46 protein-coding genes are annotated in these 57,671 nt (G+C 47.6%); 31 read left to right on the plus strand and 15 right to left on the minus strand.

The genetic code is table 11. The annotated features are described in order from the left end of the window. Positions 1 to 359: 359 nt before the first annotated feature. From Q9R46_RS25840 to Q9R46_RS25850, 3 genes are all read right to left on the minus strand, one after another. Entirely contained in the window at positions 360 to 2,711 is a 2,352-nt protein-coding gene (locus Q9R46_RS25840) for a carbohydrate-binding domain-containing protein (protein WP_311282302.1), read from the minus strand. 66 nt (positions 2,712 to 2,777) lie between these two features. Beyond that, on the minus strand, positions 2,778 to 3,458 hold the full coding sequence (locus Q9R46_RS25845) for a DUF4956 domain-containing protein (protein WP_154984317.1): 681 nt from the start codon (positions 3,456 to 3,458) through the stop codon (positions 2,778 to 2,780). After that, entirely contained in the window at positions 3,451 to 4,284 is an 834-nt protein-coding gene (locus tag Q9R46_RS25850; RefSeq protein ID WP_311282303.1) for a polyphosphate polymerase domain-containing protein, read from the minus strand. Before Q9R46_RS25850 ends, Q9R46_RS25845 begins: the two co-directional genes overlap by 8 nt. Before the next feature lie 249 nt (positions 4,285 to 4,533). Here Q9R46_RS25850 and Q9R46_RS25855 point away from each other — a divergent pair, with 249 nt between their 5' ends. The 3 genes from Q9R46_RS25855 (at position 4,534) to Q9R46_RS25865 (ending at position 7,047) form a co-directional block, all read left to right on the plus strand. Further along, positions 4,534 to 5,211, plus strand: coding sequence for a response regulator transcription factor (locus Q9R46_RS25855; RefSeq protein ID WP_145333700.1), 678 nt, complete (start codon positions 4,534 to 4,536; stop codon positions 5,209 to 5,211). Further along, a complete protein-coding gene (locus Q9R46_RS25860; protein ID WP_311282304.1) occupies positions 5,211 to 6,611 on the plus strand; it encodes a sensor histidine kinase in 1,401 nt (466 codons plus the stop codon). Before Q9R46_RS25855 ends, Q9R46_RS25860 begins: the two co-directional genes overlap by 1 nt. Positions 6,612 to 6,792: 181 nt before the next feature. Further along, on the plus strand, positions 6,793 to 7,047 hold the full coding sequence (locus Q9R46_RS25865) for a hypothetical protein (RefSeq protein ID WP_145333845.1): 255 nt from the start codon (positions 6,793 to 6,795) through the stop codon (positions 7,045 to 7,047). Between the two features lie 618 nt (positions 7,048 to 7,665). Here Q9R46_RS25865 and Q9R46_RS25870 read toward each other — a convergent pair. Next, positions 7,666 to 8,433, minus strand: coding sequence for an SDR family NAD(P)-dependent oxidoreductase (locus Q9R46_RS25870; protein WP_311282305.1), 768 nt, complete (start codon positions 8,431 to 8,433; stop codon positions 7,666 to 7,668). A gap of 222 nt (positions 8,434 to 8,655) precedes the next feature. Between Q9R46_RS25870 and Q9R46_RS25875 the strand changes: the two genes are divergently transcribed. Next, the gene (locus Q9R46_RS25875; RefSeq protein WP_186331742.1) at positions 8,656 to 9,291 is read left to right on the plus strand and encodes a TetR/AcrR family transcriptional regulator; all 636 of its coding nucleotides are present in this window, start codon (positions 8,656 to 8,658) and stop codon (positions 9,289 to 9,291) included. A gap of 66 nt (positions 9,292 to 9,357) precedes the next feature. Here Q9R46_RS25875 and cobA read toward each other — a convergent pair whose 3' ends face one another. From cobA to nirB, 3 genes are read right to left on the minus strand one after another with little or no spacing between them, the layout of a single operon-like run. After that, the gene (gene cobA / locus Q9R46_RS25880) at positions 9,358 to 10,173 is read right to left on the minus strand and encodes a uroporphyrinogen-III C-methyltransferase (protein WP_311282306.1); all 816 of its coding nucleotides are present in this window, start codon (positions 10,171 to 10,173) and stop codon (positions 9,358 to 9,360) included. Positions 10,174 to 10,220: 47 nt separating this feature from the next. Further along, complete coding sequence (gene nirD, locus Q9R46_RS25885) at positions 10,221 to 10,538, minus strand: nitrite reductase small subunit NirD (RefSeq protein ID WP_123063985.1); 318 nt, start codon at positions 10,536 to 10,538, stop codon at positions 10,221 to 10,223. 16 nt (positions 10,539 to 10,554) lie between these two features. Next, the gene (gene nirB, locus Q9R46_RS25890) at positions 10,555 to 12,996 is read right to left on the minus strand and encodes a nitrite reductase large subunit NirB (protein WP_311282307.1); all 2,442 of its coding nucleotides are present in this window, start codon (positions 12,994 to 12,996) and stop codon (positions 10,555 to 10,557) included. A 649-nt stretch (positions 12,997 to 13,645) separates the two neighbouring features. On the opposite strand from nirB, the gene Q9R46_RS25895 reads away from it, so the two are divergent. Both Q9R46_RS25895 and Q9R46_RS25900 read left to right on the plus strand, forming a co-directional pair. Further along, complete coding sequence (locus tag Q9R46_RS25895; RefSeq protein WP_311282309.1) at positions 13,646 to 14,239, plus strand: ANTAR domain-containing response regulator; 594 nt, start codon at positions 13,646 to 13,648, stop codon at positions 14,237 to 14,239. Positions 14,240 to 14,257: 18 nt separating this feature from the next. Then, complete coding sequence (locus Q9R46_RS25900; RefSeq protein ID WP_311282310.1) at positions 14,258 to 15,334, plus strand: anthranilate phosphoribosyltransferase; 1,077 nt, start codon at positions 14,258 to 14,260, stop codon at positions 15,332 to 15,334. 12 nt (positions 15,335 to 15,346) lie between these two features. Here the strand turns inward: Q9R46_RS25900 and Q9R46_RS25905 are convergent, their stop codons facing one another. Next, positions 15,347 to 15,895 (minus strand): acyl-CoA thioesterase, encoded by a 549-nt coding sequence (locus Q9R46_RS25905; protein WP_186331743.1) that lies wholly within the window; start codon positions 15,893 to 15,895, stop codon positions 15,347 to 15,349. A 206-nt stretch (positions 15,896 to 16,101) separates the two neighbouring features. After that, positions 16,102 to 16,725: an acetate uptake transporter gene (locus Q9R46_RS25910; protein ID WP_090921519.1), complete on the minus strand. Its 624-nt coding sequence runs from the start codon at positions 16,723 to 16,725 to the stop codon at positions 16,102 to 16,104. A 474-nt stretch (positions 16,726 to 17,199) separates the two neighbouring features. On the opposite strand from Q9R46_RS25910, the gene Q9R46_RS25915 reads away from it, so the two are divergent. Continuing rightward, the gene (locus Q9R46_RS25915) at positions 17,200 to 22,404 is read left to right on the plus strand and encodes a rhamnogalacturonan lyase family protein (protein WP_311282311.1); all 5,205 of its coding nucleotides are present in this window, start codon (positions 17,200 to 17,202) and stop codon (positions 22,402 to 22,404) included. A 424-nt stretch (positions 22,405 to 22,828) separates the two neighbouring features. Further along, the gene (locus Q9R46_RS25920; protein WP_145333692.1) at positions 22,829 to 23,005 is read left to right on the plus strand and encodes an aspartyl-phosphate phosphatase Spo0E family protein; all 177 of its coding nucleotides are present in this window, start codon (positions 22,829 to 22,831) and stop codon (positions 23,003 to 23,005) included. A 215-nt stretch (positions 23,006 to 23,220) separates the two neighbouring features. On the opposite strand, the gene Q9R46_RS25925 is transcribed toward Q9R46_RS25920, so the two are convergent. Continuing rightward, a complete protein-coding gene (locus tag Q9R46_RS25925) occupies positions 23,221 to 24,150 on the minus strand; it encodes a response regulator (RefSeq protein ID WP_311282312.1) in 930 nt (309 codons plus the stop codon). A 431-nt stretch (positions 24,151 to 24,581) separates the two neighbouring features. Between Q9R46_RS25925 and Q9R46_RS25930 the strand changes: the two genes are divergently transcribed. Beyond that, positions 24,582 to 26,006, plus strand: coding sequence for an alanine/glycine:cation symporter family protein (locus Q9R46_RS25930; RefSeq protein ID WP_311282313.1), 1,425 nt, complete (start codon positions 24,582 to 24,584; stop codon positions 26,004 to 26,006). A gap of 159 nt (positions 26,007 to 26,165) precedes the next feature. Here the strand turns inward: Q9R46_RS25930 and Q9R46_RS25935 are convergent, their stop codons facing one another. Then, complete coding sequence (locus Q9R46_RS25935) at positions 26,166 to 27,005, minus strand: methyl-accepting chemotaxis protein (protein ID WP_397386423.1); 840 nt, start codon at positions 27,003 to 27,005, stop codon at positions 26,166 to 26,168. Positions 27,006 to 27,295: 290 nt separating this feature from the next. On the opposite strand from Q9R46_RS25935, the gene Q9R46_RS25940 reads away from it, so the two are divergent. Continuing rightward, positions 27,296 to 27,988 (plus strand): Crp/Fnr family transcriptional regulator, encoded by a 693-nt coding sequence (locus tag Q9R46_RS25940; RefSeq protein WP_311282315.1) that lies wholly within the window; start codon positions 27,296 to 27,298, stop codon positions 27,986 to 27,988. 94 nt (positions 27,989 to 28,082) lie between these two features. Here Q9R46_RS25940 and pepT read toward each other — a convergent pair whose 3' ends face one another. Further along, a complete protein-coding gene (gene pepT / locus Q9R46_RS25945) occupies positions 28,083 to 29,321 on the minus strand; it encodes a peptidase T (RefSeq protein WP_311282316.1) in 1,239 nt (412 codons plus the stop codon). Positions 29,322 to 29,756: 435 nt separating this feature from the next. On the opposite strand from pepT, the gene Q9R46_RS25950 reads away from it, so the two are divergent. Together Q9R46_RS25950 and Q9R46_RS25955 are read left to right on the plus strand one after the other, a co-directional pair. Beyond that, positions 29,757 to 29,942: a 2-hydroxymuconate tautomerase gene (locus Q9R46_RS25950; RefSeq protein ID WP_145333688.1), complete on the plus strand. Its 186-nt coding sequence runs from the start codon at positions 29,757 to 29,759 to the stop codon at positions 29,940 to 29,942. 541 nt (positions 29,943 to 30,483) lie between these two features. Continuing rightward, positions 30,484 to 31,518, plus strand: coding sequence for an NADH:flavin oxidoreductase/NADH oxidase (locus tag Q9R46_RS25955; RefSeq protein WP_311282317.1), 1,035 nt, complete (start codon positions 30,484 to 30,486; stop codon positions 31,516 to 31,518). A 298-nt stretch (positions 31,519 to 31,816) separates the two neighbouring features. On the opposite strand, the gene Q9R46_RS25960 is transcribed toward Q9R46_RS25955, so the two are convergent. Beyond that, a complete protein-coding gene (locus tag Q9R46_RS25960) occupies positions 31,817 to 32,584 on the minus strand; it encodes a class I SAM-dependent methyltransferase (protein ID WP_311282318.1) in 768 nt (255 codons plus the stop codon). A gap of 194 nt (positions 32,585 to 32,778) precedes the next feature. On the opposite strand from Q9R46_RS25960, the gene Q9R46_RS25965 reads away from it, so the two are divergent. The 9 genes from Q9R46_RS25965 (at position 32,779) to Q9R46_RS26005 (ending at position 45,212) form a co-directional block, all read left to right on the plus strand. Next, positions 32,779 to 33,198, plus strand: coding sequence for an SRPBCC family protein (locus tag Q9R46_RS25965; protein ID WP_311282319.1), 420 nt, complete (start codon positions 32,779 to 32,781; stop codon positions 33,196 to 33,198). A 428-nt stretch (positions 33,199 to 33,626) separates the two neighbouring features. After that, positions 33,627 to 36,740: a hybrid sensor histidine kinase/response regulator gene (locus tag Q9R46_RS25970; protein ID WP_311282320.1), complete on the plus strand. Its 3,114-nt coding sequence runs from the start codon at positions 33,627 to 33,629 to the stop codon at positions 36,738 to 36,740. A 104-nt stretch (positions 36,741 to 36,844) separates the two neighbouring features. Beyond that, positions 36,845 to 38,014: a response regulator gene (locus Q9R46_RS25975; protein ID WP_311282321.1), complete on the plus strand. Its 1,170-nt coding sequence runs from the start codon at positions 36,845 to 36,847 to the stop codon at positions 38,012 to 38,014. Between the two features lie 186 nt (positions 38,015 to 38,200). Beyond that, positions 38,201 to 39,559: a cryptochrome/photolyase family protein gene (locus Q9R46_RS25980; RefSeq protein ID WP_311282322.1), complete on the plus strand. Its 1,359-nt coding sequence runs from the start codon at positions 38,201 to 38,203 to the stop codon at positions 39,557 to 39,559. Between the two features lie 633 nt (positions 39,560 to 40,192). After that, complete coding sequence (locus Q9R46_RS25985) at positions 40,193 to 41,365, plus strand: acyltransferase (RefSeq protein ID WP_145333680.1); 1,173 nt, start codon at positions 40,193 to 40,195, stop codon at positions 41,363 to 41,365. 453 nt (positions 41,366 to 41,818) lie between these two features. After that, on the plus strand, positions 41,819 to 41,968 hold the full coding sequence (locus Q9R46_RS25990; protein WP_186331745.1) for a hypothetical protein: 150 nt from the start codon (positions 41,819 to 41,821) through the stop codon (positions 41,966 to 41,968). Between the two features lie 45 nt (positions 41,969 to 42,013). Further along, positions 42,014 to 43,252 carry an HNH endonuclease gene (locus Q9R46_RS28635; protein WP_397386422.1) on the plus strand — a complete coding sequence of 413 codons (1,239 nt, stop codon included), beginning with the start codon at positions 42,014 to 42,016 and terminating at the stop codon, positions 43,250 to 43,252. A 191-nt stretch (positions 43,253 to 43,443) separates the two neighbouring features. Beyond that, positions 43,444 to 44,103 carry a TVP38/TMEM64 family protein gene (locus Q9R46_RS26000; protein ID WP_311282323.1) on the plus strand — a complete coding sequence of 220 codons (660 nt, stop codon included), beginning with the start codon at positions 43,444 to 43,446 and terminating at the stop codon, positions 44,101 to 44,103. A gap of 29 nt (positions 44,104 to 44,132) precedes the next feature. After that, positions 44,133 to 45,212, plus strand: coding sequence for a DUF1835 domain-containing protein (locus tag Q9R46_RS26005; RefSeq protein WP_311282324.1), 1,080 nt, complete (start codon positions 44,133 to 44,135; stop codon positions 45,210 to 45,212). A 54-nt stretch (positions 45,213 to 45,266) separates the two neighbouring features. Here the strand turns inward: Q9R46_RS26005 and Q9R46_RS26010 are convergent, their stop codons facing one another. Continuing rightward, positions 45,267 to 45,794 carry a cupin domain-containing protein gene (locus Q9R46_RS26010; RefSeq protein WP_311282325.1) on the minus strand — a complete coding sequence of 176 codons (528 nt, stop codon included), beginning with the start codon at positions 45,792 to 45,794 and terminating at the stop codon, positions 45,267 to 45,269. A gap of 154 nt (positions 45,795 to 45,948) precedes the next feature. Here Q9R46_RS26010 and Q9R46_RS26015 point away from each other — a divergent pair, with 154 nt between their 5' ends. Further along, on the plus strand, positions 45,949 to 46,950 hold the full coding sequence (locus Q9R46_RS26015; protein WP_311282326.1) for an NAD-dependent epimerase/dehydratase family protein: 1,002 nt from the start codon (positions 45,949 to 45,951) through the stop codon (positions 46,948 to 46,950). 193 nt (positions 46,951 to 47,143) lie between these two features. On the opposite strand, the gene Q9R46_RS26020 is transcribed toward Q9R46_RS26015, so the two are convergent. After that, on the minus strand, positions 47,144 to 47,320 hold the full coding sequence (locus Q9R46_RS26020; RefSeq protein ID WP_090921556.1) for a CsbD family protein: 177 nt from the start codon (positions 47,318 to 47,320) through the stop codon (positions 47,144 to 47,146). Positions 47,321 to 48,055: 735 nt separating this feature from the next. On the opposite strand from Q9R46_RS26020, the gene Q9R46_RS26025 reads away from it, so the two are divergent. The 9 genes from Q9R46_RS26025 to Q9R46_RS26065 all read left to right on the plus strand — a co-directional run bounded on the left by Q9R46_RS26025 (position 48,056) and on the right by Q9R46_RS26065 (position 57,454). After that, the gene (locus tag Q9R46_RS26025; RefSeq protein WP_145413953.1) at positions 48,056 to 48,493 is read left to right on the plus strand and encodes a DUF1641 domain-containing protein; all 438 of its coding nucleotides are present in this window, start codon (positions 48,056 to 48,058) and stop codon (positions 48,491 to 48,493) included. Between the two features lie 25 nt (positions 48,494 to 48,518). Continuing rightward, entirely contained in the window at positions 48,519 to 49,700 is a 1,182-nt protein-coding gene (locus tag Q9R46_RS26030) for an NAD(P)/FAD-dependent oxidoreductase (RefSeq protein WP_145333676.1), read from the plus strand. A gap of 413 nt (positions 49,701 to 50,113) precedes the next feature. Beyond that, positions 50,114 to 50,758, plus strand: a complete 645-nt coding sequence (locus Q9R46_RS26035; RefSeq protein WP_311282327.1) for an SDR family oxidoreductase — start codon at positions 50,114 to 50,116, stop codon at positions 50,756 to 50,758. 52 nt (positions 50,759 to 50,810) lie between these two features. Then, a complete protein-coding gene (locus tag Q9R46_RS26040) occupies positions 50,811 to 51,563 on the plus strand; it encodes a response regulator transcription factor (protein WP_311282328.1) in 753 nt (250 codons plus the stop codon). After that, the gene (locus Q9R46_RS26045; RefSeq protein ID WP_311282329.1) at positions 51,560 to 52,945 is read left to right on the plus strand and encodes a sensor histidine kinase; all 1,386 of its coding nucleotides are present in this window, start codon (positions 51,560 to 51,562) and stop codon (positions 52,943 to 52,945) included. The genes Q9R46_RS26040 and Q9R46_RS26045 overlap by 4 nt, the downstream gene beginning before the upstream one ends. A 105-nt stretch (positions 52,946 to 53,050) precedes the next feature. Further along, positions 53,051 to 53,881 (plus strand): PepSY domain-containing protein, encoded by an 831-nt coding sequence (locus tag Q9R46_RS26050; protein WP_311282330.1) that lies wholly within the window; start codon positions 53,051 to 53,053, stop codon positions 53,879 to 53,881. Between the two features lie 241 nt (positions 53,882 to 54,122). Then, positions 54,123 to 54,752, plus strand: a complete 630-nt coding sequence (locus Q9R46_RS26055) for a PepSY domain-containing protein (RefSeq protein ID WP_186331747.1) — start codon at positions 54,123 to 54,125, stop codon at positions 54,750 to 54,752. 235 nt (positions 54,753 to 54,987) lie between these two features. Further along, a complete protein-coding gene (locus Q9R46_RS26060) occupies positions 54,988 to 55,785 on the plus strand; it encodes an ABC transporter ATP-binding protein (protein ID WP_145333830.1) in 798 nt (265 codons plus the stop codon). A 1-nt stretch (position 55,786) separates the two neighbouring features. Continuing rightward, positions 55,787 to 57,454: a hypothetical protein gene (locus Q9R46_RS26065; RefSeq protein WP_145333670.1), complete on the plus strand. Its 1,668-nt coding sequence runs from the start codon at positions 55,787 to 55,789 to the stop codon at positions 57,452 to 57,454. Positions 57,455 to 57,671: the final 217 nt, after the last annotated feature.

Raw genomic sequence — 57,671 nt, forward strand, 5'->3', positions numbered from 1 at the left:
ATTTATTCAGACTGAACTTGAGCTTTCGCTGCTATCGATATCCTGATTTGATCCTTGAGCGATGTGAAACGGGGGCTAGCATATCTCAATCGAACTCCTTTCATATTCTTGAATAAGGTATGCTCAGCTATGCTGGTGCCGTGGTTAACTTCGAAACCAGCCCAAGTACGCTTTAGAATATATATCCATATTTGCGTTAGGTTCGCAGGTTCCTGTTAGATGACTTACTTTCCTCTGGGGAAAAACAAGCAAAGTCATGCTCCAATTTCACCTTGATTGTGAAATCAGAGCATGACTTTTAAATTACTTGGGTCAGGCAGTGGCAACTGCCTTCTATTCAATCAGCTTATTAAATTTAGTTACTTTGCCGAATCCGTAGTTCCTGTTGTTCCAGTTGTGCTTGTTGTACCTGTTGTGTCTGTAGATGTACCGGATTGCGAACGATTTCTCCCACCGCCGAATCCGCCTTGTCCACCTCCACCGAAACCACCCATGCCGGAGCGGGCTGTCGTTACGCCTGATTCGTTTACCCAGGTCACATTACTTGTGGATTGGAAAGCAACGATTTGGGTTCCGCCGCTATAGGTACCGCCAGTGTAGAGTCCGTCCACCGCTTTACCTGTCGATGTTCCGCCAGAGAAGATGATGTAAGATCCATCTTTTGCGAGGTCCGGTGAGCTGACGACTACATTTTGGTAATCTTTTGCTGGTGCAAACGTCAGGATATTATTCCCTTTGCTATCCTGAACATGAACCAGTGTTCCGGCTTTTTGTGTCTCAGGGAAGGTCATCACAATTGTATTTTGCGTTGAAGCATCGGAAGTACCCTGCGCCATGCCAGAGCTTCCCGCCGCCACCAGATATCCGCCACTGATTACAAATGTGCCGTCATAATCCAGTGCGCCGTTACCGTTATTCGTTGGGCCATTCACGATAACCGTTCCGCCCGTCATCGTAATGGAACCATTGGCATCGAGGCCATCACCGCCTGCATTTACGGTGAGGGAGCCACCGTTGATGTGAAGTTCGTTATTGCCTGATGATTCGCCCGGCATGCCGCCAGGGCCTCGGTTTTGCTGGCCTGCGTCCGAACCTTGTGCCGACTGATCTGACGTGGATGTGGTACCCGTCGTTCCTGTGGAGTTAGCAGTGTCTGTATCTGCTGATTTGTTTGTGTCGGTAGCAGAACTGCTGTTATTTGTAGCTTTTCCCGTTGTAGTTGCTGTTGTGCTGCTCGTTGTTGCCTCACCACCAGCGGCATTCACCCCATCATCTGACGCCGTTACGTCTACATCCCCGTCATTCAGGGTAATAATCGCCCCTTCGAGCCCTTCATAACTTTTCGCTATCTTGATCGTTCCACCGTTAATGGTCAGCGCCTGATCGGCGTGAATACCGTCATCCCCGGACTGAATGTTGAAAGTCCCATCGTTTACAGTCACATGGCTATTGCTGTGCAAGGCATCATCCATAGAATCAATGGTGTATGTTCCGCCATTCACCGTGAGATCGGTTCCTGCTTTAAGCGCTTTGGCGCTTGTAGACTCTTCCTCTGTTGTTGTCGATGCATTATCTGCATCCGCGTTGGAATCGGACGATTTGCCATTGTTATTTGGCATTGCTGGCATGTCGGCAGGTGGTTCACCATCCGGTGGTGTGCCCATGTCGCTTGGAGGCGTACCGCCATTCAATGCATCACCGCCACCGAAGCTGCCACGGCCTCCGCCAAAGCCACCACCGCCGGGGCCTTCTTCGACCTTGGCAGGTGCATTCGCACTGCCGCCAGCCGTCACGATGTTATACGTACCGCCATCCGTAACGAGTGAGGTTTCTGCCTGAATGCCGTCGCTGCCACTCTGAATAGTAAAAGTACCGTCTGCAATCGCGACAAACCCTTTGCTGGTATCGGTATCATTGGTTGATTTAATGCCGTCACCTGCCGCATCAACCGTAATGGTCCCTGCCTGAATGGCGACCATATCTTTGCCTTTGATGCCGTCATCGGCTGCCTTGACGTTAATAGAGCCGCTGATGATTTTCAGATCGTCCTTGCTTGTAATCCCTTCATTATAGTTGCCTGTGACGGTCAACTGACCTGCACCGTTAAACGTAAGATCGGCTTTGCTGAAGATGGCCGCATCCGGCTCATCGGTGCTGCTGTCGGCATATACGTATGTTTTACCATCGGAAACGGCGTTTATGGTTCCTTTTTCAAGCGTAATCACCGCTTTGCCCGCCTTTTGAATGTAGATTCCAGAACTGTCATTGTCATGAATGGTTGCGCCGTTCAACACGAGATGTACCACGCCTTTATCAGCGACGTTGACCACGATTTGGCCGTTGGTTAGCTCACCACTCAGCACATACGTGCCTGCTTCCGAGATCGTAACTGAACCGCTCGCTGCCTTCGCACCGGACCCGGTTACGGTTGCCGTCGTACCGTTCAGCTTGATCATGGTTGAATCCGCTTCAGTCCAGCTAACATTCGTATCATCGGCATCGAGGGAGACCAAGTCTGCATACTTCACGGACGTGGACTCGCTGACGGATACGATTTTAGTCGTTCCAGTTGTGGAGACGGCTGCATTGGCTGTGTTGCTTGTCGTTGCCGGAGCGCTGCAAGCCGCGAGCAGACTGGTAATCATGGCGATGGACCACAGTTTGCTGCCTGTCATGATGTTTTTACGTTTCTGAGAATTTTTCTTCTTCATATATATCGTTCCTCTCCAATTCATAATGGGTTAATCGAACATATGAGCACGCCGATTTTCCAAATTTTAATACTCTGTCGTTGGACTCATCGTTAACGAGATATCCAGATTGCCGTTCCGTGTACGGATGGCATCGAGAAATTGCTTCTGATTCACGCTCTCGTGAATCGTGACGTTATAAACCAGTTCGTACAGACTGCCGAGTTCAGTCGTTCTGATTTTTTTCAGATCAAATGGGACTTTAAAGGTATGGAATACTTCGTTCAGAGCCTCTTCATAACTCAAATTCTCGGGAATGGTGATCTTGAGTGTCTTCTGCTGACTCTTTTTCCCGCCAAAGTTAAATCGGCTCAGTACAAACATCAGCACACACAGGATAATGGTAAACAGAATGGCGTAACCAAAGGCACCTACACCGCAGGCCAGACCGGATGCCATGGTGAACAAAACGTAAGAAATGTCTTTCGGATCACCGGGGGCGCTGCGGAAACGGATAATAGAGAAGGCACCCGCCAGGCTGAACGCCCGGGCAATGTTGCTACCGATCAGCAGAATGATGATGGCAACGATCACCGGAAGCACAACCATAGTCAGTGTAAAGCTCTGTGAGTAAGTCGCTTGATTGGTTTTCATATAGGTAAGGCTGATGATAAGTCCCAGGAGGATGGCAAGTCCGATTGTGATGACAGCACTGCTGAAACTCAAGGTTGAATCGTCTAGGGCGGAGCTGAAAAGGGCATCAAGCATAGAGTGCACGCTCTCTTTCTCTAATTAATTTTTCTTGTGAAGCAGCCGGGGCCGCGTCGTTAGGATTGAAATCAGTACCCGGGATAAGTTCTCGTTCCGTCTGATAATTCAGATTGGTGGTTCTCACCAGATGTCTGTATTCATTGCCGTATTTGGAAAATCCGGTCCGGTACAACCCGTGCTCCGACAGCAATTGGGAGAGCCACATCGGAACGGTTTTCTCGGCTTTGACTTCCATGAGCCAGCGCCCGTCCTTGACGAGCGGTTCACCGTAATCTCCTTGTTCCAGCTTCAGATCATATCTGCGGCTACGAATGTTAGTGTCGAACGTAATCCGAAGGTCGCGGCTGTTCTTATCGAACAACGCCTTGCGTTCGTAGGCCAGATACACTTTGGGCTCAAGGTCATAGAGCCTGAGAAAATATTTGATCTCTTCCAGCACCTGAGGGTTCATGTAATCGGCCAGCTCCGGCGCTTGTCCCGAGCGGACAAAATCGTAAGCTTCATCCAGCTTCAGCGCAGTTCTGCGTTTGTTGACGAGACCGAACACTTTCTTTTTGATCTCCAAATATACTTTCGCATTCTCTTCGGGCACACCATAAGCTCGCAAACGCAGCTTTTCCTTGTATTTCGGTTTGGATAAACTGGCTCGAATCAGTGAATCCTGCGGTGTATCGAAGTACAGATTACTGATGGAGTAAAACTCATGTTTTTTGTTGTAGGCATCCAGTTCCATGTAGTGGAGCAGATCGTTGTAGAAATGCTGGTATTGCTCATCGGTCAGCAGGTACTTGCTCTCAAATCGGTTGAATACTTCAATCGCCACGACGGTTCAGTCCTTTCGGGTATGGATAAGTTGGTGTATGTTTTGATTATGTTTGGTTTGTTGTGTGTTGCTGTCATGTCTGTATCTTAGCGAAGCAACCTTGAATGAATCTTAAATCGTTTTACATTGCGTTAACATTTCTTTTCCTTCATCTATATCTTGCCTGTGTACCAATTATTAAGGTTGATTCAAGGTTTAATTGATAGAATAAGAACATACAAACCACCGTGAGCAGAGGATGAATAGAGGATGAGAATTTTAATTGCGGAAGATGAGGTTCATTTGGCAGAAGCGGTTTCGCAGATTTTGAAAAAAAACAACTACTCCGTGGACATGGTCCACGACGGCAGGTCAGGACTGGATTATGCGCAGAGCGGCATCTACGACCTGTTACTGCTGGACATTATGATGCCGGAGATGGACGGCATAACGGTGCTTAAAACGCTCCGCAGTGAAGGAAACCATACTCCGGTTATTTTACTCACAGCCAAAGGAGAACTGTCGGACAAAGTATCCGGCCTCGATTACGGTGCCGATGACTATATTGCAAAGCCTTTTGCCACGGAAGAATTGCTCGCCCGGATTCGGGCGGCCTTAAGACGTAAAGGGGAAGTGATCCCCGAGGATGGGGTGAAGTTTGGCGATATCGAACTGAATACAACCCAGTTGAAGCTGAGTGTTCAAGGTAAGGAAATCAAATTAAACTTGAAAGAGAACGAGTTGCTGGAGTTGCTGATCACCCGCAAACAAGCGATCACCTCCAAAGAGCAGATCATCGAAAAGTTATGGGGATTCGACTCGGATGTCGAGTATAACAATGTGGAGGTCTACATCTCTTTTTTACGCAAAAAACTAACCTTCCTGAATTCGGCTGTCCGTATTAATACGATTCGGGGCGTAGGGTATGTACTTGAGGTGACGAACTAATGTTCAAGAAACTCCGCAATCGGTTCCTGATTGTCAATCTGGTGTCGATCTCGATTATGATGCTGGTGGCTTTTGTCACGATCTACACCATTACGTACCAGAATGTGCAACGCGAAACGAATATGGAGCTGTACAAGGTGTCCGATTTCTACCATAGCCCGTTTGGCATGGGTGCCCAGCAGTCACGAGGTGAAGGGCAAAGCGGGGGAGCAGGAGTAGGGACAGGAACGGGAACGAATTCCGGATCGGTAACTGTACCCTCTTCTCCGAGTAGGGGCGGGGGCAACAACGGTAACGGCATGAGCGGTGGGAACTTCGGTGGGGATCGAGGACCGGGTGGAGATTTCGGCGCACCTCCTGCCCGGTCGGTTTCTTTTATGATCCAGACCGATAAGCAGTGGAAAATTACCGATACAAATTCGCGGTTTGATATGGAGGACTCGTTTTACACACAGGCTCTGCAAAAAGTAGATCAGGAGAAAACCGGTCAAGGTGACAGTAGCCGGTGGACTGGACAATTTGCACTGGATGGCACGGACTGGGCCTATGTGGTTGATCCAAGCGGGGACGGGCACATGATTGTGTTCATGGACGTGACCGCGCAGCAGGGCATCCTGACCAATTTGATTTACACGTTTACCGTGGTTGGGCTGATCATGTTGATCGTCATCTACTTCCTAAGTCGTTATTTTGCCAACCGTTCCATTGCACCTCTGCGTGAAGCGTTTGAGAAACAGAAACAGTTTATCGCAGACGCATCACATGAATTGAAAACACCACTGGCAATCATCAATACGAACACGGATGTCTTGCTGGCGAATCAGGAGGAGACCATTGGAAGTCAGGCCAAATGGCTACACTATATCAAATCGGAAACCGAGCGGATGTCTGGACTAACGAATGATTTGCTGTATCTGACTCAGATGGAGGACTCACGTTCCACCCTCATCCATACCAGGTTTAATATGAGTGAAGCGGTGGAAAGTATTGTTTTACCGATGGAAGCGGTGATTTTCGAAAAAAATATTACCCTGGATTACAGCATTGCTCCTGATCTGATGGTTCACGGAAACCCGGAGCAGATCAAACAGGTGGTTCTGATCTTGCTCGATAACGCCGTGAAATATTCCGGGCCAACAGGGGCCGTGAACATTACACTCCAGAAGCAGAACCATGATGTGATGCTGACCATCTCCAATACGGGGGAGGGGATCGCGCCAGAGCATCTGGATCGAATCTTTGACCGCTTCTATCGCACGGATGCATCAAGAGCGCGTAAACACGGTGGACATGGCCTCGGTCTGGCGATTGCCAAATCTATTGTAGAGCAACATAAGGGAGAGATTTTCGCCAAAAGTGTCGTGGGCGAGGGGGCGACATTTTACGTGAGGTTATCGTAGGTGCGGATGCCAAAGTGGCGACTGGCGAAAATAAGCACCTTGTCTATCCTAAAGGGATCCGCAAAAGGCTAGGCATAAGTTCTGCCCGTAATGGGATAACCTATGCTACAATGACAGCAAGAAGGATAACCAAGGAGATGAACAATACGTGGTAGACAACAACGCAATTAACGAGCAGGAAATGATGCAATATATCGCGGACAAAACAAAGGCCAGTAAGGCAAATATTGAGCTGGTATTGAAGCATGAGCAAGCTTACATCAATAAGGCACATGAGAATGCCAAAGGCAAAGACGTCGATATTGACGGTGACGACCTGTCTGATTACATTCTAAGTCGCAAAGATGTAAAGCTTGATGAGCTGACTGTTGAAAGTATTTTGGATGCGGAAATGGATTATTTGATGGATAAAGGTCACGCGGGATACGTGGATTAGGTAAAGATTCGGGTTAGGGAACGAACGTTTTGGATTAAGGAACGAACGATGGAGTAAGCTAGAAATAATAGGTCTTTAACCGTGCACCAAAAATTCTAACGATCACCAGCGACGCTATTTCGGTATTTTTCGGATCTTTTTAAATCTAACGATCAGGAGAGACGTTATTTTCGGAGTAGAGGGTCATTTTTGATGAAAATAGGGCGTTTTTACTGAAATAAGGTTCCTGGTGATCGTTAGATTAGGAAATGTGCTAAAATGGCCGCAATAAGGCTCGTGGTGATCGTTAGCGTAATGAATCAGCTCCGGATGAGAGCGCAGCTGTTGCGTATAAGAAAAAGACCTCAACCTCACCCAAAGGGAGTTTCCTTAATGGTGGTGTCGAGGTCTTTTAGCATCAAACAAGCGGTGTGGAAGTAAAAAAACTCTTGCAGCTTGGCCTGATGTCAGTAAAATTTCGCTACACGCTACACGCTACACGCTACACGCTACACGCTACACGCTACACGCTACACGCTACACGCTACAAGGGCATCGCGTAGAGTACACGCCCGTAGGTTTTACTATATGCCCGCCTATGTGCCAATGATGTTGGTGTTACCAACCATCAATTACCTATTACTGACCCATCATACCGCCGTCTACAGTGTAGAGGGATGCGGTAACGTAAGATGCGTCTTCGGACAACAGGAAGTTCATCACGGCTGCGACTTCTTCCGGTTCGCCGTAACGGCCCATCGGGATAGCGGCTACCGTAGCGGATTGGTAATCTTCTACGTTGCCGGAGTTAGCTTCAATCTGACGCATCATACGTGTGTTGATTGTACCTGGCAATACGGCGTTAACACGAATGTTGAAAGGTGCAAGCTCATTCGCTGCGGTACGTGTGAGACCAACAACGGCATGTTTGGACATAATATATGGAGATACCGCCGGAGCGCCCATCAGACCCGCGAGGGAAGAGGTATTCAGAATCGCACCGGATTTTTGTTTTTTCATCACAGGAATGACGTTTTGCAGACCAAGGAATACCCCTCGAATGTTTACATTGTATACGGTGTCGAGTGCTTCAACGCTGAGGTCTTCGATCAGACCTGTAGGTCCTTCAATACCGGCATTATTGGCAAAATAATCGATACGTCCAAATGCATCCATTGCTTTTTGTACATAATTTTTAACGTCTGCTTCATCGGATACGTTGGCTTTGACTGCAATGACATGTTCTTGATCGAGATTCAATTCCGCAATCGTTTTGGCAATCGCTTCTTCGTTCAAATCAACCAATACCAGATTAATTTTACGTTCAGCCAGTCGACGTGCAAGTTCTTTACCAATACCTCCGGCAGCTCCTGTAATGACAGCGGTTTGTGTATAGGATGTACTCATGATTGAATCGTCTCCTTATAATATATAATGGGCAGGTAATCTCCATAAGAATTACATCATATTTTCAGTGGGTGAAAACCTGTCGTCTTTAGTTCCTGTCTTAATGTTAAGATATACATAAACATGTGACAATAATCATTGACAGCGCAAATGTCAGCTACTGAACACAGATGTAAGCGTTGTTCATTTAGGTTACAATAATGGACAAAGGAGGCGGAAGTGTTGATTATCGAACACCCTCAAGATCGGAGAGCACGAAGAACGCAGGATGCGATTATCGCTGCGGCGGTGTCTTTAATATTGGAAAAGGGGGCTGACGCCCTGACCATCCGGGATATTACGGAACGGGCCGATTATAATCGGGGGACCTTTTATTTGCATTTTCCCGGCAAACCGGAGCTATTGCAATTTCTTCTGGAAGACTTCCTGCAAGGATTAGGACAGGCTTACGCCACACCGTATGCTAATCTCACAGAAGTGGATATGACCGGGCTTTTACCGTCGACTATGCCTGTATTTGAATATATTGAAAATCACCAGGATCAATTCAAGGCGCTCATGACAATGCACGGGGATATGGCACTCAGGATCAACAATGTGTTCCGAGAATACCTTACTCAAGACTTCATTTTGGTGACTGAAGATAGCGAGCAAGTGATCAATTATGACATTATGTTAAGTTATCTCGTATCAGCAACCGTGGGGGTTATTATGCATTGGGCAGAGGTGGGGTTCAAATATTCCGCCCATTATATGGGGGAGCAACTGACAGCTCTTATTAACATCAAACCGACCCGTCTGCTGATTGAACCAGGGCAGAAGGGCCGGACGATGAATGAGCGTATGTTGTCGGACTAATATATGCAAATACATGCTTATACCGTGTGAATGCGTTTCGCTACGGGGCTTACGTATAACTCCAGGTTAACCCGTCATTGAAGCAGATGCGGCTCGCTCCATCTGGAGCAGTTGTTCGCGGATGAGCACGGATTCTCCAACTATAATTAAAGCTGGATTACAGATGTGATGCCTATCTGCTAATGTATGCAGTTCGGCAAGTGTGCCTGTAACAATTCGTTCTTCGCTTGTCGTTCCTCGTTCAATTAGTGCGGCTGGTGTATGCCCCGCCTTGCCATGACGAAGTAACTCTTGCTGAATCTGTGATAACTGGCTTATCCCCATGTATATCACAAGCGTATCTACGCTATGCGCAAGCAGGTCCCAGCGGACAGAGGATACAGTTCCGTCACTGCCGGTTCCCGTCACGCAGGCAAAAGAAGAAGCGACCCCGCGATGGGTCAGCGGGATGAGCGAAGAAGCGGAGGTGCCCACAGCCGAAGTGATGCCTGGGATAATCTCATACGGGATACCAGACGCCGCCAGCACCAGCGCTTCTTCCCCGCCACGACCGAAGATGAACGGGTCGCCGCCTTTAAGCCTGACGACGTGTTTGCCTTCTGCTGCATGAGAAGCCAGCATACGTCCGATCATCTCCTGGCTCATAGAGTGAAGCCCGGGAGCTTTGCCACAGTAAATGCGGAGAGCGCTATCCCGCGCTTCGGCAAGTAATTCGTCTGTGACAAGTCGATCATACATAATAACATCAGCAGACTGAATCCGTTTCAAGGCTTTGACTGTAATCAGTTCGGGATCACCAGGGCCGGCACCGATGATACTTACCAGCCCCCGGCTCATGACCGTGTTCCCATAATTGACGTTTGCAGGTTTAACAAAATCCATTGTGCACCCCTCTTCTGTCAGTAGTGCTTATCAAGCCGACCGCTGTGTTAACCTGCAATCGTGATATAGATATCTCCGCTATCTCCGTCCACTTCTGTTTTGTACGTGTTCAAGCAACCATCGTCCGGTTCATGGACCTTGCCGCTTCGCAGATCAATCTTCCAGTCATGTAGCGGACAGTGAACGGCTGTTCCGCAGACCATACCCTCTGATAGCTTGCCGCCCTTGTGAGGGCAACGATTTTCCACGGCATGAAGGCTACCGTCGCTCAGTTTGAAAACGGCAATTTCGGTATCCTCGACCAGAAAGGTACGAGCCCCTTTTTCATCAATATCGGCCAGATGCCCAATTCGAAATTTACTCATCGCTGATTCTCCTCTTCTAGTGGGCTACCGGTTCTGCACCGGATAGTGGGATGAAGTTTTTACGCAATTTCTCATCTTCAATAATCTCTTTCCAAGGATCTACCGTGTGACCGAGTGTCACTTCCAGACGTTCCACCAGTGCGAGACGTACGTCCTGATCTGCCAGAGCCTCCTTCACATGATCCAGACCTACCCGTTCAATCCAGGCCGCTGTTCTCTCGTTCCATCTTGCGTTCTCTCTATAGTATTGCAGGTAAGCGTAAGTCCACTCTTCGACTTCAGCATCCGTTTTCACCGTGCACAAGAGCTCTGCTGCCCGGACTTTTACACCGCCGTTGCCACCGACATGAAGCTCCCAAGCTCCATCAATGGCTACGACACCGAGATCCTTGATGGTGGCTTCCGCGCAGTTCCGCGGGCATCCGGAGACGGCCAATTTTACTTTGGCTGGAGCGACCATCTTATCTAGTTTTTTCTCCAGACGAATGCCCATCTCGATCGAATCCTGTGTACCGAAGCGGCAGAACGTATTACCTACACATGTTTTTACTGTCCGTAAAGCTTTGCCGTAACCGAAGCCGGAAGGCATGTCGAGTTCTTCCCATATCTTCGGCAGGTTTTCCTTCTGTACCCCAAGTAGATCGAGTCGTTGTCCACCCGTAAATTTGACCATCGGTACGTCGTATTTCTCTGCAACTGTTGCGATCTTGATCAGTTCTGCCGGGGACGTTACGCCACCGTAAATTCGCGGAATAACGGAATACGTGCCGTCCTTCTGGATATTGGCATGGTAACGTTCATTCGTAAATTTGGATACACGCTCATCCTCATATTCCGTAGGCCAGATCATGCCAAGGTAGTAGTTAAGGGAAGGGCGGCATTTGGAGCAACCTTCTGGCTCATCCCAGCCAAGCACGTTCATGACTTCTTTGACGGTTTTCAGGCCCATCTCCTTGATTTGGGCTACAATCTCATCCCGGTCATATGAAGTACAGCCGCAGATACCTTCTTTGGTTTGCTCGCCCACGTTGTCCCCTGCATAGTAGGTGAGCAGCGACTCCACGATTGGTTTACATCCACCACAGGAAGCGGAAGCTTTCGTGCAGGATTTGATAGCGCGGGCAGTGTTGCATCCTTTATTGAGAACAGCATCACCGATGGCAGCTTTCGTTACACCGTTACAGCCACAGATGATCTCATCATCTGGCATGGCAGCCATGCGCTCGGCTACAGAAGGGCCGGAACCGGACCCGCCAGAAGGCACGCCGAGCAAAATTTCTTTTTCACGACCGCTGATGTCCTCACCGCTTTTAATGAAGGAAAAGAGGGATGCGCCATCGGTCGTATCGCCAAACAACACTGCACCGACGAGCTTGCCTTCTTTGATCACCATTTTTTTGTATACACCGTCTACATCATCCTGAATGCGAATGCTGCGTGTGTCTGGCGAGTCCTTGAATTGTCCGGCAGAGAATACGTCGACTCCCGACACCTTCAGCTTGGTTGAAGTGACTGACCCTTCATATCCTTCCGTTGCTACTCCAGCGAGCCGTTTGGCAAGAACCATGCCTTGTTCATATAACGGAGCTACGAGTCCATAGGCAATGCCGCGATGCTCCGCACACTCTCCCACAGCAGAGATTCCAGGGATACTGGTATGCATATAGTCATCTACAATGACCCCGCGGTTAACGTCCAGACCGCTGTTTCGAGCCAGTTCAATCTGCGGGCGAATACCGACCGCCATCACGACGAGGTCTGTCTCAAGCACCGTTTGATCGGTGAAGCGAAGTGCCTTAACCCGGCCTTTGCCTGTAATCTCTTCCGTATGTTTGTTCAAAAGGAACTTCATGCCCTGCTCCTCAAGCTCTCGCTGAAGCATTAATCCAGCAGGCAGATCCAGATTTCGATCCATCAAGTGTCCATTAATATGGATGACGGTTACGTCCATACCCAGATTCAATAGTCCCCGAGCAGCTTCCAGACCGAGCAGTCCGCCGCCGATGACAGCCGCCTTACGATATTTTTGGGATGCTTGCATCATCGTTTCACAGTCTCTAATGTCACGGAAGCCGATGACCCCTTCTTTATTCGCGCCTGGAAGAGGCAGGATGAAAGCCTGTGAACCTGTCGCCATAATCAGCTCATCATAGGATGCGTGGACCCCATTCCGAGATACAACTTCCTTGCGTACCGTATCGATCTGCACGATAGGGTCACCTGGATAGACATGGATACCGTTATCTTCGTACCAGCTCCAGTCATTAATCACGATATCTTCAATGGAGGTTCCGCCTGCGAGAACGGAAGATAGCATGATGCGGTTGTAGTTTGGATGCGGCTCTGCGCCGAAGACGGTAATGTCATATGCGTGTGGTGCGAGTTTCAGAATATGCTCAATTGTACGAATTCCCGCCATACCATTGCCGACCAGCACCAGTTTTTTCGTTGTACTCATTGTGGTTAGCCCCCTCAGATCCATTTCTGTATTCTGTTCACTACGCTACCTTCGTCTCTTCCTAAAAATCGAAAAAGCCTGTCATGCATCGGAGGACTGCACATATACATACGCATCCCTTATCTCCGAATTTGCAAAACAGGCTTCATTGCCGTTTCAACCAGCTACGTCGTTGTAACTGTGAGTGATTCTTCAGTTATGGAGTTCTTATGGGTTAACTATAAAATAATGATTTATTCATGTCAATATAGTTGACATAAAAAAGTATTTGAAATTTGAAGTTAATTATGTTTACATGAGTTTAAAGAAAAGCTGAATCGATTACGTAAAATGTGCTATAAATTACAAAAAAATATGAAAATAAATCCATGTAATGCCTCTGGATCGCCATATAATGTAGAAAATGTGTCATGAATAATCATGGCCAATCTATTATTTTTTCCATTTTAATCTATTAAGATCAAACCGAGGATCATGATGCATCTCTATATGCTTCTCACGAATAATTCAGAACACCTGGGATTTTGAAATACCGATGTTTATTTCTTAATTTTTGTCAGGTAATATGACATTTTCACACTTTCATGTGGTAATGCATTAAAAGTTAGTGTGGGTATTGTATATCAATATAAGGAGGGATTGATCCATCATGCGATCCATATTGGTCATCCGTGTACATCCCATTCAGGCCGGCTCGTCCGAAGCAATCCCTCTAACACCGGAGAAGCTGCTGGGAGCGGTTGGCTATCATGTGAAGGTCTCGGACAGGGAGGATGAGGTGATGAAGCTTGCTCGTGAAGTCGATGCCTCCATCCTGCATTTGTCTCTTGCGGACGTGGCTTATTGGGTAAAGCGGCTGGGTGAGGAGAAGTCGGATACTCCGCTTCTCTGGTGGTGTGCTCCGGATACAGCATCTTCCTCTGTAGAAGACTGCGAGGTTGATACCTCGTTTGATGGCATTCTTACACCGTCTATGGCTGGGCCGGAAATTCACTGGACGCTACACTTTGCTGCGCGGCGTTATATGGAGCGCAAGCAATGGGAGCAAGAGCGAAAGCAACTGCACTCCAGACTGGAAGATCGAAAATGGATTGATATGGCGAAGGCGATCTTGTGTGATTTAAAGCAGATCTCCGAATCGGAAGCCTATGATCTGTTACGCAAAAAAGCGATGGATGAACGCAAACGGATGGTCGATGTAGCTACAGCGATTGTGAAAGCACATCAACTGCTCCAGTCATAATGGGAAGGAGGATGCTCTATGGATATGTCTCAGATCCTCAGAGAGGTAGGGCGCGGCAAACGAGGCTCACGTGATCTGAATTATGCAGAGGCACTGATTGTTGCCGAGAATATATTGAAACAGCAAGTTTCTCCTGCCCAGACGGCTGCATTTCTTATGGCTGAGCGGATGAAGATGGAGAATGTCGAGGAGATGGAAGCCTTTGTGCATGCGTGCCGGAACAGTGCGGAGCGTTTCTCCGTATTTCAGGATAGTTTGGATTGTGCGGGTCCTTACGACGGACGAACCAAGTCATTTATGGCAACATACCCTGTGGCATTTGTACTGGCGGCAGCGGGTTTGCCGGTTACGCTACACGGCAGTGAGCCTTTACCACCCAAGTGGGGAGTTACGCTGTCTGTTGTATTGAGAGAGGCAGGGATCGATACACGCAAGATGGAACGGGAAAATGCCCGGAGTGCGGCTCTCCATACAGGTATAATGTATGTTTCTGCGGAAGACTGGTGTGAGCCGCTACGCAGACTTCGCCCATTACGGGAAGAACTGGGGTTTCGAACGGTACTGAATACAGCCGAGAAGCTGATTGATTATAATCATTCATCTTATCTTGTTTTTGGAGTGTTTCATAATACGTTTCTGGATCGAATTTCCAAACTCCTTACTCGTTTTCATTATCAACGTGCTTATGTTGTTCAAGGTATGGAAGGATCGGAGGATCTCTATATTGATCGTCCTACGCGTGTGTATGCTGTGGAGGATGGCGAAACGAAGCTTGAACTCGTAGATCCTTCAAGCTACGATCTGGATATGCCTGTGCCGGATATGATCTGGACCGCAGCGAAGCAAGTTGAGGTGGCGGAGAGTGTACTACGCGGGGATGGTCATCTTACGTTTGTAAATCAGGTGCTGTTAAATGCGGGCTTTCGACTATACGTTGCAGGACGTGTCCCTTCCATAGAGCAGGGCATATACATGTCTAAGCAGTATATAGAAAGTGGAGATGCATTCCGTCTCTATCAACAGTGGTGTGTTTCGATGGGTGGAGAGTTGCCGGATAGCAGAACGGTATCGATCTATCCGGCATCCTCTGGTTAAACTGTTTTGTGCTTATTCCCAAGGATACGTTACGGTCAGGAAGTCGGCGAACTTTTTGCTCTCTTCCCGCCGTTGTTTCCGCATGGCTGCGCGGTCAGGTGCAGTCTCGTACAGCTTTTTCTCTTCCTCAGTCTCCGGAATAATACGGGGCACGATCAGTTTGCGGTTATTCTCATCCAAGGCTACAAAGGTCAGGAAAGCCGTCGCCGCAATTTTTTTCTCCCCCGTCTTCAGATCCTCACGAATAACCTTCACGAAAATTTCCATGGAACTGCGACCGGTCCACGTAGCGAACGATTCAAGTGTTACGGAGTCCGTAGGATTAATCGGGTACAGAAAATCGACTGAGTCGGTTGATGCAGTAACGGTATTTACCCGGCACAACTTGGAAGCAGCAATGGAGGCGATATCGTCAATGTAGGACATCAGCTTGCCGCCAAACAAGGTGTTATGATTGTTGACATCTGTCGGGAATACCCGTGCCGTTTTGAAGCAACGCGTTTCGCGTACATACTTTCTCTCCGTTTGATCCATCTCCGTCGGTTTCGGTATCTCTCTCATGTTTCTTCCTCCTTACAGTATGGCTGCGATGATGTTTATTTCTAAGTGCAGCATTTCTCGAAGCTACTTCTTGGGTTCGGATGGTTTTCTCCTTAGTATAGGTGTCGGTCAGGATCATATTCAATTGTAGAGGTACGAGACGAGGGAATACGAAAAAACCGCCAGGCGCGGACCGGCGCGCAGGCGGTGAAATTTCAATCCGTATATTAAGCCTTAGGTCTGAAAATACCGGACGGTTTGCCGATCGGCAGGAAAGTATAACCGAAGTGAGCATTCAGAACCGAAGCACCTGTACCATACAGTGACACAATGCCAATCGCCATCTCAGCGTATGCAGCAATCGTATGGAAGATATGTGGTGCTACGCCGAAAGCGTCAAAGGTCAGACCAAGGAACAAGAAATCGATCAGAATGAAAATGATAAGCAACACTTTGTTGGCTTCAACAGCGCCAATCGTCATGAACAAGGTGAAGATCAGGTATCCGGCAAAAGCGAATCCAAGCTGTTTGCCATCAGTCTGCTCAGCGAGTGTAGAGCCGAACACACCCATTTTAATCATCCAGTTGGCACCCATGGCGAACCAGAAGAAGGCATAAGCACCGAAAGCAGTGGTGCCGAAAGTGTTATTGCGTTTGGAATCCTGAATACATGCGAATAGTTGGGCGAAAGCACCCAGGAAGATCGCCCACGGAATAGCGTAGCTAAGTCCGTCGGTAATGCCGAGTTTTTGGGAAGAAGCGACAAGGGTTACAATCGCAAGCCCAAATAATCCCATCGCGCTGGGATCGGCGTTTATGATTTTGACTTTAGTCTGTGACTCGGTTTGCATGGTGTTGATAAGCCTCCAATTAATATCAAATCTGAATCCTAGGCCTGCGTAGGCCATTCTCGAAACGGCATGTTGGCATCCGCCGGACCCGGACACACATATCGCCCTATTGTAACCGAATGACCCGGTTATGGAAAGGGATATTATTACCTGAAACATCGGAAAACGGTTGCTTATGTGACAGTCAGTTAAATCGTGGGATAATATATCGGGTTTTTGGTGAAAAAGGACGGAAAATTACATGTTATTTCCAGGACATTAACGTTAGTATCGAGGGGAAATCAAATCTGCAGTTCGGTATGAGCCTGGAAGCGGCGGCATTAACTGCGGTGGGAAAGGGGAGGTGGAAGTGGAGTCAGAGGGACAGGGAGAGTCGTAAGAAGCGTAGGTGGGTTATAAAGCAACAAAATGCAAGCGCTTACTTTATTTAATTCAGCAGAAGGGCATGTTGAAGAAACGAAAGGGTGGGTGTAGATGATCGCAAAACAGACACGGCAACTCGGTTTAATTGTGCTGATATTCATATTTACGATTTCCAGTTTGGGATGGGGTGCATTCTATGGTACGACAGCAGTAAGTGCGGCAGAACTGGATGCAGCTGTTGATGCTGGGGAAACAACCGTTTATCGATACGATTTTGGATCAGGAGCCGTGGCGGAGGGGTATACGGGTGTGGGAGAGGAAACCGTTTATACGACGGAACGAGGATATGGTTTTGCGGATGCATCCAAGGTGACGGTGCGGGATCGTGGGACGAGTGATCCGATCAAGTCTGATTTTGCAACGTTTGCTACAGGTGCACAATTCAATGTGGATCTGCCGAACGGTGACTATACGGTCTCGCTTGTTGCCGGGGATGCTGCAGGATCTACTGAAATTGCCATCGATGTAGAAAGCATGAACAAGGTGCAGCTGAACAGCAAAGCGGCAGGCGAGTATCTGGAGATGAACTTCGACATCGCGTTGGTGGATGGTCAGATGAATCTGGTCTTCTCCGGTGCAGCTGCGAATCTGAATGCATTGGTGATTACCAAGCAAGCGGAACGCGGTGCTGGCATCAAACCTGCTCTGTATCTGGCAGGGGATTCCACGATGCAGACCTACAATCCGTATTGGGAGCCGCAAGCGGGCTGGGGGCAGATGTTCCCTTCCTTTTTTAACGATACCGTGGAGATTAAAAATCATTCCATTGGTGGACGTAGCTCCAAGTCGTTTATTTTTCAAGGGCGGCTGGATGAAATTCTGAGAGTGATCCGTCCAGGAGACTATCTGTTCGTTCAGTTCGGACATAATGATGCGACCATCAGTGTGCCTGACCGCTACGCTTCCCCGGCCGATTACAAAATCTATCTGAAAACCTACATAGACGGTGTGCGGCAACGGGGGGCAACGCCGATTCTGGTAACGCCAATGGGGCGTAGGGACTTCAACGCAAGTACGGGTAAATTCAATGTTTCCTTCCCTGAATATGTTCAGGCAGCCAAAGAAGTAGCGTCCGAAAACAATGTGCTACTGATTGATCTGAGCAAACTCAGCATCGAATATTATGACTCGATTGGGCCCGAGGCTACACTGTCGGTGTTCCTGCATGTTGCACCGGGTATTTATCAGGCGTTCCCTAATGGGGTTGCTGACAATACGCATTTTCAGGAGTACGGTGCCATTCAGATCGCCAGAATGGTTGCTGGTGCGGTGCGTGAACTTGATATTCCACTGGCAGATGCCGTGCGAGATGCTGAAGTGCCTGCCGAGGTTCCGGTGAAGCCCAGCGGTCTGAAAGCTGGGAGCATCAGCAACGCGGGCGCTGTATTGAAATGGACAGCGGATGATACAGCAGATATCTACAAAATCTATCGCAAGCTGTCCTCCGAGCCAGCATCTGCATATACGCTTGCCGGAACAGCAACGGTTCCGACCATGACCTTATCTGGCCTTACCGAAGGCGAAACCTATACGGTGCGTGTGACCGCCGTGAATGGCCGCGGCGAATCCGAGCCTTCGGACGAGGCGAGCTTCACAACGAGGTCGGCAGCATATCGATACGATTTTGGTCCCGTTGGCTCACCAGTCGCGGAAGGGTATAACGAAGTGACTCGGAATACCTTGTACACACCGGAGCGTGGATACGGCCTGACCTCTTCAGCGAATATGGCGGATCGGGACCGTGGCAATGCCACGGATGCACTGCGCCGCGATTTTGTCATATATTTTGGCGGAAACTATGAGTTTAAGGTGGATCTGCCGAATGGCAGCTATTCGGTCAAGGCTTACATTGGGGACTGGATCGGCTCCGCTAGAACCAATATCAATATCGAGGGCAAGGACTACGGAACCGTATCTTCGGGTGCCCAAAATATAGCGGAGAAGGTTATCAACGATGTTCAAGTGCAGGACGGTCAGATGAATCTGGTGTTCAGTGGACAGACCGCGCATCTCAATGGATTGGAGATCACACCGACCTTTATGGCTCCGTCTAAGCTTCAACTTGATGATCTTGATCTGAACAGTGACCCAAGCCGTGCGGTATTGTCGTGGGAGGCAGCTGCAGGAGATGTGCAGTACAAGGTCTATCGGCAATCTGCTGGAGCAACTAAACCGGAATTGCTTGCTACGGTTGATGAACCGGCCTACACAGATAACCAGATCGAACTTGGTATGGACTATGTGTACACGGTAACGGCGGTGGACCAGACAGGGATGGAGTCACTGGCATCCAATGCACTGAACGTATCTACGATTGACCCAAGTGTAACGAAGGCGGAGGTGCCTTCGGGGCTGACGTTACAAGAGGTTAATAAAAACGATGCTTCCTTCACATGGAGCGAAGCTACTGGTGCACGTTTTTACCAAATCTATCGTTCCAAGAACCAGGATGGGCCTTATGAGATGATTGGTCGTACCAAGGAAACTTTGTATAAGGATTCCACCATTCTCAGTACAGTTCCTTATTACTATAAAGTGGCCTCAGTGAACGCAGGCGGCGTATCCGAGCTGTCCAGTGTGCTTGAAACTCCGGTAGCTACAACGCTGAATCGGGCAATGGAGTATTTGGATCGTGCACCGGTTGCGGTGAAAACGGGGCAAGGCAACTACATTGGCTGGCGCATGTTGGGGCTGGATACGGATTCGATTGCTTTCAATCTGTATCGTGATGATGTGAAGCTGAATGCAGATCCTCTGTCGGGAAGCACGAACTATACGGATGCCGAAGGGACGGATAGTTCTAAATACCGTGTTACGATGGTAGAAAATGGAGTAGAGAAGCCGGCGACGAAAGAGTTCGGTGTATGGCAGGAGCAATACCTGTCCGTGCCGCTGCAGAAACCTGCCGATGCGTATACCAAAGACGGGCAACCTTATTCCTACTATGCAGGGGATGCCAGTGTCGGGGATGTCGATGGGGATGGCGAGTACGAAATCGTGCTCATGTGGTCGCCGAATAACGGTAAGGATAATTCCCAGGCCGGGATTACCGGCATTGTATATATGGATGCCTACAAGCTGGACGGAACCCGTCTCTGGCGGATCAATATGGGGCCGAATATTCGGGCAGGGGCACATTACTCACCGTTCCTGGTCTATGATTTTGATGGGGATGGCCGGGCTGAACTGATGATGAAAACCGCAGACGGAACCGTTGACGGACAAGGGAAAGTCATCGGGGATGCGAATGCAGATCATCGTAACAGCTCCGGATATGTGCTGCTGGGTGATGAGTTTCTTACCGTATTTGATGGAGAGACCGGGGCGGCACTGGATACGGTGAAATATGATCCGCCGCGCGGAGATGTTGCTGCATGGGGGGATGGATACGGAAACCGTGTAGACCGCTTCCTTGCCGCGGTTGCCTACCTGGACGGAGAGCATCCGAGTGCAATGTTTAGCCGCGGGTATTACACGCGTACAGTACTTGCTTCTTACAATTTTCAGGATGGTAAGCTCAGTCAGGTATGGCGTTTTGACTCGAACGATGAGGGTTACGGTTCCTATGCAGGTCAGGGGAATCACAACCTGTCCGTAGGTGATGTGGACGGTGACGGCAAAGATGAGATTACATTCGGAGCGATGGCCATTGATGATGACGGTAAGCCACTTTACAACACAAGACTGGGACATGGAGATGCCATGCATCTCAGTGACCTCGATCCAACCCGTCCGGGGATGGAGGTATTCGGGGTACATGAGGATCGAAGCTCGAAATATGGCATGGAGATGAGAGATGCAGCCACAGGTGAAGTGCTTTGGGGTGTGTTCACGGGCATGGACACGGGTCGCGGTATGGCAGCTGATATCGATCCAAACTATCCGGGGGCTGAGGTATGGGCTGCCACGATTACCAATGAACAGCATATTCCGATTACCGGGCTGTATAGTGCCAAGGGGGAATTGATCACCACGAAGATTCCTTCCTCCACAAACTTTGGAATTTGGTGGGACGGCGATCTGTTGCGTGAACTGCAGGATGGTATTCGAATCGACAAGTGGGACTACGAGAACCAAACTACGGTTAATCTGCTGACAGCAACAGGAGCCGCTTCAAACAATGGAACCAAAGCCAATCCAAGCTTACAAGCTGATTTGTTCGGCGACTGGCGTGAGGAAGTGATTTGGCGCAGTCAAGACAGCTCCGAGCTGCGGATCTATACCACGACCGATGAGACCGATGTTCGGCTTCGTACGTTGATGCATGATCCAGTCTATCGTCTTGGCGTAGCATGGCAAAATGTTGCTTATAACCAGCCTCCACACACAAGCTTTTATCTCGGTGCAGGCATGGAACAGCCGAAGGCTCCGAATATTCGCTATGTGGGTGGCCCGCAAGAGCCGGAGGACACCACACCTCCAGTCATTACAGGCTTGCCAGCGGAGCAGATGAGCGAGGATGATGTGCTTCAAGTGAAGGTGAAGGCTGAAGACCCTGAATCGGGTATTACACGTCTGGAGCTGACTTGGGATGGCGAGACTGTGCAGTCAGGGGATGAGATTGCGCTGGCTGGGCTTGTCGGCAAGCATATCTTTACAGCTCGTGCGGAGAATGGTGCGGGACTGATCGCCGAGGCAAGCGTTGAAATAACGGTAGTGGCCGGGGATCAGGCTACTGGTGCTCCCGGAGTGCCTGTTCTGTCAGATAATAACGGTCACGGAAATGGACTTAGTGATGGAACCTACACGGTGAGCATGAACATGTGGTGGGGGAATAACGGTACAGGATATAAGCTGTATGAGAACGGAGAACTGCTGGATAGTCAGAAGTTATCTGCCTCCACCCCTGCAGCGCAGAAGGCATCCACTTCCATTCAAGGCCGGGCCAATGGAACGTATGTATATACGTGTGAGCTAACGAATGCCAAAGGTAAAACGGAATGTCAGCCGCTCACGATAACCGTTCGTAATGCTGAACCATCTCAGCCAGAGTTGTCCCACGACAATTGGGATGGAGATGGCAACTATACAATCACAATGAATATGTGGTGGGGCACGAATGCCACATCATACCGATTGTATGAGAATGGTACTGAGATTGACAACCAGCCGCTGACGCCATCTTCTCCTCATGCGCAGACAGCCAAGGTTGAGATCAAAGATCGTGCCGTTGGTGATTATGAGTATGTAGTGGAATGGGTCAATGATCATGGGAAGACGACAAGTGAAACGATACAAGTGAAAGTTACGAAGTAATATTCCAAATCTAATAACGGATATCCAATGTGTAAATATACGTCAGCATAACAGACAGGACAGCTTCATCCGACATGAATAAGAGGTAACCGGGAGCATCTCTCCATTCTCAGAAGGACACCAACCATGGGGTTCGAGATTGGAGGGGTGCATTTTGGTTTATTTTTATAAAATACACAATTATGACACAAAGCCTTTTCAGGCAGAAAACGCATAAACAGAGGCCGCGTATAGAGTAGGGAGAAAGTGACAAGACGGCGTTACATCTGGTATTTTTCGCCAATCTCTATTAGAATGAAATTAGCCCTTTCAAATTTTGGAGAAGCATACAAAACATCCATGTCTCCTCTGCCATATGTTAATCCAACTATAGATTGACAGGAAACAATACAATGGAACACAAATGAAGGAGGTATCAGGGGCCATGGTTATGAGTTTGGATTTGAAAAACAAAATAGAAAAAGCCAGGCATAACCTTCATAAACTGGTGGAGCATAATAAGGGAAGGCTTGGACATCCCGAAGTCATTCGGCAGTCGATGGCACTGGATGAATTGATTAATGAGTATAATCGAATATCCCGGAATCAGGCGCGAACGTAAGAGTGAACGGAACGGGAATGCAACTATATATCGCAACAATGTATCATGATATGAACTTGTATGGTTTGGGCGAACAGAGTAACACATCAACCCCAATCAAGGAAGGGCATGAAGATCGCCGTCAGGGCTAACCTCGCATCACCGTGAGGCAGTTTTGACGGTCGATCATTCATGCCTGTTTTCGTTGATGGTCAATCAATCATGTCTGTTCTAATTTAATGAAGCATGCGTTTGGCTTCCAAGTACAGCACCTGCACGAATTTTTTCGTATTGATTCGGGTTTGGGACAGCGAGGGCTCCACGTTGTTTTGCAGTTCGAGCATTTTTTTGCGAATCTCGGTAAAATCAAAAAATTTGGAAGCATAGTTCTCAAATTTCGGATGGGTATAGTCTGTCAATCCAAGAGACACCACATGACTCAGTGTCTGAAAAATGGCTCTGCGCACCCGCTGTTCCGCTGCTTTGACCTCTTTGGTAATGTCTGCAGCTGAGGCAGTCTCTCCTAGTTTGCGTTGAGCTACTTGCTGGAAGATGTCTTTGAGCGAAGGGAATGTGTAAGGTGATAGCTTATGTTCCTCTGTCTCTAGTTGTTCAAGATATTCCAGCATGTCCAGTAGATCTCGGCTGCCCGCCTCCCCGATCATGCCCATCTCGGACAACAGAAAATGACCTGTGGTAGTAATGGTTTTGTCCGGAGCCTGCGCCTGTTTGCGCCCACCTGTCTGTAAACCCGTCAGCCCTTGCAGTGTACGCTGGATATCAGCAATAGACTGCTGCATACGCAATCTCTCTTCCACAAGGCGAAGCACGGATAGAATCTCCAGCCGGTTAATCGGTTTCGTAATATAATACTCAATACCTAAGGAGTAAGCTTCTCCAATCATGTTTTTGGACTCAATCTGGGAGATCATCACAATCTTGCCTTTGAACTTTCCTTCAAGCGCACGTACGGTCTGTATCCCATCCTGATGCGGCATCAGCAGATCGATCAGCAGGACATCCACCTTATGCAGCTCCAGCAATTCGGCATGAATATGGGCTCCATCCTCGGCTTCCCCGGCAATGTCACCCAATCCTTCATCTTCAATAATGTCCATTAGCATGGAACGCACGCTTGGATCATCGTCCACGATAAAATAACGCAAATCTCTCACGTCCTTTCCAATTCATCACGGTATATCCCTAAAAAAGCTCTATTTAAACGGCGGTTTGTCTCGCCATAAAATCCTGTTTTATTTACCTCATGCTTATCACCATATCCTCAGAGGCCTCTCCTATCATACTTCCCAAACGCAAACTTGCATAGAAGCTCACATGTAAGGTTAGATGACAATGACTGGATGAGAGAGGCGCATTTTCAAAAAAAATGTCCAGAAATCATGTAGGTATTTGTCTATTTCGGTAGATGCACTTGTAGTATAAGTAACATGCATCAGTCTGAGCCTGTTGTCATGTAAAATGTTGCAAATTTTCAGTTGTTTCAAGCATAGCACCCGGTCAGTCATGACGAAGTCCTGGGATAAGAAACGAATGCAGTAGTCTTTTTTTATAATACATCATAATAAGGGGCGTATCGATGGAGCAAACAATACAAGATGTTGTCGTTATTTTCAATGATTTTCTCTGGTCTAAACTGTTAATCATTCTGCTGGTCGTCTGCGGAGTCTATTTCACAACGAAAACGAGGTTCATGCAATTCCGTATGATCGGTGATATGGTCAAGGTGCTCAGAGAGCCAAAGAGCAAGGAGCCGGGGAAAATTTCCCCATTTCAAGCCTTTTGTATCAGTATGGCCGCACGCGTGGGTACGGGAAACATTACAGGAATCGCACTTGCCATAGCTTTAGGGGGACCTGGTGCTGTTTTCTGGATGTGGGTTATTGCAATTATTGGGTCGGCTTCGAGTTTCGTCGAGAGCACATTGGCTCAGATCTACAAAGTTAAAGACAAAGGCGGATTCCGCGGGGGACCAGCTTACTATATGGAACGTGGGCTTGGAAAACGATGGATGGGGGTTCTTTTTGCTATCCTGATTACCCTTTCGTTCGGCTTGGTCTTTAACGCTGTACAGTCCAACACCATCACAGTGGCATTCCAAAACTCCTTTGGAACAGACCGTTTAACGGTTGGCATTATTATGGCAGTTGTTTTTGCAGGTATCATTATGGGCGGGGTTAAACGGATCGCGAAAGCATCAGAATATATCGTGGTTGTGCTCGCCGTGTTGTATATTGGGGTGGCTGTATTTATCGTGCTCGCAAACATCACAGAACTTCCAGCAATGATTGCGTTGATTGTGAAAAATGCCTTCGGCATCGAACAGGTCGCTGGCGGGACACTGGGTGCTGCGCTGATGAATGGTGTTAAACGTGGACTATTCTCGAATGAAGCCGGCATGGGTAGTGCGCCAAATGCTGCGGCAACGGCAGATACCTCTCATCCGGTCAAACAAGGCCTGATCCAGGCGTTTGGCGTTCTGACAGATACACTGGTTATTTGTACAAGTACGGCTATGATTATTTTATTATCCGGGGTATACCAGGGTTCAGATCTGGGTGGTATTGAGCTGACTCAAGCTGCGCTCAGTGTACACATCGGTTCGTGGGCTTCAGGCTTCCTGGCGGTGATGGTATTCCTGTTTGCCTTCAGTACGTTGATTGGTAATTACTATTACGGCGAAACAAACATTGAATTCATAAAGTCTAACAAAGTCTGGCTCTGGGTTTATCGCGTTGCTGTCATTAGCATGGTGGTATTTGGTGCGGTGGCGAAGGTGCAACTGGTATGGGATTTGGCAGACCTGTTCATGGGTCTGATGGTTGTAGTTAACTTGATTGCCATCCTGATGCTGTCTAAAGTCACTTTTGAAGCGTTAAAAGATTATAAGCGGCAGAAGGCTGAGGGACGTGATCCTGTCTTCACCCGTGATCTGATTCATATTCCGGGCGAGATTGAATGCTGGGGGTCAGAAAAGGAAGTAACAGGTGCAAAAAAGGTTTAATAAACCAACGAATAAGCTTGTCATAACACCATAAAACAGGACTTGGACTACCATGATGGCATTCCAAGTCCTGTTTATTACATAATTTACATCATTAAATCGATCAGTATAGTGCATCTGATGGATCGTTCGAGTAGGAGTTGTTCTTGTTTCCTTATATTACTTCTCTACGGAGTAGCTGATCAATTGTTCGGAAAGAGCTTTCATGCGTGCACCTGTATCATTCAGCTTCTCAATAACATCGGTGAAGGATGCAACCAGATTTGCCTGTTCCTGCGAGGAAGCAGCGATCTGGGATACTTCAACCTCCATCTGCTGAATCACTTGTTGTACGTCTTTCAAACTGGCATCAATATCGGTCGTTGCTTGTTTCGCATCAACAGAAAGTTTACGTACTTCGGATGCCACGACACCAAACCCGGCACCGGCTTCACCTACACGGGCAGCCTCGATTGCGGCATTCAGGCCGAGCAGGTTGGTTTGTTCAGAAATCTCACGAATGAAGCCAGCAACCTTGTTAATCTGGGATGAGTTCTGGACAGCCAGTCTGGTGTTCTCCAAAATCTGTTCACTGGTAGCCTGCAATTCTTCGGCATGAGCGGCTACATGCTGCACCATGTCAACCAGGTTTGCATTGATGTCTTGATTTTCCTGAATGATGTCTTCCAGTTGATTCTGATTGGACTGGTCATAGGATACACAGAATACAGCCACAACGTTATTATTATCATCAAAGATAGGGACGTTCAGCGTATCCAGCTCTACTCCAAACACTTCTTTAGGCAATGTAGAGAGTGTAGCTTCCCGACCGTTTTTCAATACAGCATAGTTCTGATAGGAATCGATAAGTTTCATGCCTTTTTCAAATCCAAGATTGAATTTCTCCGTCATAATCACATCTAATACTTTCTCGTGGTCATACACGGTCAAGCTGGCTGGCTCTCGGAGGATCAGACTAATATAAGGCAAGGCTTTTAACAATGCATCAACAATGTTTATGTTACTCATGGAATTAAATCATCCTCTCAATATTTAAATGTGAAGTAAATTGGAAAATTTGCAGAACCTCTATTGTTCATCGGACAAAAATCGGATATCCTGAATGCCTGATTACATGAAAATCAAACTATTTTCCAAATGATATTCAAACTTTTTCCCATGTGGTGCGTTTTCTTGGATATTAGTTCTAGTTGTAACTGTTTTTATGCCAATTGATGGATGAGTTTTCAATTGAAATATAGGACATGTGTCCATTTTGTATAGCAAGATCACATTGGAGGTGGGGCTGGATGAAGGAAGTGTTGAACTTTGAGCTTATGCGGCAACTGGTTCGGGAGCATGGACTGGATCAGGTGTTGGACGAAACATTGCTTGGCGAGCTACGTCTTCTGGAGGCGGAGAAGGGCGAGGTTATTTGTGAAAAAGGAGAACGTCCTGAACGTTTATATTTTCTCGTTGAAGGTAAGCTGAAAATCTTCACAACACTGCCGAATGGCAAGTCGCTGTTGCTGAGATTCAGTACACCACTCGCCCTTGTGGGTGACTTGGAGCTGGTGAACGGGAAAGAAGCGAACAATATCGTGCAGTCTGTGAATCGCTGTTTGTTACTCGCTATCAGCTACCGTGTCATTCAGAACACGTATGCCGAGAATCCGAAATTCCTTTATTTTATGCTGAGTCAGGTGACACACAAGCTGTACACGTTCTCGAATCTGTCGAGTTTGAACATGTTGTATCCCGTGGAAAGCCGATTTGCCAGCTATATGTTATCTACGGCTGATCAGGATACAGCTGCATCAGAGGAGATTCAGACATCCAAATTAACGGAACTTGCTGATCTGCTCGGTACCAGCTACAGGCACCTCAATCGGGTCATTCAGGACTTGTGCAGACGGGATATTATTCGCAAAGTAAGACGAAAGATTATCATTCAGAACGTGGAGGAACTGCGAGAGATTGCAGGAGGTAATGTGTACGAGTGAAGTGATACTAAAAAGAGCACCCCCTCAATGAAGAAGGTGCTCTTTTGCGTTCTGTCTATTCTGTATAAATCAACCTTGATCCCGTCTGCTTCGATCAGACATTCCCATGTTGTTCAAATAATTGTACAATCTCCACAATAACCTGTGTGGCCTTGACCATATTATCTACCGATACATATTCGAACTTGCCATGATAATTTTCCCCGCCCGTGAAAATATTCGGTGTTGGCATGCCCATGTAGGAGAGCTGGGAGCCGTCTGTTCCTCCTCGAATAGGGCGAATGATAGGCTCGATACCCAGTTTTGTCATGGCTTCGTGCGCGATATCGACGATCTGGCGAACCGGCTCAATCTTTTCACGCATATTGTAGTACTGGTCGTTCATCTCTACCGTAACACTTTTATCTCCATACTTCGCTTTCAGTTCGCCCGCAATGTTTAACAAGTTGGTTTTGCGTGCTTCAAACTTCTCCCGATCAAAATCGCGAATAATGTAGTGCATCTTCGTCAGCTCTACATCACCTTCCATCGCCAGCAGATGGTAGAAGCCTTCGTAGCCTTCGGTGGATTCAGGTGCTTCCTCTACAGGTAGCTTGCTGTTTAATTCCATCGCAATTTTCAGTGAATTCACCATTTTGCCTTTTGCTGTGCCGGGATGCACATTAGTACCGCGTACCGTAATCTTGGCCCCTGCTGCGTTAAAACTCTCATACTCCAGTTCCCCCAGCGGCCCGCCGTCCACGGTATACGCATATTTGGCGCCAAAAGCAGCCACATCGAACTTATGCGGCCCACGACCGATCTCTTCATCGGGAGTAAAAGCAACCCGAATCTTGCCGTGTTTCACTTCCGGATGCTCGACCAGGTAAGCCATCGCCGTCATGATCTCGGCAATCCCTGCTTTATTATCTGCACCGAGCAACGTTGTGCCATCGGTCGTAATCAGCGTATGTCCTTTGTACTCATGGAGTTCAGGGAAGTCCTTGGTGGACAAAATAACGTCCAGCTCCCGATTCAGCATGAGATCAGAGCCATCATAGTTCTCGACAACCTGTGGTTTTACATTTTTCCCGGTAAAGTCGGTAGCTGTGTCTAGATGAGCGAGGAACCCAATGACAGGCACATCCTTGTCCGTATTGGACGGAAGGGTAGCCATCACGTAGCCATTCTCATCCATCGTGACTTCTTGCAGTCCAATGGACGTACATTCTTCGACAAGCAGTTTGCCCAACGCCAGTTGTCCGGGCGTGGATGGGCAGGTGTCGCTATTTTCATCGGATTGGGTATCCATCTGTACGTATGCACTGAGTCTCTTAATTAATATATCTTTCAAGTGAAGTCGCTCCTTTATGGGTAATATATAGGTTGAATGCAAGGTGCCAGGCTGTAAATGTGTACATGTGGCTGACCACCCTCGTCATGAAGCAGTGCACTTCGTGCTGGCAGCTGCACGTATTTCCATCTGATCTCCATCTGATCGCGTCACTTCCGGAATCTGACACTCCAGAATGTCTTTGCCCTTCGCGGGATGGTGATATCCTCTTGAGCCTTTCAAAATGGAATCCTATTGGTAGGATATCCCTTTTGTTTGGTTTGTAACGATATCATACCATGTTTTGACCTGATTTCGAGAAGGGTATTCTGCTGATGGGATGGATTGGGGATATGAAGCTGAGGCAACTGCCTGTGGATGGGCACCAAAAAGTGCGTACTTGAATTTTTGAACCTCAGGTTCATAATAGCTATGAAGAAAGGATGTGTTTAGATCATGCCGTTTATTACAGTGAAGATGCTGGAAGGCAAAACGAAGGAGCAGAAGCGCCAGTTGATCGAACGAATGACCGAGGTTGCTTGCGATACGCTGGGTGTGGAAGCAAGTAAGGTTTTTATTTTCATAGAGGATTTGGAGAAAGATAACTACGGCAAAAACGGGAAAATGTTCTCCGATCTGTAACCAAACTGATCAAGTCAAGGAGATGCAATGCTAATCGCAATGCAAAGTGAAACGGAAATAATCGAAATTAAAGGATAGATTAGTGAACAAACAAGATATATGCATGCAAGCACTCGTTTGAGGTGTGAATGAGTCTGCGTGAATAGCGTGAATAAGTGCGGTGAACGTTGTTAGATAATGTTAATAAGTAAACCGGTGCATAAAAGATGTGATTAATGCGAATGTGTGAGTGATGTCGCATGTCGCGCACGCTAACGATCAGGAGAAGCCTTATTTAGGCGAATTTAGCCATTCCAATTTTCTAACGATCATCAGAGACGTTATTTGCTTCATTTGCTTCAATGGAGCCTGTTTTTCAGTTTTTTTGATGAAATAAGCTTACTGGTGATCGTTAGAATTCTGAGAGCCCCTTTTAGGCCGAAATAAGGTCCGTGGTGATCGTTAGAGCAGAAACTAGGCTGGTGCATGATCACAAAGCTGATGACATATTCACAATGCTGAGCCTACAAATATAGACCATGGATAGGAGTTGTACCCAACAATGACAGAGCAATTATTCTCACCTTATCAATTCAAAAGCCTAGAGTTACAGAACCGTGTCGTTATGGCACCGATGTGCCAATATTCGGTTACGGCTAAGGATGGCATCCCGAATGATTGGCATCAGGTTCACTATGTGAGCCGTGCTGTGGGTGGAACAGGACTCATTATTATTGAAATGACAGACGTTGATCCCGATGGACGGATTACAGACAATGATCTGGGGATTTGGTCAGACGAGCATATCCCTGCCTTCACCAAGCTGGTAGACGCAATGCATGCGTACGGCTCTAAAGTGGCGATCCAGATTGCACATGCAGGACGTAAAGCCGAGGATGCACCCCAGCCTGTGGCTCCATCTGTTGTCACGTTCCCGGGAGAAAAATATAAAGAGCCACGCGCGTTGACTACCGAAGAAGTGGAAGCAATGGTGCAGAAGTTCGCGGATGGGGTGCGTCGTGCGGTTCAAGCGGGTGTGGATGCAATCGAGCTGCATGGTGCACATGGTTATCTGATTCACCAATTCCATTCTCCGCTAATGAATCATCGCGAAGATGTATATGGACAAGATCTGTCTCGATTTGGCGTAGAGGTGATTCGCGCGGTGAAAAAAGAAATGCCTGCTGACATGCCGCTGATTATGCGAATCTCTGCGGTGGAATATGCGGATGGCGGGTATGATCTCGACCATACTATTCAGATTGGTCGTGCCTATCAGGAGGCAGGCGTGGATATGTTCCACATCAGCTCCGGCGGTGAAGGGCCGTCCGGTCAGCGTAAACCTGGGAACTATCCGGGGTATCAGGTTCCTTTTGCCCGCCGTTTCCGTGAGGAGTTGAAGGCACCTGTAATCGCTGTAGGCATGTTGGAAGATGCGGCGCTGGCACAGGCTGTAATCGGAAACGGAGATGCTGATTTGGTTGCCATCGGCAGAGGCATGCTGCGTGACCCGTACTGGGCCAATCATGCTGCTCTTGAACTAGGTGTCAGCAAAGAGCAGGCGGCGATTGCCGAGCAATATTCGCGCGGATATTAAAGGCTCGGGGGCTGACGCCTCCTATCGGGAAGCAGGGAACGGGATACCCATTGCTGGGAAAGTGATCCTGCGGCTTAGCGAACGTCGAGAGCGCTAACGATCAGGAGAAGCCTTATTTAGGCGAATTTAGCTATTCCAATTTTCTAACGATCACCAGAGACGTTATTTGGCTAATTTTGCTCTAATGGATACTGTTTTTCAGGTTTTTGGATAAAATAAGCTCACTGGAGATCGTTAGAATTCGGAAAGCCCCATTTAGGGGCAAATAAGGTTTGTGGTGATCGTTAGAAGTTCGGTTCTATGATCTGCGTCTTGCTTCATATACGAACTTTTGACTGGATTGTGTAGGGGCTTGCCCGGGATTAAAGTCTGCATAGACTTCAATATCTGTGAATCCAATCTTCTCCAGCACAAGACGTAACTCTTCTACGCCATACCATCTTAGGGTGAGCTCCTGCAACTCCGTGTCCACAAGTTTGCCTTCGTGCCACTGTTCGTAGCGAATCAGGCTTGTTTTGTACTGGTGTAGCAGATTGATTTCGGTCGTTCTCGCTTCAACGGTAATCGTGTCACCATCTGGTAAGCGGACAGTTGATGTATCAATGGATGCGGGCTTCGTCACGTCTGGCAAAAAGAGATCAAAGATTAGCCTGCCCCCTGCCTCCAGGTGATCATAGAGATTTTGCAGGATTCGTATAGAAGAACGACGACCCTGAATAAGCATCAGTGAGCCGCTTGGAATAATAATGGCTTCGTAACGATAGGGAAGCTGCACATTTTCGAGATCGGCTACAAATAGCTCAGGCATAAGTAGATTACGTTCGGTGCATCGGGAACGGCAGGACTGAACCATAGCTTCTGAGTAATCGACTCCATCGACTTTCAATCCTGTTTCGAGTAATGGAATAAACATTCGGCCTGACCCTGACATCGCTTCAAGGATGCGTCCGTTGCAATGCTGCAGCAGGTTGCTGTAAAATTCAATATCGCCTCCCAAGGAGTGTCCGATAGGCTTGGTAATATCGTATACCTTGGTGCATAAAGGGCCGTAATAACTGAATGACATTGTATAATACCTCCACGAGTAAGTATGTTAAAACAGAAGTGTGGAAGGTAAATTCTTGCGGAACTATCCCTTCCGGCAACCGTGTTTGGAAATGGATTTTTCAGAGCAGACTATCATAGGGATCACACACCTTATATGTAAGATAAACCCATTATAGGTTGGGTTAGAAAAAAGCGTCAAGGAGGTAACCCTGAATGGAATCATCACCAACGGCATTACCGGATATTAAGGAAGAACTTGTATTGATGGCATCTGTTGAAAAAGTATGGCCTAAGGTCTCGACAGCAGAAGGACTGGGATCATGGTTCATGCCCAGCAATCTGGAGCCCATCGAAGGACATGAATTCATATTGGAAGCGGGACCGTTTGGACAGTCTCCTTGCCAAGTGATTGAAGTTAAGCCGCAGCAAAAACTGGCCTTTCGCTGGGGTAAAGACTGGACGTTGACATTTGAACTCGCGGAACAAGCAGAAGGCACCCATTTTACATTGATTCATAGCGGCTGGGATGCGGATAAACTGACTGAATTCGGACAGGCTCACGCAGTGATCCGCGAACGCATGGCTCAAGGTTGGGCCGGACTTGTCCAGAAGTTGGCCGAGGCCGTCAAGTAAAGCTTAAAACGCGGCCTTATATGATGAAATTGATGATCTGCATTGTGCAGCTAAATAAGAAGATTGTGAACCAATGCTTGGCTCTTATCTCGGACGAAGATAGGAAGCCATGAATGGATGACAGGCTATCGTTAGATTAACAGAGAACGTTATGATAGGTAGGTGTAATTCCCTGCTGGATTTACCCTGCGAACATTACTTGAGCCCCGGCTTCTCCCTGGTTTCCATCTGGCGAGAATAGTTCGGGGCTTTTTGGCCTGCTACCCTACCATAAGAAAGCCTCAAAAGTATTTTTTTTGCTATGAAATGAGCTAAAACTGTTCATGAACTATTTCCGTGAGCACCGGAAACGTGTAACATGGATCTATAGGAATAAATCGACAAAAAGTGATATCTGTCGCTGTAATGAGGGTGGAAGGAATACATAGATGAGAAAACACTGGATCATGTTGACGCTAAGTTTCATTTGTGTTGTTCTGCTTCCACTGGGCTGGATCGCCCAGGTATGGATCAGTGAACGGGACAATCCTCAGGTTATAAAGGGGCGTATAGATCTACGTCAATGGGATTTCAGCCAAGAAGGTGTCGCACCGCTAAATGGCATCTGGGACTACTATCCTGACAAGCTGCTCGGTCCGGAAGATTTTGAAGCGGATATGTCAGGCCGCAGACCATTGTCCGCTCCTATGGATGTTCCCGTTCCTTCGAAATGGAATGCTGCACTTGGAAAAGGACAAGGTTATGGAACATACCATTTGCAAGTGAAACTCACCCCTAGCCACTTACAAAAACGTTATGGGATTCATACACAGAATATACGCATGTCACATCGCATTTTTATTAATGGAAATCTCATAGGGGGGATGGGATCTCCTGGGGTAACCAAAGATTCAGACCGTCAAAAGAATCTACCCTTTACAGGCTTTACTTCCATAGAGGGAGATACAGCTGACATTATTATTCAGGTATCCAATTATAGCTATGCCTCTGGAGGTATAGTTGCATCTGTTTTATTCGGGGATGAGGCTAGTATTTTCCGAAGGCAGCAGTTGGACGGACTTAAGGATCTAATGACCTTGTTTGGATTTATTCTGCCCGCTGTTTTTTTTCTTGTATTGTTCAGGCTGCGTCGAAGTGAGAAAGAGCTTCAATTTCTAGGGCTTTTCAGCCTCTGGGGTGCATTGTATGCACTCACGCATGGAGAGAAGTTGCTGGCCACATTTATACCTTTACTGACGCACGATGCGATGCTTCGGCTTCAACTTCTCAGCGGAGCATTCTCGTATTACTTTTTGCTTCGATATCTGGCTGCACTAGTACCGGGGGCCGTCCATGGTTGGTTTGTGCGTTTGGGCTCGATTCTGCTTGTTGCTCAGTCTCTGATAGGTCTTACTTTTCCTACCACACTATTCTCGGCCTTTGAAGCACCGATGCTTCTTATTTCGTTCTCAGTGTTAATCTATGCTATACGAACCATGATCTTTTGGTCGCGTAAGAGGACAAACGATAGCCACTTTGCACTGGTCGGGCTAATGAGTATTATCATGGTTGTTGTGTTGTTCACGATCGGGGCATTTGTGGCGATTGACACCGCCTTTCTCGCATTGCTTGAACTTCTGTTATTTGTTCTGATTCAGATGTTTGTTACCGCTATTCGTTTTGCACAGTCATTCCTTGAAGTGGAAGCTTTGTCGGAGCGTTTGCTGGTGATTGACAGCCTCAAGGATGAATTCATGGCCAATACGTCGCATGAGCTGAGGACACCGCTACATGGCATTATTAACATTGCGGAGTCTATGCTGGAAGGAGCGGCAGGAGCTGTTACGCCAAAACAGGCCAAAAATCTGTCCATGATTACCGCTACGGGGAAAAGATTATCCCTGCTAGTCAATGACATTTTGGACTTCTCCAAACTAAAAAACAGTGAAATTGAGTTAAATCGCGTTCCTGTTGATTTGGAGTCGGTCGCTCGAACAGTGGTTGAGGTTTCGGGGTTTACGTTTGATGACAAGCCCATTGTGCTGATTCAGCAATGGCCTGATGCATTACCGCTGGTGGAAGCGGACGAGCATAGGCTACGGCAGATTCTCTATAACCTTCTTGGCAATGCTTACAAGTTTACAGAGCATGGCGTGATACGGCTGTATGCCTCTGTTGAAGGGGACAAGGTCATAGTATCTGTTGCAGATACTGGCGTGGGAATCGCATCCGAAAGGTTGGATGATATTTTCCAATCTTATGAGCAAAGCAATGGAACGATGGAACGGGCTTATGAGGGGACTGGGCTGGGACTCAGTATTACGAAAAAACTCGTTGAGCTGGGTGAAGGAGAAATATGGGTCGAATCAGAACCGGGAGTCGGATCGACGTTTCATTTTACGTTACCCATTGTACAATTACCTTTACTACAAGAACAGATCAGCCCCGTTCCGGCTCGTTATGTGACAACACAAGGGAAAAAGGCGAAGGACTATGTTGCCAGGGATTTGAATGACTCCAGTCCAATGCATGAGCAGGATGGGAATCATGCCGGGGAACCTACGATTCTGATTGTGGATGATGATCCTGTGAATCGGCATGTGCTTCTGAACTTGCTCTCTACGGAGCATTACCGGGTTATTGCAGCGGATAGCGGTTTTAAAGCAATCGAGCTGTATGAGCAACACCCATCCATAGATCTGGTTATTACCGACTGGATGATGCCCAAAATGTCCGGTCCGGAGCTTTGCCGCAAGCTACGGGAGCATCGTTCGTTGTCTGAGTTGCCTATTCTGATGCTGACTGCTCGCGGATTACCTGAGGATATTCGGCATGGTTTCCAGGCAGGGGCAAATGACTTTTTGAGTAAACCGGTCGATGCGGGTGAATTGCGGGCGCGGGTTCGAACGCTGATCGACCTGCGTACCTCCGTACAGGATACGATCCGGGCGGAGATGGCCTTTCTCCAGGCGCAGATCAAACCTCATTTTCTCTACAATGCGCTGAATGTAATTATTGCAACTTGTGCTGTAGATCCCGATAAGGCAACGGACCTGCTTATCGAATTGAGTCATTATTTGCGAGGCAGCTTTGATTTTCAAAATAGGGACCAACTGGTTCCTTTGTACAAAGAGCTTGAATTGGTGGAGTCCTATGTTCATCTCGAACAGGCGAGGTTTGAAGACAGGCTTGTCGTTAAATATGAAGTACAGCCGGATTTAAGATTGTTTTTGCCACCGCTCACCATTCAACCGCTTGTAGAGAATGCGATTCGTCATGGGGTCATGGAGAGGGAAGCAGGTGGTACGGTGCGGCTTCATATTTTCCAGGAAGGTGACGATGTCATCGTTCGTGTACAGGATGATGGGGTGGGGATACCTCCTGAACGTATGGCTCAGGTGAAGTCAGGCCGAACAGAAGGTCCCGGAGGTGTTGGGCTGCAAAACATCAATCGCCGTCTTATGTCGCTCTATGGACAGGGATTGAATATCCAGAGTCATGTGGGAAGCGGTACACAAATTCAATTTCATATTCCGCTGAACCAGGTTAATCATTTTACATGAGACTTTGAGTTCATGGATTGGGTAAGTATGGTTAACATGAATAAGCAAAAGCCGATATAGCGGCTATCCATATTAAATCTCTCATGGCAGGAGGTTGGGGAACGTTGAGAGCCATAGTCATTGATGATGAGAAGCCAGCGCAGCTTCATCTGCAGCGTCTGCTGCAGTCCGATGGAAGAATTAATCCTGTTCAATGTTTTTCAACAGCACGCGAAGGTATTCACTATTTGACCATCGATCGTGTGGATGTTGTATTTCTGGATATTGGTATGCCAGAGGTTAATGGTCTGGAAGCGGCTGAATATATACAGCAACTCGATTCAAGCATTCGAATCATATTTGTAACCGCGTATGCGGACCATGCGGTGGAGGCATTTGAGTTGCATGCTCTGGACTATGTATTAAAACCGGTCAGTTCTGCCAGACTTAGCAAGACCATTGATCGTATTGCAGGTACGATGTCTTATCACGCTCAGACAGCAGCGGCGATGGAGGTGCAGGAATCGGAACCTGAAGCCGAAGCCGGGGAATTGGAATTCAAAGCACCCGGTTTGTTGACTTTTAAACATCTGGATATATTCAGAAGTATGGATCATAGCGACGAGAAGCATAAATGGCGAACCACCAAATCACAGGAGTTATTTGCATTTTTGTTTCATCACCGGGAAGAGTGGGTAAGCAAGGAGGTTCTGCTTGATAAGCTTTGGGCCGATGTATCTCAGGATAAAGGGCTGACACTGCTACATACTTCTGTCTATCAGATTCGTAAATTATTGAAGGAATGGAACATGACAGGCAAGCTGGAGTACAATATGAATCGTTATCGTCTGCTGACAGGTAACTTGGTGAGCGATATTGAACAATTTGAGCAGGCCTTGTCCTATGAAGCGGTTACTTCGGATAATGTGAATCAGCTGAGACAGATTGCCCTGCTCTATCGCGGCGATTATCTGGAGGAGCATGACTATGATTGGGCCAGATCCAAGAGCAGGGAGCTTCGCCGTAAGTATATGGGACTTGTCATGGATATCGCTCATTGGGAGATGGCGCATGAGCGGGGAGAGCAGGCAATCGAGCTATTAATTGAATTGCAGGAGCGTGAGCCTTATTCGGAAGAAATCTGCCGGTTAATGATGGAAGTCTATGCTTCCATGGATGATCAACAAGGCATATTGCGACTGTATCATTCCTTTACATTGACCTTGAAAGAGGATCTGGGTCATCAGCCCGAGCCTGAAACGAGCAAACTCTACGAAAGTCTGACCAAACCATAGATATTAGGTCGTGTCTGAAAACGCTGAAGAACGCAGGTTTTGCTGAATTTTCGTTCCAAGCAAGGAAGTTTCTGCAGGCGTGCCGGGGCATGTCAAGGAAAACTGACGCAGCAGGGGGCGAAAAGGCGGTGAAAGATGCACTTCAGCAGGTTTCAAGACACGCCCTAGGCAGAAGGGGTGTAGCGCGTGAAATTATTCATACACCGCAAAGATCTGCGTACAGATGATTTAAGCGCTTTGGATTATTTGCGTGAGCAGGAAGAAGAGAGCCTGCATGTGTTGATCTATGATCCATTCCTGCTCCGGCAAGGCCGGGAGAAGGAGCATAGCGGTGCAAACTTCCTCCGTCATGCTGCGGCACTGGGCAGAAAGTATACGAAAGCGAAACGGCAACTGCAAGTAGCTTACGGTAAACCCGCTGAAGTGGTGGATTGGTTACTGAGCCACATGGAGGGTAAGATCAGTGAGATTGTCGTCCATCGGGATATGACGCCATATGCGATGGAACGGGATCGGGAGATACGTAAAGTCTGTGAATCCTATGGGATCACATTCACCCAATTGACGGATCATTTGCTGATTGATCTGAAAGCCTTTGCCAGTTTCACAGGCAAATCAGAACCCTATAAAGTTTTTGCTGCCTTCCATCGACGCTGGGTTGAATTCATGAACGAACATCCTAATCCACCATCTGCAATCACGATTGCAGATGTAGACGTCTCTGAACGAAATGTGGATTGGCCGGAGGTTATGAAGGTTCCTGGTGCTTTGTTGGAGAATTCGGATGAGGCAGGAGATGGAGAAGAGGACCCGCATATGTTGCTGGATCGTTTTCTGGCCGAACGGGTGGCGGATTACGGGGATCATCGGGATGAGTTCGAGGCCTATGAGCCAAGTCATCTCAGCTCTTATGTATCTGTGGGGGCAGTATCTATTCGCAAGATGTATGATGCTGCACAGCGTATCTCCGAAGCTGGGGAGTGGATCAGACAGCTCTGTTTCCGCGATTTCTACTTGTACAGGGCAGTTTATGAGCAGGATTACTTTACGTATGAAAAAGTGTATGATCTCTCTGTTCTTCAAGATACTCATTTCGAACGTTGGTGCAAAGCGGAAACGGGCATCCCGATTATCGATGCCGCGATGACAGAACTGAACGAGACCGGGCATATGCCCAATCGGCTCCGCATTCTGACAGCGATGTTTTTGACCAAAAACCTTCAGTGTCCGTTCACGCTAGGTGAAGCATACTTCAGAAGAAAGCTGAAAGATTATGATAACATCCAGAACCGGGGGAACTGGCTGTGGTGCGCATCACTGGGTGAAAATGCTGCGCCATATTTCCGTGTGAATAATCCGGTTACACAGTCGGAGAAGTACGATGCTCAGGGCGACTATATTCGCAAGTGGCTACCCGAGTTGAAGGACTTGCATAGCAAGGAGATTCATCAACCACGCAAGGATGCGATCGTAGATCTGAAAGTTTCCAGACAGGTAGCCATTGACCTGTACAAGCAGATTCTGGCGAGCCGGGAGAAAAACTAAATTTTGATAGGATGATGAAGGCAGGGAGGCGACTCCTTGTCTTTTGTTTTATATATCAGGACATGTGCGACATATAATTACAAATTTTGTGATTTTTATAGTATAAGATAGAGGTAGAACAGAAAACATGGCATTGTCAATTCCATTGTTGAACGAAGGGATGAGGTGTATGAAACCAATACAATCGGCAGAGTTGGTCGGTAAAGAGGCCGCCACAATGATCGGTCTGAGATGGGAGGGAACGTTCGCTTAGTCAGGGGCTGAGGTATTCGCAAGGTGCAGACCGAATTTAAGCGTCGCCTGCATGAAATCAAGAATATGATGCAACCGGATGAGCTATTGGGTTTGTCGTATCATACAGGATTCCAATGATCATGAACCTGAGTTTAACATTTTTGTACCGGTAAACAAAAAAAAGTTAGAGTAATGACACAACAAGCCGCAGGCCGCGTCATAGCGGTCTTTTTGACATGTGTGACAATGTGAATAGTATAAAAACTTCTTGGAAATTAAAGAAAAATTAAGGAATTGGACTACACATGTTAAGCGATATGCTTTTTAATAGATAGAGAGCTTCATGGACTAAGTCATATTTAACATATTGACGAATACATAAAGGAGAACCTCTATATCATGAGTCAAACACTGAAAAGAGAACGAATCCCGGAGTTAAATCTCGTACGGGCTGTGGCGATTATCGGTGTGCTATTTGTACATTCCACCTCCAATGCTACGCTGGAAATGACCAATTCCAGTTACTATTGGTTGTACAACTTTGTTAATATTTTCATGAAATATGGTACACCAACCTTTATTTTTTTGAGCAGCTTTGTGCTGTTCTATAATTATTACACCCGTCCGCTAGACAAGAAATTAGTCACGAATTTTTACAAGAAGCGCTTTGTCTACATTTTGTTGCCTTACTTCCTGTTTTCGATTATGTATTTTGTTGTGCAGCATTACCTGTATTACCAGGGACGCCCGTTTAATGAGTCGTTGATTACTTTTATTGAAAGGCTGTTTACAGGCAAAGCCTACACGCATCTATATTTTGTCTTTATTAATATGCAATTTTATCTCATCTTCCCACTCGTGCTATGGCTATTGAAAAAACATCCTTCTGTTGTAAAGTGGTCTATCCCGATCGGACTTTTTATTCAATGGGCCTTCATCGTCAGTAATAAATACGGGTTCCAGGTGCCAAACAAAGGAAGCTGGGCTTTCTCTTATTTCTCCTATTTCATGCTTGGAGCTTTTATGGGGGTGTATTTCCCGCAGATCAAACAATGGTTTGTGATCAGCCGGGCGAATGCAACTAAAGTGCGCGTAGCTTCATGGATTGTGCTGTGGGTTGTGTGGATCACGGCGGGACTTGCTCACGTCTATATTTATTATTTGCTACGGTTGAAAATTGCGACCTATAACACGTTATGGTATGAGCTTTTCTGGAATGTGCATACCTTTGCCTGTGCGCTGGTCATTATCCAGATTGCATACTTGCTCTATCGCAAAGGTCCTGCACTAATCGTCAAACCACTAAATCGACTGGGTGCATTATCCTTTGGCATTTATCTGATCCATCCGTTTTTCCTTCTGTTTTATCGTGAGCATCCACCCCAAACGGGGGTATCCTGGTTGATTCATCTGTGGTACGCCGCCGGATTTGGTATTGCACTGATCGCTTCATGGATTGTGGTCGGGCTGGCGGCACGATTCCTGCCACATGCCTGGATTATCTTCGGTAATCTGCCCAAACCGAAGCCACGTCTTGTACCGCAACAACATTCGGGGCAAGTGGATGTTTGATCTTGAAGTCAGATCATACCTGATTAAAAGCCATTTTCCGGTTCAGCCTTAGGTTGAGCTTGAGAATGGCTTTTTGTTGTGCTGAAGTGATTCGGGGGTTCTGCAGATACTATGGGTGTGTATCGTGGGAACGAATGTTTCTTTTTCAGAATACAAGGGTAATCATAAGGCGGAACGATAATAACTACTATGATAAGTTGAACTATTTATTTACACAGAAACGGAGAGGACAGAAAAAATCTGGAAAAGCGAAGCGGTCGGCTAAAAGCTTTCTGCAAGAAAGCTACATCGGAAGCATAAGCTTATCATCGGATTTGTCCCTTTAGAAAAGGGAATCAAAAAAATCCGGGGATAACAGTGATGGGAAGGTTATTCTGTCTTCGCAGTGCTCCGTGTAAACAGCTTTAGTTCAACTTATAGAAAACTTCGAGAACAGGATCAAGGTGATCATACATGACAAGATGTGAACAATGCGGGAAACCGATGCAAGATATATTGGAATATGTGGAGCACATTCTCCACGAATGCAGTGAGCAGGCAACTGAATTTAAGTCGGAAGAGTACAAGGCTTACGGCTATGAGGGTGTTCGCGAGCAGTTGTGATACAATAGAAAGAAACCGGATTCATTCGGAACCGAGGTGACAACCATGGAGACAGGATCAGCCGCTTTCCGCGAAGGGAAGACAGAACACGAAACGCGACAAACCAAGACATGCATGTATTGCGGAGAGCGACGGCCTGCGTCGGAGTTTCGGCGTAGAACGGGAAGGCGTGCGAGTTCGGGAGCCAGGCGCGGAGCTTGTCGCCGTTGTCGTCAACTCGGTGTACGAGAACAACGTATGGCCGAAACAGCTCAATCCGTAAAGTCTGAACAGCGTCGAAATGCGATGGACAACACCCTTCGGGAAGACATGGCTTCATCTCCGGTGAAGAACGAACGGGAACAGGAACGGAGCAAGCGTATTGGCTCAATGCAATCAGCCACTGGAGATGAACCGGGCCGTGATCTGGTCAACCGGGTAGATTCAGATGAATTAGCAAGTCCGGTATCTTCTGAATCTGGTACTGTGCGGATCGGCCAGACGGAGAAGGATGGTACGATTGCTTCGGTTAGTGCTACGCCCAGCCAGCGGAAAAAGCGCCGAAGACGGCGGAAAAAGAAGCCGTCAGAGATGATAAATGCGCATGCCTCTGCTCAGGCAGAGAGCGAGAGTAAGGCATCCACCGATCTGCATGCGGTGGATGGTAGGCTGCCGGGCGGGGAGCGTCCGCCCGGGGATGTGCATTCGCCAGGCGTAGCCGCTGCGAATGGCAAGGCCAATGCGGCGGCGAAGGCACAGCCAGCCGCCGCCGGGCGCGAGCCATCGCATGCCAGCCGCAGTCACGGGGCTGGCATGGATGGCCGTCCGCGGCGTCATCACGCGCCGCCGGCAGCGATTGACCCGGAAGATCCGGCTTCGCTCCGGACCAACCGTCAGGGCATGGTGCGCATGCGCGGCAAAACGGACAAAGGACGCCGCTGGCATCAGGAAGTGGATATGGAACTTGCCGTTACACTGGTGAAGGAAAAAGCTGCCGTTGTGATTAATCGGTATACCATTCGCCGATTGTTCAGCAATAAGGATTTCAAGCGGTTTATTCTGGAGCGTGACAAGTATACCTGTTACTTCTGCGGCTCCTATGGAGATACCATTGATCATCTTCTTCCACGGGCCAAAGGTGGACATACAACACCGCTCAATTGTGTATGTGCCTGCAATCTGTGTAATCAATCCAAAGCGGCGATGGATGCCGACGAGTTCATGCGCTCGGGCATTCCAGAGTGGAATGCAGCCCATCAGGCAGAACTACTCGCGCTGGAGATACAGGAAACGGGATTGGAATAAGCGATAGACAAGCTATGCTCCTGAAGATTCAGGAGAGTTCATATGTAGAGCACACCTTGGTGAATGATCAGGGTGTGCTTTTTTGGCTTGTGCCCCAATTCGAATATTTCTTCAAATTGACAACGATGCGACATCCGAATGTACGTTATACTTGATAAATGAACTAGATCGAATAGATTGGATGGATGCGGATGACACCAGCGGCACTTGATATTATGTCATACATCACGGAAGAAAATATTCGGTTCTGGCTGGAGAAGTTTCGTTCTCTCGGTCCATTGCCGGGCATTTTGCTTACGTTTATGAAGTCTTTTGTACCACCGCTTCCAACGTTATTAATTGTGGGTGTGAACGGAGCGGTGTACGGGTTGTGGGCAGGGTTTTTGTACTCCTGGATCGGCATGGTGCTTGGCTGTACCGTGACCTTTCTGATCGTGCGAGAGATCGGGAAGTCTGCATTTGTGGAAAAGTGGGCACGCAAACCGCGTGTGCAGCGCAGTATGGTATGGATTCGCAGAAACGCATTCAGTTATGTATTCCTGCTTAGCATTTTTCCCGTGGGGCCATTTGTCATAATTAATGTGGCTGCAGGTATCGCCCGTATGCGATTGTTATCCTTCCTGCTCGCGGTGGGGCTCGGTAAAGGGATTATGATTTTCTCTGTAACGTATATTGGTTCAAATGTAGAGCAGTTTCTGGAGCATCCGGTACGCTGGATCGGCGTCGTGTTGTTCATTGCGGTATCCCTGTGGGCGAGCCGAAAATTGGAACGTCACTTCACCCGGTTTAACCCTGATCAAGATGAACGACATCCGATACATCAGGCTTCGGAAAAATCGATTTCCTCATAAACACCACTCAAATCTGAGGAGGCTCCTGCATGATACAAAGTGTCTTTGATTTTGATAACGAATTACATCAGATGAATGAGGATGAGTTAAGAGCATTGTTACGTGAGCTTTACCTGCGGACAGACATGGCACGGAGTGACAAGCTTAAAGACACAGATAATATGTCGTTTGCAGAGAGGCAACACCAGTTGTTCAGCCGATTGCACCAGGAGCGGAAGCTTAGACAAGAGGGACTTCCATGGCCAGATTTGCAAAATATAAAGGAGATCCATATCGCTATTGGGGAATCCCCTCTGGGAAGTGTCAAAGTGGCCATGGGGAAGTTCCCCAATCGGGAACATAGACATTTCTTTTCTCTAAATGATCATTATGCTGTTGGTCCTTTGGGTGATTTGACGGATGCATTGGTGTTGCAACGTAGACATCTGTGGTTGGCGGAGAAACTTTACCTGACGGAGCATGGGCAGTATCTTCTGCAAGGTTTGGAGCAGTTGAAGCGTATAGGGCTATTGATCAATTCAATTGCTGAAGAAACCCGGATCATTATCTGGTATGCGAATAATGCTCATGAACGAACCGGCCTGTTATATGTACTTCATCTGCTACGCCATCGTCGTCGAAGTCCAATTCAATTAATCGATACCACGAAACTGTTTCAAGCATTTGATGATGCCGAATCTGAACGGGATCTTTTCCGTTTGGGCGAGTCGATGCCTGATCAATTGGCCTCCATGTGGAAGAAAAGTATGCATGTCCAGCCGTTATCTTCAGAGCAGCGGAGCGTTATGGAACAAGAGTGGCTCGACTTGGCTACACAGCCAGGAACTTTGAGACTGATGAAAGATCATGTAGTCCACAGCGTCTCTGAGGACAGTCTGGATGAGTTCATTTTGGAGCAGGTGAAAAAACTTTCTGCTGAACGGGAATCCGGCGAATTCATCAATGCCGCACGAATCGTGGGAGAGGTGCTCGGAAATCTGTCTCAAGCTGTCGGAGACTCATTTATTGAGTACCGGGTGCGTCAGCTTGTACTTCAGGGCAAACTTGATATGGAGGGCAGCCCGCGTGCCATGCGCTTCTATCGTGTTCGAATAGCAGGGGAAATGTAGCTCCATTCGGAAAATCCTCCCCCTGCTTATATGGTTTTCATTACGACAACAAACTCAAACCCTGTGATTGAACCACAGCTTGGTTAAAGGTCCGCCTTTCCCATACACCGGGTCTGTGTCCGGTACAGGAACGTCTAGAATTTCTTGCAACACCTCAGGCCGCTCCCCTGGTTTGCCTGTACGAGTGTTGTAACGCATACCTTCAGGATAAGCTCCCGCGATCCGAAAATCAGGACTGGCTTCCAGACGTTTATGGCCGGTTCCGGCAGGCAATACAACCACGTCCCCACTCTCCAGATAGACCTTCTTTCCGTTCTCACCGCCGATAATTAACTTAACAAATCCGCTCATTACCGCAAGCGCCTCGTGTGCATCGCTGTGATAATGATGATAATCATATACACCGTTGATCCAGCTATTGCCCCATCCGTTCCGGTTCATGCCGGATTCGGCAAGGGTAGGTTCGGTACGCCAGACTCCTTTGTACAGAAGTACTGGCAGATGCGGATGATTCGGAATGACTCCGTCGTCTTGAAATTTCATGGACTGGATATCGCTATAATCTTGCCTTGGATCTCTCATTTTGCTTCACCTCTTTCCATCTATTAACCTTTCAGGGAATAAAGGAATAAAAAATATTTGTAAAATGATACAAATTGTATCATTTTCAGGTTATACTCGATACAGACATTCTCTTTAAAGCGCCCGATGAAAAAAATGAGTAGGGGGAAGATGTGTGAACATTGTGGTTACAGGAGCTTCCGGATTTGTTGGATTTAATCTTTCACAGTTTTTGGCGCAAAAGGGACATCAGGTCACTATGCTCGATCAGGATGACTACTGTCAGAGACTTGTTCACCGCTCTCCATTGCACGACATGCCATTCATCAAGTGTAACCTTGCTAAAGACAATATTCATTTGCCCCCTAACACAGATTACATTATTCATCTCGCCGCCATGCCTCACGTCGACTATTCATATCATCAGCCTGCAGAGGTATTTCGCAATAATACTCTCAGTACACAAGCTATCCTGCAATATGCTACCGATCACGACATTTCTTTTTTACTCGCTTCGTCCGTTGAAGTGTATGGTGGCGAATGGGGCAGAGTGTACAACGAATCAGACCCTTATGCGCCTGTCTCCCCTTATTCTGCCTCGAAAGTCGCTTGCGAGACACTAGCCCAGTCCTACGCTCAATGCTATCAACTTCCGGTGAAAACATTCCGTCTGACCAATTTATACGGACCATGGCAACTTCCTGATCGCATTATTCCGCGTAACTTCGGGCGCATGCTGGATGGATTGCCGCTGGATATTCAGGGATCAGCTGTACGTGATTTCCTGTATATCGATGATGCGCTTCGAGCGATCGAGCAGATTATGACCCATGGCCAAGATGGACAGACCTATAACATCTCTACCGGTATTGGAACGACAATGCAAGAGATCGGGATGTTACTGGAACCTCTCGATCGATCAGCAACAGCGAAGGAGATCAGGGAACTGGAGCCTACGCAATCCAGAGGTTCCAGCTTGGTTGTACACTCCGGCAAGTTGCGCGCATCGTTTGGCTGGTATCCCCAGACTTCACTGGAGCAGGGCCTGGAGAGGACATTCCAATGGTACCAGGAGCATGCCGACTGGGTTAGACTATTCAACCGGGAGTACCATACAACACGTACAAGTCGTAGCTTTATCATTGATATGGCACGGTATTCCGTACCAGCGTTATAAAAACAAAAAAAGCCAGGGAAGGGTGGTTGTTCGGCACCTTCCTTGGCTTTTTTTGCGCCCCCGTCATCAGATTCAGATGTTCAGCGTATCCGAACGAATTGAGCCCAAACTTCGACGGTCAGGCTGGCTTGCCACTCTTGCGATCTTCACACAAGGTGCGTAAAGACGATCCAAGAATGCAAACCAGAATACATTATTCGTGATGTTTTTTCACATCGGCCACTTTATCTTGAACGGCCCCTTTGGCCTTATCCATTTTACCCTCAGCCTGAAGGGACTTGTTGTTCGTCGCGTTACCGATCTGATCCTTCACTTCGCCTTTGGCCTTATTAATGCCTGCTTTAATTTTATCGCCAGTTGAATTACTCATATCGAACATCTCCTTCGTTGTCTGGTGTAGTCCTTATTAACCGGGCTGAGGATAATTTAAACGTTCACGATTACAAGAGATTTGAGAAGGGGTTCTAAACTGAAGTTGTGAGCGCACCTATCTAGTGTGGAAATTTTGCATTCTCTTCCGAGAAGGTCCATACTTGCTTGAGTAAGATGTTTGAATGGGGAGAATAAGGCTGGGGCTGTCGCTGCATAATAACCAAAGTGACCAAATTCGTTGCATGAACGCTAGATTTTTGGAAATCCATTCCTGAAAAAACGTTCAACATGCACTTTCATATGTGCTTTTCGTACATATGGTTTGTTGTGATCATGTCTTAATACCACATATGGTAGCTTGTGGCGTTTGGCAAAGAAATATGACCCGTCGAGACAAGCCAACACTCCTTGACAAAAAAATCGATTTTGTTACAATGTTCACAATATCTTCACAAGTGTAAAAAATTTCTTTTTCATGTTCATGTGTAAGAGGTGTAATATAAGGGTATAGAGTTCGATTTCGGCCTGCTTGTCGTTTTGTGCGTCAACATACGTTGTGCGCAACAGACCCAACATACCATGCATGCGTGAGAGTCGTCTTTTTGGATGCTCTTATCCTAATGTGTGAAATTTGGTACATTTAGTGTATTGATGTATTTGTGGTTCGGCTCAGCTTGACAGGCATCATGAAAGTCGCGGACTTCTATCCCAAAGTAAAGGAGGACTTTCTCTTATGTCACAATCGCCTACTCAACAAGAGGTGCCAGTAACAGAAGGCGCAGAGCGCCAGTCCCTGGACGTACTGGATCAACTGATGAAGCCCGAGGTACAGGAGTCTTTAACTGTATTGGTGGAGAACCTGCCTAAATTGGCTGAAATGGTTACTGCAATGACGAAAGCTTACGACTTCGCACAAGGTATCGCTACGGACAAAGTTCTGATCAGCGACACGATGAGTGCAATGGGCGAGTTCGCTAAACCTGTTGTAGACAAAGCCAAAGGTGTTGCTTCTGCTGCCATCGAGGCAAATGACCGTGCGCAAGCCGAACAATCTTCGGTTGGCCTGTTCGCTATGCTCAAAATGCTTAAAGATCCAAACGTACAACAAACGCTTCGTTTTGCTCAATCTTTCCTGAGCGTCCTGAACGAGCGTGGGCAATCGAAACGTTAAGACTTAGAAAGAACGGAGGATGGATATGTCGAAGCAAATTTTGATCTTGGGTGGAGGATACGGCGGTCTGTTGACTGCGCTGACTGCGCGTCAATACTTGACTCCGGAAGAAGCGACAATTACTGTCGTGAACCGTTACCCTACACACCAAATTATTACGGAACTGCACCGTCTTGCAGCAGGAAGCATTTCTGAGCAAGCTGTTGCTCTCCCGCTTGAAAAATTGCTGCGCGGTAAAGATGTCAACCTGAAAATCGATACGGTGGATACAATCAAGCCGGACGAGAAAAAAGTTCTCATGACTAGCGGCTCCACTTACTCTTACGATGCACTCGTTGTTGCTCTGGGTAGCGAAACAGCTTACTTCGGAATTCCGGGACTGCAGGAATACAGCTTCACGCTGAAATCCGTTAGTGATGCAAACCGTATTCGTGCGCATGTTGAAGCACGTCTGGATGCATACAAGCAATCCGGCAACAAAGCAGACGCTACATTTGTTATCGGTGGCGGCGGTTTGACAGGTATCGAGCTTGTCGGCGAATTCGTTGATCTTCTTCCAGGTGTATGTAAAGAAAAAGGTATCGATTTCAACGATATCTCCCTCTACACGGTTGAAGCAGGTCCTTCCATCCTGGCAGGTTTCCCGCCAGAGCTGGTTGATCGTGCAAAATCCAGTCTCGAAAAACGCGGCGTAAACTTCATTGTTGGCGTAGCGATTACAGAGATGAAAGAAAACGAAGTTATGCTGAAAGACGGCAGCTCCATCCCTACAAACACACTGGTATGGACAGGTGGCGTACAAGGTAATGCAGTTGTTGCCAACAGTGGAATCGAAGTGGATCGCGGCCGTGCAAAAGTAACGGAAGTGCTGCAATCCACATCTCACAAAGACGTGTTTGTTGCTGGTGACAGCGCAGTGGTCTTCCCTAGCGAAGGTGCTCGTCCGTACCCTCCAACAGCACAACTGGCTTGGCAAATGGGTGAAACCATCGGTCACAACCTGGGCGTAATGTTCAAAGGTGGCGCAATGGAATCCTTCTCGCCAATCTTCTCCGGTACGCTGGGAAGTCTGGGTCGTAAAGACGCTGTCGGCATGATCGGTGGCAACCAGACTCGTCTGAAAGGTCTGCCTGCAACCATGATGAAAGAAGCAAGTAACATCCGTTACCTGTCCCACATCCATGGCTTGTTCGCACTGGCTTATTAATCTATAACACTAACGTTAAAGGGCGCCCATCGGGCGTCCTTTTTTGTTATGCAGTCGTTACCTAACGTAAACTCAAAGAGGCGAAGACGGGAGCTTTACAGGTATGAACGCAGGGATTTATACAGATATTAAACGGAACGTTAGTAACCGATAGGAGCCCGGGTTCCCTTTATCATGAGCAGGACAGTACGTGCTCGCTTTCCAAACAATTCTGTTAGTATACCGTATTACGATACATATCACAGAGCCAAGATGTGGAGCGTCGAGCGACTCAGCTAGCGCTTAAAAGCAGCCGCTTTCGTTTAAAAGATAAGGTGAGGCTTTTACATTAAAAGTCTATAAGATAAACAAAATTATAGCAGACAGGGAGCATTGTTATTGCTCTTTTGCACAACCTGAGAGGAGAATGAACAATGAACGTACTGGTGATTGGAGCAAATGGACAGATTGGTAAACACCTGGTGGAACAGCTGTCGCAGGAAGGCAAACATCAGGTTACGGCCATGATTCGCAAGCCGGAGCAGGCAGATGCACTGAAGGAACTTGGTGCACAGGTTGTCATGGGTGATCTGGAGGGTACCGTGGATGAGCTTGCCGAAGCGATGAAAGATCAGAATGCCATCGTGTTTACAGCTGGTTCAGGCGGCTCAACTGGTCCGGACAAAACATTGTTAATTGACCTGGACGGTGCAGTGAAAACGATGGAGGCCGCAGAGAAACAGGGTATTTCCAGATATATTCTGGTCAGCGCCTATGGGGCCGATCAGCGGAGTAAATGGCCGGAAGAGATCAAACCGTATTATGTGGCAAAGCATTTTGCGGATCGTGCATTGTTTGCCAGTGATCTGAACTATACCATTATCCGTCCCGGAGGTCTGAAAAATGAACCGGGAACCGGCAAAGTGGCTGTGGGTACTGACCTGAAACCGGGTAGCATTGCTCGTGAAGATGTGGCACGTGTCATCGCAGCCTCCTTGCAGGAAGAGAAGACGTATCGGATAGCCTTTGATCTGATAGCTGGAGAGCATGCCGTATCGGACGCTTTAGGCAAATTGTAAACAGATGTTGTAAACTAGCGGGAGAAGGATTGACGGGTGAGGGGGAATCAGCATGAATGAAGCTGTGCTGGTCATTGAAGATGAACCCAAGATTGCAAGGTTGCTTGAACTGGAATTGCAGTACGAAGGGTATCAGGTCACGAAAGCAGGCAGTGGAACAGAAGGGTTGGAAAAGTATAGCAAGGGGCAATGGGATTTGATTTTACTGGATATCATGTTGCCTGGTCTGAGTGGCATCGAGGTTTTGCGACGAATTCGAGCCAGGGATGCTGCTATCCCAATCCTTATGCTGACAGCGAAGGATTCAGTGGAGGATAAAGTGTCCGGTCTGGATCTTGGCGCCAACGACTATATCACGAAGCCTTTTCAGATTGAAGAGTTGCTGGCCCGAGTTCGTGCAGCATTGCGACTTGCTGCGGCTTCTTCTGCAAGGACATTGAATCATGCCCCGGAGCAGGAAACGGTGAATGAATCAGCAGTTCAGCAACAGGAAGCAGACACAGCGTGGTTAACTGCTGCTGATTTGAAACTGCATGAAGGGACGCGCGAGGTTTTTCGGGATGGACAAGCAATAGAGCTTACCCCTCGAGAGTTTGATCTGCTGGTGTATTTGCTACGCAACCAGCGTCAGGTGCTCAGTCGGGATCAGATCGTACAATCCGTGTGGGGATACGATTATTATGGGGATACCAATGTGGTGGACGTGTATATCCGTTATGTGCGCAAGAAGGTGGATAACGGATTCACGCCACCTCTAATACATACCGTAAGGGGCGTAGGATACGTCCTGAAGGAGCAATCATGAGCTTGCGCAGTAAAATCTACGGATATTCGTCGGTTTTATTTGCTGTGCTATTAATTGCGGCGAATCTTTCCGTTTATCTCGTATTTGAGCGAGTATCCATTAATAATGAGATTCGCCGAGTCGAAGCGGAAGCCGAGTCGATCGTCGCGGGAGTACGACAGTCCGCTGGCTCAATTCCGCCAGACGATCTGCTTCGGGCTTATGCGCCCGTGAACGGCATGCTACGCATTGTACATGAAGACGGTAGCAGTTCACCTGTGACTACAACGGGAGCATCCGAACAACTCAGCAAGTTGTCTTTTCAATATGAGAATGAGAAGAAAGCCGCGTATCTCCAGTTGGATCAGGTTGGTTATGTGTGGGTTTCCATGCCATTAATTTGGCCGGATGGAGAAGTCGTAAACTTGCAGGTTACCCAGAGTGTGGCAGAAACAGAGCAGGGGCTTGCTACCCTACGAACGGTATTAGTGATTGTCACCATTATTGCGCTGATTCCTGCGGTGGTCTCCAGCCGAATTTTGGCGAACCGCATGACAAGACCAATTCAGCAAATGACACGTACGATGAGTGATATTCAAGCGAGTGGACATTTTAAGCGGCTAACGCTGGAGGAAACCTCAAAGGACGAATTGAACACGATGGGCCAGACGTTCAATCGCATGATGGATCTGCTGGAGTCGAACTTCGAACGGCAGGAACGCTTTGTCTCGGATGCATCACATGAGCTAAAAACACCGCTGACGATCATTGAGAGTTATGCCAGTCTGCTCAAGCGCAGGGGGAAGGAGCGGCCTGAAGTATTCGATGAAGCGGTGGAAGCGATTCTGTCGGAATCGGTACGTATGCGTGAGTTAACGGAGCAGCTGTTGCTCCTGGCCAAGCAGCCGGAGCAATGGAATGTACAACTGGAGCGTATAGATATTGCGAAGCTGGCTGAGGGTTCTACGCGTGCATTCCGTGAAGCATATCACCGTGAAGTGCATTGTGACGTTTCGGGCCCCATCTGGGCGATCAGTGATGAGAGCAAGCTGAAGCAGCTACTGTTTATTTTGCTGGATAATGCACGGAAATATAGTGAAGATGCCATTGAAGTCAGACTGGAGAGCCAGGGCGAAAACTGCCTGATACGGATCGTGGATACAGGTATAGGTATGCGGCAGGAGGATCTGGCGAAAGTATTTGACCGTTTTTACCAGGTCGATGTCTCCAGAACCCGAAGCGGAAGTGCCAGCGGGTCTGGTCTCGGACTGTCGCTTGCCAAGGAGCTGGCAGGCGCTGTCGGAGCACAGATTGAGCTAACGAGTGCAGAGGGTGTTGGCACGGAGGCATGTATTATTTTACCGCGATCCAAATCGGATAGCCGAAGTAGCACACTCTCATGAAATTCTCATTCTTCTCTTCTATACTGATGACATACAAGGCTGGTAAATGGCGTTTCAACGTAAATACTCAGATAAGTTGTGGAAGAACGTGAGGAGGAAGTGCGTATGACAGAGCAGGAAAAGCGGCCTGAAATGATACGAAGTGAACATGAGCATAGGCTCGGAAATAAAAATATAAATAGAAGTCACAGAGGTATAGGATCACCAAAGGTACTGTGGTTGGGGGCCGGAACACTGGCTGTAATGCTCCTCGTAGCAGTGATATGGTGGAAACCTTGGGAACCAGCCCGTGAGCAGTTATCTGCTGATGCGGTTGCTCAATCTGTGCTGAATCAATATCCGGGGGAGATCGTTCATTCTACCCTGAAGGACGGTACGTATTCGATGCAGCTCCGTTCGGAGACCGGTTTATACGATGTGCAGGCCGATGCATTCACGGCGACCGTTCAATCCATCAAACGTCTGGAATCGAGTCCGCAGGCTGAAGAGAAGACGTTATGGAGCCGTGAGCAGATGAAGGCGGAGTTACTGAAGCAAAGAGCCGGGGAGCATCTTGTGTCGCTGGAACTGGTTGAACAACAGGGTAGTCCCGTGTACACCGCAGTGGTGGAAGCCAGGGATAACAGCCGCCAAGAACTGACGCTTGATCCATATACGGGCGAGATTATTTCCTCCAAAGCGATCAAGCCATCTCCGCCATCAGCAACGGGAGGAACGGATAAAGAGCCACAGTTTCTAAATGAGAAGCAGGCCGAGCAGAAGGCGCTTGCGAGAGTTCCCGGCGAAGTGGATGATGTGGAACTACGTGGCACGAACAGTGGCAATCCGTATTACCTGGTTGAGATCGATCTGGAAGACGGGCGGGAGGCGACGGTGCAGGTGAATGCGATCTCGGGTGCCATACGTTCGGTAACTTGGGATAAGGACGACGATTAGGAATTTCTATAAGGATCTATGTATTGATAAGTGATGGTCCCCTGAAAGGATATTTCTTACATTGAAGTAATCGTGTCCATACTCATTGTAGTTCAATTTACGTTATTTTCTGAAAAGGGGTAAGAATACTCTCCTCATTTTCTCATCAAATTCTAATCTTTCTCTCTCTAATCTCTCATTCGCCCAGGTTATTCTAAATATGTAGACGAGAACGAGAACAATAACAAGGAGATGAATGATGATGATGAACAAACATAAACTTTGGATTGGAAGCTTGTCGGCAGCGGTGTTGCTTGGTGGATCAGCGGTCGCGGCTAGCGGCAATATGAACGGGCAACCGGCGCCACAAGTACAATCTCAAACGACACAATCCACGAGTGCGAACCAGAACAACACAGGTAAACTGCTGACCGTATCCCAAGCTAAATCCATAGCGCTGAAAGCAGTGGAAGGCAAAGTGGATGATGTGGATCTGGAGCGTAGAAACGGTCAAACCTTCTATGAAGTCGAGATCGACAGAAAAGGTAACCCTGATGTGACAGTTAGGTTGGACGCTTATACGGGTAAAGTTTTGGCCGTTGTTAATGATGATGACTACGATGACGATGATGATTATCGGGATAATGGAACAGGTAACTCTTCAAGTACTTCTGTTTCCAATCAGGTGAAATTGACGGTTGCACAAGCTTCCAACATTGCACTGAAACAAGTGACTGGTGGCAAAGTAACGAAGGTTGAGCTGGATCGTGACAATGGTCGTTATGTCTACGAGATTGAGCTGAGAACAGCTCAAGGTGAGGCAGACGTGGATATCGACGCGAACACAGGTAAGGTGTTGTCGTTTGATCAGGATTTTGATGACGAGGATTAATTGATAAATTGCAACGAAGTGTGGAATGGATGGAATTGATTTTCGACTAGGATCACTGTTTGTAGTATATACAGCTTAGACCGATCATATTAGCAGAAAGACGCTTTGAATGAAGCGTCTTTTTTTGTTGTACTTTATAGAGTTCATAGATCCCCTAATCCAAACTGTGGTAAACTAGTAGAATTGTAGAAATAGTATAGACAAGGAGCTGGATAACGAAGTGGCTGGTGAACAAATGAGATCGGAAACGACTGGAGAACAAGTACTGTCAATTGAAGGCTTACGTATGCGGTATAACGGGCGTTATGTATTAAACGGCATCGATCTGGAAGTGAATCGTGGGGAGATGATCGGATACATCGGGCCCAATGGAGCTGGCAAGAGTACAACGGTCAAAATTTTGCTTGGATTAGTGGAAGGTTATGTAGGTAACGTTCGTATTTTTGGACAGGATATCGCTGGCGGCGATGTGGAATATAAGCGTAGAATCGGGTATGTGCCGGAAGTGGCAGAACTGTATGAACAATTAACTCCGGCGGAGTATTTAACGTTTACGGGAGAGTTATATGGCTTGTCTTATGAAGATGCGGATTACAAAGCAAAGCTGTTGATGGATTGTTTTGGACTGGAAAAATCATATCATTCCCGCATTGCCTCCTTCTCAAAGGGGATGCGTCAGAAAGTGCTGTTAATCTCGGCTCTGCTGCATGATCCTGATCTGTTATTCCTGGATGAACCGCTGAGCGGGTTGGATGCCAATAGTGTGATGGTAGTGAAAGAGATTTTGTCACAGTTGTCCGCAAAAGGCACAACCATCTTCTATTCGTCACACATTATGGATGTGGTGGAGAAGATCAGTAGCCGGATTATATTGATTGCCGAGGGGCGTGTCGTGGCAGACGGTACGTTCAAGCAACTTCAGCAGCAATCGATGGAAGGGTCACTGGAGGAAGTGTTTAATCAATTGACAGGCTTTAATGAACATAAGGCGATTGCTGAGCGCTTTGTGTCCATTGTGCAGGAGGTGAACTAATATGGCGGAACCCTCCGATTTTCGTACGCTCCAGATTATGGATCGTTTTCGGCCGATTATCACCAAGACGGGTGCTGATTATGACGTGCTACGCCTCATTTTACGGGTGAAGTTCCAGATGGATCAGCGCAGAGTGCCTACGATTATGGCCGGAAGGTCAAAGAGTAAGGAGAACAAAGAAGGTAACCAGTATGTTCGTTCTCTCTGGCTGTATGCCTTGATGGGAGCAATCATGGTTCCCTTTGTCGTCTGGAATACAGGGCAATTCATGCTTCAGATGGGCATTCTGTTTGGCGTGCTGATGTTTATGATTATGACGTCGATGATTTCCGATTTTTCATCGGTGCTTCTGGACATCCGGGATCGCAATATTATTCTGACCAAACCCGTCAATGCGCGAACCGTGGGAATGGCCCGAGCTATTCATGCGGGGGTCTATCTGGTGCTGCTGACAGGTTCAGTGACGGCTGCGCCGCTCATTGCCGGATTGGTTACGCACGGAATTGGTTTCTTCCTGATCTTTCTGTTTCAGATTATTCTGATTAGCATACTGATCTTGGTGACCACATCCCTCATCTATCTCTTCATGATGAAGTTTCTGGATGGGGAGAAGTTGAAAGACATGATCAATATGGTGCAGATATTGCTTTCCGTGGGGATCGCAATTGGATATCAGTTTGTCGTTCGTTCCTTCGATATGATTGATTTTAAAGTAGCTTTTACGCCGGAATGGTGGCAACTGCTCTTACCTCCGCTATGGTATGCTGCTGCATACGAATGGTTATTCGCAGGTCATGGCGGGGGGTGGATCTATACGTTAACAGCGCTTGCTGTTGTTGTTCCGTTGGTTTGCCTGATTGTATATGTGAAGCTTATGCCATCCTTCGAGCTGTATTTGGAAAAAATGGCCCACTCCGGCCAGACATCCAGCCGCCGCCGGGGAAACTGGGATCGCATGCTTGCCAAGCTGTTCAGTCGCTCTACAGAGGAGCAAGCCTGCTTTCGTCTGTCAGCCAGCATGATGCGCAATGAGCGGGAGTTCAAGCTGAAAGTGTATCCTTCGCTAGGTTTTTCATTAGTAATGCCTTATATCTTTTGGTATACCGCTTTACAATCATCGACCTGGACGGAATTCAGGCAAAGTTCATTTATGTACACCTTATATATTATGCTGGTTCTTTTGGTAACGATCGTAATCATGCTGAAATATTCTGGTCAGTACAAGGCATCATGGATCTTTCGCGCCGCGCCAATGGCTAATGAAAATGTATTATATCGAGGCGCCCTGAAGGCATTTCTAAGCAACATATTCATACCTGTATTCCTGCTGAATGCGGTTGTGTTCACATGGACATTCGGACTTCGAATTTTGCCAGATATTGCGATTATTCTGCTCACAGCTACGGCTCTGATCCCGGTATCCGGGAAGTTTATGCTACAAAAGCCGCCGTTCTCCCAATCGTTCAGTGTGGCCCAGCAAAGTGACGGGTGGTATATTTTCGCTGCTTTACCTGTGTTCGCTTTACTGTGGGGTGCTCATGTCTTTTTCCGTTCTTTCTCCGGAGGTGTCTGGATGTACGGCGTGATCTTGATTGTGGCGAATGTGCTGCTGTGGACGCTGTTGTATCGTGTGAAGAAACCAGTGGTCAAGTCGTCTGTAGTCGTTTGAGCTGGAGTCTGCCGAGGAGCTTTCCAGGGTTCTTACTCTGGTTGAACTTGCTGAAGGCATAAGTTGTGTAATTCGATGTAGTGAGTCTAAGCAAGATTGATGGAAGTGAGTATATATTTTCGCCCCGTGAGCGGCTTGCAATTAACCGCACGCGGGGCTCTGTTACATAACAAGGGTGGTTAATCAGGGGAAGAAGTAAGGGATGGAGTAAGGTTTA

This window comes from Paenibacillus sp. RRE4, assembly GCF_031844205.1.
Lineage (GTDB): Bacteria > Bacillota > Bacilli > Paenibacillales > Paenibacillaceae > Paenibacillus > Paenibacillus xylanexedens_B.

What these genes read in the sequence shown, in the direction of transcription:
- Q9R46_RS25940 (WP_311282315.1), top strand. Translation starts at nt 27,296, where the DNA reads ATGAAGGAAGTGTTGAACTTTGAGCTTATGCGGCAACTGGTTCGGGAG.
- Q9R46_RS26010 (WP_311282325.1), bottom strand. Translation starts at nt 45,794, where the DNA reads ATGAGAGATCCAAGGCAAGATTATAGCGATATCCAGTCCATGAAATTT.
- Q9R46_RS28635 (WP_397386422.1), top strand. Translation starts at nt 42,014, where the DNA reads ATGGAGACAGGATCAGCCGCTTTCCGCGAAGGGAAGACAGAACACGAA.
- Q9R46_RS25960 (WP_311282318.1), bottom strand. Translation starts at nt 32,584, where the DNA reads ATGTCATTCAGTTATTACGGCCCTTTATGCACCAAGGTATACGATATT.
- Q9R46_RS26020 (WP_090921556.1), bottom strand. Translation starts at nt 47,320, where the DNA reads ATGAGTAATTCAACTGGCGATAAAATTAAAGCAGGCATTAATAAGGCC.
- Q9R46_RS25955 (WP_311282317.1), top strand. Translation starts at nt 30,484, where the DNA reads ATGACAGAGCAATTATTCTCACCTTATCAATTCAAAAGCCTAGAGTTA.
- Q9R46_RS25895 (WP_311282309.1), top strand. Translation starts at nt 13,646, where the DNA reads ATGCGATCCATATTGGTCATCCGTGTACATCCCATTCAGGCCGGCTCG.
- Q9R46_RS25845 (WP_154984317.1), bottom strand. Translation starts at nt 3,458, where the DNA reads ATGCTTGATGCCCTTTTCAGCTCCGCCCTAGACGATTCAACCTTGAGT.
- nirD (WP_123063985.1), bottom strand. Translation starts at nt 10,538, where the DNA reads ATGAGTAAATTTCGAATTGGGCATCTGGCCGATATTGATGAAAAAGGG.
- Q9R46_RS26030 (WP_145333676.1), top strand. Translation starts at nt 48,519, where the DNA reads ATGTCGAAGCAAATTTTGATCTTGGGTGGAGGATACGGCGGTCTGTTG.
- Q9R46_RS25915 (WP_311282311.1), top strand. Translation starts at nt 17,200, where the DNA reads ATGATCGCAAAACAGACACGGCAACTCGGTTTAATTGTGCTGATATTC.
- Q9R46_RS25970 (WP_311282320.1), top strand. Translation starts at nt 33,627, where the DNA reads ATGAGAAAACACTGGATCATGTTGACGCTAAGTTTCATTTGTGTTGTT.
- Q9R46_RS25990 (WP_186331745.1), top strand. Translation starts at nt 41,819, where the DNA reads ATGACAAGATGTGAACAATGCGGGAAACCGATGCAAGATATATTGGAA.
- Q9R46_RS25905 (WP_186331743.1), bottom strand. Translation starts at nt 15,895, where the DNA reads ATGAGAGAGATACCGAAACCGACGGAGATGGATCAAACGGAGAGAAAG.
- Q9R46_RS26055 (WP_186331747.1), top strand. Translation starts at nt 54,123, where the DNA reads ATGATGAACAAACATAAACTTTGGATTGGAAGCTTGTCGGCAGCGGTG.
- Q9R46_RS26005 (WP_311282324.1), top strand. Translation starts at nt 44,133, where the DNA reads ATGATACAAAGTGTCTTTGATTTTGATAACGAATTACATCAGATGAAT.
- Q9R46_RS26065 (WP_145333670.1), top strand. Translation starts at nt 55,787, where the DNA reads ATGGCGGAACCCTCCGATTTTCGTACGCTCCAGATTATGGATCGTTTT.
- Q9R46_RS25900 (WP_311282310.1), top strand. Translation starts at nt 14,258, where the DNA reads ATGGATATGTCTCAGATCCTCAGAGAGGTAGGGCGCGGCAAACGAGGC.
- Q9R46_RS26035 (WP_311282327.1), top strand. Translation starts at nt 50,114, where the DNA reads ATGAACGTACTGGTGATTGGAGCAAATGGACAGATTGGTAAACACCTG.
- Q9R46_RS26050 (WP_311282330.1), top strand. Translation starts at nt 53,051, where the DNA reads ATGACAGAGCAGGAAAAGCGGCCTGAAATGATACGAAGTGAACATGAG.
- Q9R46_RS25965 (WP_311282319.1), top strand. Translation starts at nt 32,779, where the DNA reads ATGGAATCATCACCAACGGCATTACCGGATATTAAGGAAGAACTTGTA.
- Q9R46_RS25865 (WP_145333845.1), top strand. Translation starts at nt 6,793, where the DNA reads ATGATGCAATATATCGCGGACAAAACAAAGGCCAGTAAGGCAAATATT.
- nirB (WP_311282307.1), bottom strand. Translation starts at nt 12,996, where the DNA reads ATGAGTACAACGAAAAAACTGGTGCTGGTCGGCAATGGTATGGCGGGA.
- Q9R46_RS25840 (WP_311282302.1), bottom strand. Translation starts at nt 2,711, where the DNA reads ATGAAGAAGAAAAATTCTCAGAAACGTAAAAACATCATGACAGGCAGC.
- Q9R46_RS26060 (WP_145333830.1), top strand. Translation starts at nt 54,988, where the DNA reads ATGAGATCGGAAACGACTGGAGAACAAGTACTGTCAATTGAAGGCTTA.
- Q9R46_RS26040 (WP_311282328.1), top strand. Translation starts at nt 50,811, where the DNA reads ATGAATGAAGCTGTGCTGGTCATTGAAGATGAACCCAAGATTGCAAGG.
- Q9R46_RS25950 (WP_145333688.1), top strand. Translation starts at nt 29,757, where the DNA reads ATGCCGTTTATTACAGTGAAGATGCTGGAAGGCAAAACGAAGGAGCAG.
- Q9R46_RS26025 (WP_145413953.1), top strand. Translation starts at nt 48,056, where the DNA reads ATGTCACAATCGCCTACTCAACAAGAGGTGCCAGTAACAGAAGGCGCA.
- Q9R46_RS26000 (WP_311282323.1), top strand. Translation starts at nt 43,444, where the DNA reads ATGACACCAGCGGCACTTGATATTATGTCATACATCACGGAAGAAAAT.
- Q9R46_RS25855 (WP_145333700.1), top strand. Translation starts at nt 4,534, where the DNA reads ATGAGAATTTTAATTGCGGAAGATGAGGTTCATTTGGCAGAAGCGGTT.
- Q9R46_RS25985 (WP_145333680.1), top strand. Translation starts at nt 40,193, where the DNA reads ATGAGTCAAACACTGAAAAGAGAACGAATCCCGGAGTTAAATCTCGTA.
- Q9R46_RS25910 (WP_090921519.1), bottom strand. Translation starts at nt 16,725, where the DNA reads ATGCAAACCGAGTCACAGACTAAAGTCAAAATCATAAACGCCGATCCC.
- Q9R46_RS25920 (WP_145333692.1), top strand. Translation starts at nt 22,829, where the DNA reads ATGGTTATGAGTTTGGATTTGAAAAACAAAATAGAAAAAGCCAGGCAT.
- Q9R46_RS25860 (WP_311282304.1), top strand. Translation starts at nt 5,211, where the DNA reads ATGTTCAAGAAACTCCGCAATCGGTTCCTGATTGTCAATCTGGTGTCG.
- Q9R46_RS26045 (WP_311282329.1), top strand. Translation starts at nt 51,560, where the DNA reads ATGAGCTTGCGCAGTAAAATCTACGGATATTCGTCGGTTTTATTTGCT.
- Q9R46_RS25930 (WP_311282313.1), top strand. Translation starts at nt 24,582, where the DNA reads ATGGAGCAAACAATACAAGATGTTGTCGTTATTTTCAATGATTTTCTC.
- Q9R46_RS25870 (WP_311282305.1), bottom strand. Translation starts at nt 8,433, where the DNA reads ATGAGTACATCCTATACACAAACCGCTGTCATTACAGGAGCTGCCGGA.
- cobA (WP_311282306.1), bottom strand. Translation starts at nt 10,173, where the DNA reads ATGGATTTTGTTAAACCTGCAAACGTCAATTATGGGAACACGGTCATG.